The 56016-nt window shown below is 61.2% G+C and carries 52 protein-coding genes, 1 tRNA gene and 3 pseudogenes; 30 read left to right on the forward strand and 26 right to left on the reverse strand.

Going from position 1 to position 56016, the window contains the following annotated elements:
* Window positions 1-131: 131 nt before the first annotated feature.
* The 7 genes from RA20_RS14145 to RA20_RS14175 form a co-directional block, all read right to left on the reverse strand.
* Window positions 132-1313: a phage major capsid protein gene (locus tag RA20_RS14145; protein ID WP_039129942.1), complete on the reverse strand. Its 1182-nt coding sequence runs from the start codon at window positions 1311-1313 to the stop codon at window positions 132-134.
* A gap of 15 nt (window positions 1314-1328) precedes the next feature.
* Window positions 1329-1889 carry an HK97 family phage prohead protease gene (locus RA20_RS14150; RefSeq protein WP_039129944.1) on the reverse strand — a complete coding sequence of 187 codons (561 nt, stop codon included), beginning with the start codon at window positions 1887-1889 and terminating at the stop codon, window positions 1329-1331.
* 26 nt (window positions 1890-1915) lie between these two features.
* Window positions 1916-2140 (reverse strand): GTA head formation protein, RCAP_rcc01685 family, encoded by a 225-nt coding sequence (locus tag RA20_RS14155; protein ID WP_039129946.1) that lies wholly within the window; start codon window positions 2138-2140, stop codon window positions 1916-1918.
* On the reverse strand, window positions 2133-3347 hold the full coding sequence (locus RA20_RS14160) for a phage portal protein (protein ID WP_039129949.1): 1215 nt from the start codon (window positions 3345-3347) through the stop codon (window positions 2133-2135). Before RA20_RS14160 ends, RA20_RS14155 begins: the two co-directional genes overlap by 8 nt.
* 233 nt (window positions 3348-3580) lie before the next feature.
* Window positions 3581-4921 carry a DNA-packaging protein gene (locus tag RA20_RS14165; RefSeq protein ID WP_193748850.1) on the reverse strand — a complete coding sequence of 447 codons (1341 nt, stop codon included), beginning with the start codon at window positions 4919-4921 and terminating at the stop codon, window positions 3581-3583.
* Window positions 4860-5228 (reverse strand): hypothetical protein, encoded by a 369-nt coding sequence (locus RA20_RS14170; protein ID WP_039129952.1) that lies wholly within the window; start codon window positions 5226-5228, stop codon window positions 4860-4862. Before RA20_RS14170 ends, RA20_RS14165 begins: the two co-directional genes overlap by 62 nt.
* A 181-nt stretch (window positions 5229-5409) precedes the next feature.
* Window positions 5410-5889, reverse strand: coding sequence for an ester cyclase (locus RA20_RS14175; protein ID WP_039129954.1), 480 nt, complete (start codon window positions 5887-5889; stop codon window positions 5410-5412).
* A gap of 127 nt (window positions 5890-6016) precedes the next feature.
* Here RA20_RS14175 and RA20_RS14180 point away from each other — a divergent pair, with 127 nt between their 5' ends.
* On the forward strand, window positions 6017-6919 hold the full coding sequence (locus tag RA20_RS14180; protein ID WP_039129956.1) for a LysR family transcriptional regulator: 903 nt from the start codon (window positions 6017-6019) through the stop codon (window positions 6917-6919).
* Between the two features lie 58 nt (window positions 6920-6977).
* Here the strand turns inward: RA20_RS14180 and mltG are convergent, their stop codons facing one another.
* Window positions 6978-8132 carry an endolytic transglycosylase MltG gene (mltG, locus tag RA20_RS14185; RefSeq protein ID WP_039129958.1) on the reverse strand — a complete coding sequence of 385 codons (1155 nt, stop codon included), beginning with the start codon at window positions 8130-8132 and terminating at the stop codon, window positions 6978-6980.
* Window positions 8132-9397: a beta-ketoacyl-ACP synthase II gene (gene fabF, locus RA20_RS14190; protein WP_039129960.1), complete on the reverse strand. Its 1266-nt coding sequence runs from the start codon at window positions 9395-9397 to the stop codon at window positions 8132-8134. The genes mltG and fabF overlap by 1 nt, the downstream gene beginning before the upstream one ends.
* A 794-nt stretch (window positions 9398-10191) precedes the next feature.
* On the opposite strand from fabF, the gene RA20_RS14195 reads away from it, so the two are divergent.
* Window positions 10192-10854 carry a PilZ domain-containing protein gene (locus tag RA20_RS14195; RefSeq protein WP_241482260.1) on the forward strand — a complete coding sequence of 221 codons (663 nt, stop codon included), beginning with the start codon at window positions 10192-10194 and terminating at the stop codon, window positions 10852-10854.
* 105 nt (window positions 10855-10959) lie between these two features.
* On the opposite strand, the gene RA20_RS14200 is transcribed toward RA20_RS14195, so the two are convergent.
* From RA20_RS14200 to fabD, 4 genes are all read right to left on the reverse strand, one after another.
* On the reverse strand, window positions 10960-11703 hold the full coding sequence (locus tag RA20_RS14200; protein ID WP_039129965.1) for a 1-(5-phosphoribosyl)-5-[(5-phosphoribosylamino)methylideneamino]imidazole-4-carboxamide isomerase: 744 nt from the start codon (window positions 11701-11703) through the stop codon (window positions 10960-10962).
* Between the two features lie 241 nt (window positions 11704-11944).
* Window positions 11945-12178 carry an acyl carrier protein gene (locus tag RA20_RS14205; RefSeq protein ID WP_005982462.1) on the reverse strand — a complete coding sequence of 78 codons (234 nt, stop codon included), beginning with the start codon at window positions 12176-12178 and terminating at the stop codon, window positions 11945-11947.
* 417 nt (window positions 12179-12595) lie between these two features.
* Window positions 12596-13333 carry a 3-oxoacyl-ACP reductase FabG gene (gene fabG / locus RA20_RS14215; protein ID WP_039129984.1) on the reverse strand — a complete coding sequence of 246 codons (738 nt, stop codon included), beginning with the start codon at window positions 13331-13333 and terminating at the stop codon, window positions 12596-12598.
* 58 nt (window positions 13334-13391) lie between these two features.
* Window positions 13392-14324 (reverse strand): ACP S-malonyltransferase, encoded by a 933-nt coding sequence (gene fabD, locus RA20_RS14220; RefSeq protein ID WP_039129987.1) that lies wholly within the window; start codon window positions 14322-14324, stop codon window positions 13392-13394.
* Window positions 14325-14503: 179 nt separating this feature from the next.
* On the opposite strand from fabD, the gene RA20_RS14225 reads away from it, so the two are divergent.
* The gene (locus RA20_RS14225) at window positions 14504-15775 is read left to right on the forward strand and encodes a cytochrome b/b6 domain-containing protein (protein WP_039129989.1); all 1272 of its coding nucleotides are present in this window, start codon (window positions 14504-14506) and stop codon (window positions 15773-15775) included.
* A gap of 433 nt (window positions 15776-16208) precedes the next feature.
* Here RA20_RS14225 and RA20_RS25075 read toward each other — a convergent pair whose 3' ends face one another.
* The 3 genes from RA20_RS25075 to RA20_RS14235 all read right to left on the reverse strand — a co-directional run bounded on the left by RA20_RS25075 (window position 16209) and on the right by RA20_RS14235 (window position 17991).
* On the reverse strand, window positions 16209-16529 hold the full coding sequence (locus tag RA20_RS25075) for a hypothetical protein (protein WP_082018018.1): 321 nt from the start codon (window positions 16527-16529) through the stop codon (window positions 16209-16211).
* A gap of 191 nt (window positions 16530-16720) precedes the next feature.
* A complete protein-coding gene (locus RA20_RS14230; protein WP_039129991.1) occupies window positions 16721-17299 on the reverse strand; it encodes a YceI family protein in 579 nt (192 codons plus the stop codon).
* Between the two features lie 158 nt (window positions 17300-17457).
* Window positions 17458-17991, reverse strand: a complete 534-nt coding sequence (locus RA20_RS14235) for a hypothetical protein (protein ID WP_052249003.1) — start codon at window positions 17989-17991, stop codon at window positions 17458-17460.
* Window positions 17992-18297: 306 nt separating this feature from the next.
* On the opposite strand from RA20_RS14235, the gene rpsF reads away from it, so the two are divergent.
* From rpsF to RA20_RS14275, 8 genes are all read left to right on the forward strand, one after another.
* The gene (gene rpsF / locus RA20_RS14240; RefSeq protein WP_039129994.1) at window positions 18298-18651 is read left to right on the forward strand and encodes a 30S ribosomal protein S6; all 354 of its coding nucleotides are present in this window, start codon (window positions 18298-18300) and stop codon (window positions 18649-18651) included.
* Between the two features lie 28 nt (window positions 18652-18679).
* A complete protein-coding gene (rpsR, locus tag RA20_RS14245) occupies window positions 18680-18907 on the forward strand; it encodes a 30S ribosomal protein S18 (protein WP_005982441.1) in 228 nt (75 codons plus the stop codon).
* 12 nt (window positions 18908-18919) lie between these two features.
* Window positions 18920-19531 carry a 50S ribosomal protein L9 gene (gene rplI / locus RA20_RS14250; RefSeq protein ID WP_039130009.1) on the forward strand — a complete coding sequence of 204 codons (612 nt, stop codon included), beginning with the start codon at window positions 18920-18922 and terminating at the stop codon, window positions 19529-19531.
* Between the two features lie 176 nt (window positions 19532-19707).
* On the forward strand, window positions 19708-19899 hold the full coding sequence (locus RA20_RS14255; protein ID WP_039130012.1) for a hypothetical protein: 192 nt from the start codon (window positions 19708-19710) through the stop codon (window positions 19897-19899).
* 119 nt (window positions 19900-20018) lie between these two features.
* The gene (locus RA20_RS14260; protein WP_052249004.1) at window positions 20019-21803 is read left to right on the forward strand and encodes a cobalamin-dependent protein; all 1785 of its coding nucleotides are present in this window, start codon (window positions 20019-20021) and stop codon (window positions 21801-21803) included.
* 519 nt (window positions 21804-22322) lie between these two features.
* Complete coding sequence (locus tag RA20_RS14265) at window positions 22323-22790, forward strand: lytic transglycosylase domain-containing protein (RefSeq protein ID WP_039130014.1); 468 nt, start codon at window positions 22323-22325, stop codon at window positions 22788-22790.
* 159 nt (window positions 22791-22949) lie between these two features.
* A complete protein-coding gene (locus RA20_RS14270; protein ID WP_039130017.1) occupies window positions 22950-23396 on the forward strand; it encodes a hypothetical protein in 447 nt (148 codons plus the stop codon).
* Window positions 23393-24076 carry an HTTM domain-containing protein gene (locus RA20_RS14275; protein WP_039130020.1) on the forward strand — a complete coding sequence of 228 codons (684 nt, stop codon included), beginning with the start codon at window positions 23393-23395 and terminating at the stop codon, window positions 24074-24076. Before RA20_RS14270 ends, RA20_RS14275 begins: the two co-directional genes overlap by 4 nt.
* A gap of 66 nt (window positions 24077-24142) precedes the next feature.
* On the opposite strand, the gene tig is transcribed toward RA20_RS14275, so the two are convergent.
* Both tig and RA20_RS14285 read right to left on the reverse strand, forming a co-directional pair.
* Window positions 24143-25474 (reverse strand): trigger factor, encoded by a 1332-nt coding sequence (tig, locus tag RA20_RS14280; protein WP_039130494.1) that lies wholly within the window; start codon window positions 25472-25474, stop codon window positions 24143-24145.
* A 222-nt stretch (window positions 25475-25696) separates the two neighbouring features.
* On the reverse strand, window positions 25697-26815 hold the full coding sequence (locus RA20_RS14285; protein ID WP_039130022.1) for a porin: 1119 nt from the start codon (window positions 26813-26815) through the stop codon (window positions 25697-25699).
* A 701-nt stretch (window positions 26816-27516) separates the two neighbouring features.
* On the opposite strand from RA20_RS14285, the gene RA20_RS14290 reads away from it, so the two are divergent.
* Window positions 27517-27762 (forward strand): hypothetical protein, encoded by a 246-nt coding sequence (locus tag RA20_RS14290; RefSeq protein WP_052249005.1) that lies wholly within the window; start codon window positions 27517-27519, stop codon window positions 27760-27762.
* A 215-nt stretch (window positions 27763-27977) separates the two neighbouring features.
* On the opposite strand, the pseudogene RA20_RS14295 reads toward RA20_RS14290, so the two are convergent.
* Window positions 27978-28409: pseudogene (locus RA20_RS14295) on the reverse strand (IS5 family transposase); the annotation flags it as partial.
* 406 nt (window positions 28410-28815) lie between these two features.
* Here RA20_RS14295 and RA20_RS25410 point away from each other — a divergent pair.
* The 3 genes from RA20_RS25410 (at window position 28816) to RA20_RS26170 (ending at window position 32628) form a co-directional block, all read left to right on the forward strand.
* Entirely contained in the window at window positions 28816-31539 is a 2724-nt protein-coding gene (locus RA20_RS25410; RefSeq protein WP_152618520.1) for a calcium-binding protein, read from the forward strand.
* A gap of 513 nt (window positions 31540-32052) precedes the next feature.
* A complete protein-coding gene (locus tag RA20_RS14310) occupies window positions 32053-32310 on the forward strand; it encodes a hypothetical protein (protein WP_052249007.1) in 258 nt (85 codons plus the stop codon).
* A 6-nt stretch (window positions 32311-32316) separates the two neighbouring features.
* Window positions 32317-32628, forward strand: a complete 312-nt coding sequence (locus RA20_RS26170) for a hypothetical protein (RefSeq protein ID WP_052249008.1) — start codon at window positions 32317-32319, stop codon at window positions 32626-32628.
* 94 nt (window positions 32629-32722) lie between these two features.
* On the opposite strand, the gene RA20_RS14315 is transcribed toward RA20_RS26170, so the two are convergent.
* A tRNA-Leu gene (locus RA20_RS14315) sits at window positions 32723-32807 on the reverse strand.
* A gap of 219 nt (window positions 32808-33026) precedes the next feature.
* Here RA20_RS14315 and RA20_RS14320 point away from each other — a divergent pair.
* Entirely contained in the window at window positions 33027-33554 is a 528-nt protein-coding gene (locus RA20_RS14320) for a Hint domain-containing protein (RefSeq protein WP_039130027.1), read from the forward strand.
* A gap of 9 nt (window positions 33555-33563) precedes the next feature.
* Here RA20_RS14320 and RA20_RS14325 read toward each other — a convergent pair.
* Window positions 33564-35197, reverse strand: a pseudogene (locus RA20_RS14325) (NAD(P)H-hydrate dehydratase).
* 170 nt (window positions 35198-35367) lie between these two features.
* Here RA20_RS14325 and RA20_RS14330 point away from each other — a divergent pair.
* The 7 genes and pseudogenes from RA20_RS14330 to RA20_RS14355 all read left to right on the forward strand — a co-directional run bounded on the left by RA20_RS14330 (window position 35368) and on the right by RA20_RS14355 (window position 42367).
* Window positions 35368-35706 carry a P-II family nitrogen regulator gene (locus RA20_RS14330; protein WP_008554830.1) on the forward strand — a complete coding sequence of 113 codons (339 nt, stop codon included), beginning with the start codon at window positions 35368-35370 and terminating at the stop codon, window positions 35704-35706.
* A 45-nt stretch (window positions 35707-35751) separates the two neighbouring features.
* Entirely contained in the window at window positions 35752-37158 is a 1407-nt protein-coding gene (glnA, locus tag RA20_RS14335; protein WP_039130030.1) for a type I glutamate--ammonia ligase, read from the forward strand.
* A gap of 120 nt (window positions 37159-37278) precedes the next feature.
* Window positions 37279-37599, forward strand: a pseudogene (locus RA20_RS26400) (tetratricopeptide repeat protein); the annotation flags it as partial.
* 111 nt (window positions 37600-37710) lie between these two features.
* Window positions 37711-39027, forward strand: a complete 1317-nt coding sequence (locus RA20_RS14340) for a tetratricopeptide repeat-containing sulfotransferase family protein (RefSeq protein WP_241482261.1) — start codon at window positions 37711-37713, stop codon at window positions 39025-39027.
* Window positions 39028-39109: 82 nt separating this feature from the next.
* Window positions 39110-40357 (forward strand): Hsp70 family protein, encoded by a 1248-nt coding sequence (locus RA20_RS14345; protein ID WP_039130034.1) that lies wholly within the window; start codon window positions 39110-39112, stop codon window positions 40355-40357.
* A gap of 93 nt (window positions 40358-40450) precedes the next feature.
* A complete protein-coding gene (locus RA20_RS14350; RefSeq protein ID WP_052249010.1) occupies window positions 40451-41245 on the forward strand; it encodes a lytic murein transglycosylase in 795 nt (264 codons plus the stop codon).
* Window positions 41246-41575: 330 nt separating this feature from the next.
* Window positions 41576-42367, forward strand: a complete 792-nt coding sequence (locus RA20_RS14355) for a hypothetical protein (protein ID WP_039130037.1) — start codon at window positions 41576-41578, stop codon at window positions 42365-42367.
* A 7-nt stretch (window positions 42368-42374) separates the two neighbouring features.
* Here RA20_RS14355 and RA20_RS14360 read toward each other — a convergent pair whose 3' ends face one another.
* A complete protein-coding gene (locus RA20_RS14360; RefSeq protein ID WP_039130040.1) occupies window positions 42375-43136 on the reverse strand; it encodes a heme-dependent oxidative N-demethylase family protein in 762 nt (253 codons plus the stop codon).
* A gap of 159 nt (window positions 43137-43295) precedes the next feature.
* Here RA20_RS14360 and dddP point away from each other — a divergent pair, with 159 nt between their 5' ends.
* Window positions 43296-44639: a dimethylsulfonioproprionate lyase DddP gene (gene dddP, locus RA20_RS14365; protein WP_039130042.1), complete on the forward strand. Its 1344-nt coding sequence runs from the start codon at window positions 43296-43298 to the stop codon at window positions 44637-44639.
* Window positions 44640-44707: 68 nt separating this feature from the next.
* On the opposite strand, the gene RA20_RS14370 is transcribed toward dddP, so the two are convergent.
* Window positions 44708-45256 (reverse strand): NUDIX hydrolase, encoded by a 549-nt coding sequence (locus RA20_RS14370; protein ID WP_039130045.1) that lies wholly within the window; start codon window positions 45254-45256, stop codon window positions 44708-44710.
* A 95-nt stretch (window positions 45257-45351) separates the two neighbouring features.
* Between RA20_RS14370 and RA20_RS14375 the strand changes: the two genes are divergently transcribed.
* Window positions 45352-46587 carry a bifunctional alpha/beta hydrolase/OsmC family protein gene (locus RA20_RS14375; RefSeq protein ID WP_039130048.1) on the forward strand — a complete coding sequence of 412 codons (1236 nt, stop codon included), beginning with the start codon at window positions 45352-45354 and terminating at the stop codon, window positions 46585-46587.
* Window positions 46588-46747: 160 nt separating this feature from the next.
* On the opposite strand, the gene RA20_RS14380 is transcribed toward RA20_RS14375, so the two are convergent.
* Window positions 46748-47089 carry a hypothetical protein gene (locus tag RA20_RS14380; protein WP_039130050.1) on the reverse strand — a complete coding sequence of 114 codons (342 nt, stop codon included), beginning with the start codon at window positions 47087-47089 and terminating at the stop codon, window positions 46748-46750.
* An 86-nt stretch (window positions 47090-47175) separates the two neighbouring features.
* On the opposite strand from RA20_RS14380, the gene purB reads away from it, so the two are divergent.
* The 4 genes from purB to RA20_RS14400 all read left to right on the forward strand — a co-directional run bounded on the left by purB (window position 47176) and on the right by RA20_RS14400 (window position 51416).
* The gene (gene purB, locus RA20_RS14385; RefSeq protein WP_039130055.1) at window positions 47176-48480 is read left to right on the forward strand and encodes an adenylosuccinate lyase; all 1305 of its coding nucleotides are present in this window, start codon (window positions 47176-47178) and stop codon (window positions 48478-48480) included.
* Between the two features lie 167 nt (window positions 48481-48647).
* Window positions 48648-49181, forward strand: a complete 534-nt coding sequence (locus RA20_RS14390) for a tetratricopeptide repeat protein (RefSeq protein ID WP_039130058.1) — start codon at window positions 48648-48650, stop codon at window positions 49179-49181.
* A 72-nt stretch (window positions 49182-49253) separates the two neighbouring features.
* Window positions 49254-50363, forward strand: coding sequence for a flagellar motor switch protein FliG (locus tag RA20_RS14395; protein ID WP_039130060.1), 1110 nt, complete (start codon window positions 49254-49256; stop codon window positions 50361-50363).
* A 120-nt stretch (window positions 50364-50483) separates the two neighbouring features.
* The gene (locus RA20_RS14400) at window positions 50484-51416 is read left to right on the forward strand and encodes a lysophospholipid acyltransferase family protein (protein WP_039130062.1); all 933 of its coding nucleotides are present in this window, start codon (window positions 50484-50486) and stop codon (window positions 51414-51416) included.
* A 13-nt stretch (window positions 51417-51429) separates the two neighbouring features.
* Here RA20_RS14400 and RA20_RS14405 read toward each other — a convergent pair whose 3' ends face one another.
* Complete coding sequence (locus tag RA20_RS14405; RefSeq protein ID WP_039130065.1) at window positions 51430-52131, reverse strand: DUF1223 domain-containing protein; 702 nt, start codon at window positions 52129-52131, stop codon at window positions 51430-51432.
* Window positions 52132-52353: 222 nt separating this feature from the next.
* Between RA20_RS14405 and acnA the strand changes: the two genes are divergently transcribed.
* The gene (gene acnA, locus RA20_RS14410) at window positions 52354-55056 is read left to right on the forward strand and encodes an aconitate hydratase AcnA (RefSeq protein ID WP_039130068.1); all 2703 of its coding nucleotides are present in this window, start codon (window positions 52354-52356) and stop codon (window positions 55054-55056) included.
* Between the two features lie 73 nt (window positions 55057-55129).
* On the opposite strand, the gene RA20_RS14415 is transcribed toward acnA, so the two are convergent.
* On the reverse strand, window positions 55130-55915 hold the full coding sequence (locus RA20_RS14415) for a substrate-binding periplasmic protein (protein WP_152618521.1): 786 nt from the start codon (window positions 55913-55915) through the stop codon (window positions 55130-55132).
* Between the last annotated feature and the right edge of the window lie 101 nt (window positions 55916-56016).

Genomic DNA, 56016 nt, shown 5'->3' on the forward strand with positions numbered 1-56016 from the left:
CCATGTCAGTTTCGGCGGGCACGCCCCGTCTCCTGCCGCTCGGACGGAGGGGGAGCAGCTAGACGGCAGAAAACAAGGTGGTGCGTGCCCGCCGGCGGACCGGGCTGCCGGTCCGCCATCAGCCGTGAGCCTTAGCTCAGGCCGAATTTCATCAGCTTGATTGCGGCAAAGTCGCTGACGTCGCCGCCAACACGCTTGGTCGCATAGAACAGCACATGCGGCTTGGCGCTGAACGGGTCGCGCAGCACCCGCAGATCCGGGCGCTCGGCGATGGTGTAGCCGGCGCGGAAGTCGCCGAAAGCGATCGAATAGCTGTCGGTTGCCGGGTCCGGCATGTCTTCGGCAATCAGCACCGGGTAGCCCATCAGGCGCGCGGGTTCCCCCGCGGCCAGCCCGTCGGACCACAGGAACCGGCCGTCGGCGTCTTTCAGTTTCCGCAGCATTCCCGCGGTCTTGGAGTTCATGATGAATGTTGCATTGGCGCGGTATTCCGCCCCCAGCGCATAGACCAGGTCAATGATTGCATCGCCGCTTCCCGCATCCGCGTCAGCGCCCGAGGCGACATAGCCCAGATTGCCCCAGGACCAGCTGTCATTGCCGACAACAGTGTGGTTCAGCATGCCGCGCGGCTTGTCGACGCCATCACCATTGATAAAGGCATCCGCCTCGGACCGGGCAAATTTGTCGGCGATGCGGCCGGCCAGCCAGCTTTCGATATCAAAGGCACTGTCGTCCAGCAGCCGCTGCGAGGCCTTCGGCAGCGCACTCAGCTCATGCAGCGGAATGGCGATGCGGTCGATGGTGCCAGTCGAGGTTTCCACTGACGGGTCGGTCTCGGTCGCCCAGCCCGCACCCATCTCGCTGTGGTCGATCAGAACATCATAGGAGGTCGCCTCCACATGCACCACCGAAGCCACCGCGCGGATCGAGGCCGAGGACTGCAGCACCGATTTCACGGTCTCAGCAGTCTGCGGGTCGACCAGGTAGCCGCCGTCGCTGTTGACAGCTGCGGACATCGCCTTGCCTTCCAGCTCCAGCCCGCGCAGGCCATCGTCTTCACCGCTGCGCAGGTAGGCGTTGAACGCCTTCTGATGCGGTGCGCCCGCGTCCTGGCTTGCGGCCAGGTGGGGGCGGTTCTGAGAGATTGTCTTACGGTCCAGCATGTTCACTCGCTCTTCTGCCTGTTTCAGCCTTGATTGCACATCGTCCTGAAACCCCTTGAATTCATGAAGAAAGCCTGTCATCGCCTGCTTGACTTCATGCGCCAGGGGCGCTGCATCCCCGGTGTTTGCCGGGAGGTCTTGATTGCTCATGATGGGTGTCCTGTTTTAGCTCTGGCCTGCCTTGAGGCCGTTGGTGATCTGCCGCAGGCCGTCAGCCAATGCCCGCAGTGCCTCGGTTTCAGTGGCCGCCGATTTGCCAGCGACCCGTGCGGTTGGCAGCATGGGGAAAGTGACCAGCGACACTTCCCACAGCTCCACCTGGGTCAGATGGCGGGAGCCGTCCTGGCCCCGGGTTGATTTCACCGTGCGGTAGCCGATGGAGAGGCCATCGATGGCGCCTGCCTCGATCAGCGCGGCGGCCTCGGCGCCCTTGGGTGTAGCGGTAAGGATGCGGCCCCTCACAAAGAGCCCGCGCTGGTCCTCGCGCACCTCATCCCAGACGCCAATCGGCTGGGCCGGATCGTGCTGCCACAGCATTTTGACAGTGCGGCCCTGCTCCTTCAGCGCCTTGAGCGACGCAGCATAGGCGCCGCGCTTGACCACATCACCGCCCTGATCAGTCTGGCCGAACAGGCTTGCGTAGCCTTTGATCTCAGTTGCATCCTTCAGCGAAAGATCCTCGCCGAAGCGCGCGAATTTATGTTCAAGCTGGGCCGTTCCCTGCATGATATCTGCCTCGCAAGTTATTGTTGTTACGGCAATTGCACCGTCAGAAAGGATTGGAACGCCTGTGCCAGGATCACCGCGGCCACACCGTAGACAGTGAGCCAAAGCCGCTTCTCCAGCCGCTCCATCATCTGCTCGATCCGGTCGAGCCGCCGGTTCACCGCCTCGTGCTGGATCTGAGCCACCCGCTCATGGGCGGACAGGCGCAGTCCCGGCGTGCAGTCGAACGCGTGCATCGGGTGCTCAGTCATCCTGCCTGCCCTTCGGTTGCGGCGCAGCCGGGGCTTCTGCGGGCAGCCCCAGCAGCTGCCGCTTTTCTGCAGTGGTGAGGAATTCGGCACCGGACACCCGGCGCCATTGCGCTTCGCGCTCGGCGGCCAATGCCGGCAGCTGGTCAAGGTCGGCTTTCAGGGTCAGCTCTTCACCGGTCCAGCCCGCCAGCCAGTCGGCCAGTGCAGCGGTCACTTTTGCCACCAGCGGCAGCACCGTCAGCCGGTAGAAGGCGCGGTTGGCCTCCTGGTAATTGGCGTAAGTCGCATCGCCCGGAATTCCCAAGAGCATCGGCGGCACCCCAAAGGCCAGCGCAATCTCGCGGGCGGCGGTGTCCTTGGTCTTCTGGAATTCCATGTCAGAGGGTGAGAAGCCCATCGGTTTCCAATCCAGCCCGCCTTCCAGGACCATCGGACGGCCTGCATTCTTGGCGCCCTGGAAATTCGATTGAATCTCGTCGCTTAGGATGCGGAATTGTTCCTCGGACATACGCCCGTGACCGTCCGACCCCTTCCAAACCAGCGCGCCGGAGGGGCGTGCTGCATTGTCGAGCAGCGCCTTGGACCAGCGCGAGGCTGCATTGTGAACATCAATCGCCATTGCCGCGGATTGCAGCGGCGACAAGCCGTAGTGGTCATCCTGCGGGTGGAAGCTCTTGATGTGGCAGATCGGAGATTGCACGCTGTCGGCGGTAAAACGATGCTTGCGCCCGCCCACCGCGTATTCAAATCCCTCAGGCCAGCCGTCCGGCCCCGGCACCACACTCATCCGGTCGGAACGCAGCACATGCAGCTCTTTGGGAGCCCCTTCTTCAGAGGCCACGGCCTCGATGTAAGCATTGCCGGAGAGCAGCAGATGGCCATAAAGAGCTTCCAGCAGCTCTGTCTGGCCCTGCGCCGGATTAGGGCGCTGCAGCAGTGTCAGCCAGGGATGGCTGTCAAAACGCTGCCGGCTGTCCTGCAGCACCAGCGGCACCGCGGCGGCGGCCTCGGCAATCAGGCGAACGGCCCGGTGGCCAACCGGATTGCCGGCAAAGCCGCTGCGGGTCAGGGACACGCTGTCGCGCGGGCTCCAGGCGACACGGCCCGCACCATGCCAGGACACCACACGGGCGGTCTGGCTGGCTTTCTGCTCCAGAGAGGTCTCCGGGGTTTCGGGCTTGTTGCGCCGCAGCAGGTCAAAGACCATGGTCCGCTCCTTGTTCCTCGGGTTTTGGCGCTGGCAGGCCCGGTGGCTCCTGCGCCTTTGCTGAGGAAGATTAATGGCAGAAAGGCCTGAACATTTGCCGAGGGGGGCGTACGCAGGGAATGCAACACCTGACCCTAGCGCGTTGTTTAAAAACAAGAACCGCCTGCAAATGACAGGCGGTTCATCTGTTTTCAAAGGGGCATCCGCTGACTGCGGCCCAGACCGGCACTCAGCTAGAGCATCCGCACTTGCGGCATCCTGCGGTGCGCCGCCGGCGCAATGATCAGCTCGTGCAGAGCCCAGACCAGCGCATCCAGCCGGTCGGGAGATCCTTGCCCCTGGAACCCCTGCGGAGTCATCTGGCACATCTGTTCCTCAAGGTCGCCAAGCCCAGGCAAATGCCTGACCCGGCCCTGCTCATACAACGCTGCAACGGGCTCTGCCCGCGCCGCCTTGCCTTTGCGGGCATGCAAAGCTCGGAACGGCACCAGCGGATCAGTCTGGCGCAAAACCGTCTCTACCAGCGCACCGCCCTGGTTGACCTCCGCGACCACCCGCTCGGCATCATAAAGGTCCCGGGCGGCGATCACGGCTTGCGCCCAGGCCAGCGGCCCCACGCCCTGCACCGTGCAGTCAGCCAGCACATAAGCCTGCCAGTTTTGCGGGTTGCCACTGGTTACAGCACCGGCCACGACAATGCCGCAGGCGTCCGAAGACTTGCCCGCGCTGACTGCCGGGTCGACAGAAACCACGACACGGTCCAACGGTGGAGCTTCGGCTGTCTGCAAAGCCTCCAGCCCAGCCGTGGACCAAAGAGCTCCTTGCACATCCGACAGCAGCACCCCGTCCAGTTCCTGCCGTCCAAGCCGCGTGCCAGCATAGCGCGCGCGCATTTCCTGGATGAAGGAAGGTGCGAGATTGGCACTGTTTGCCTCGGTCGGTGCATGGGTGCGGACGGTGCTCGGCGCAGCCAGCAGCCGCTTCAGCACAGGCGCGTTGCGCGGCGTAGTGGTCACGCAGGCGCGCGGGTCGCGGCCCAGGCGCAGGGCAAACTGCAGCATGTCCCAGCACTCCTGCCCCTTCTTCCACTTGGCCAGCTCATCCGCCCAGGCGGCGTCGAACTGGGGGCCGCGCAAAGCCTCCGGATCACTGGCGGAAAACGCCTGCGCCTCGGCACCGTTGGGCCAGGTGAGCTTGCGCTCGGAGGCTTTCCACTTGGGCTGCCGGTCCGGCGGTGAACACGCCAGGATGCCACTGTCGCCATGGATCATCACATCACGCACCTGGTCATAGGTCTCGCCCACCAGCGCAACCCGCCTGGACAGCCCCGCATCGCCAGGCCGCGGCCCTTCGACCTGGGACCGGACCCATTCGGCACCGGCCCGGGTTTTGCCCGCACCGCGCCCCCCCAGGATCACCCAAGCCCGCCACAGGCCTTGCGGCGGATGCTGATGCGCCAGTGCCCAGAAGTCAAACAGGTGCGGCAGGGCGCAAACAGATTTCCGGGACAGCTCATCCAGAAACAGCCGGATCAGAAACGGCTCTTGCGATGCCAGCCATTCGGCTTTCGACATCCTTGCGGGCTGCATCGAAGTCGAGTTCATGTTCGGATTTGAGCATGCGGTCGAAGTCTGCGCTTTGTTCTGCAATGGTCTTTCCTACCTTCTGGCAATCCCGGATCAGCTCGCTGAGCTTTCCAACCTGGCTTTTCACGCCGGTGGTTTCATCGGCACCGGTGGTTTCAAGCTGCTCCCTCAGCTCTTCGGCTTCCTTCCTCAGCCTGTGAATGGAATCCTGCAGGGACCGCAGCAGATCCGAAGTGTAAAGGACTTGCCGTTTGAAGACGGGACCGCTGTCCCGCCCGGTCTGGTAATCTGTCATTGATTTTGCCTGTCTCATGCGTGGTTGACCTGCACGAGAGAAAGAAAAACGGCCGCGGGGCAGAACCCCGGGCCGTCCGTATTTCTTCCAGCTGCAAAAACAACTTATACGCGATTTATTTGCAAAAGTCAAGGCTTACGCAAGGTAATGCAACCCAATGAACTCAGTGCAATGGGTGCACTTACTGTCCTTTGAGCTGTTGCAGAGCGCCTGCCCAGTCTTCGACATGGTAGCTGTGCACGACCTTGTCCCCGTCCAGCGTATGGATGTCGATCGCCAGAATATCGAAGCTCCGGCCTTCGCCATCCACACCGAAGAACGGACCATTCGGCGTGCCGGTGGAACGGCTACGGACGATAATGGAATCTCCGGCCTCGATCATTTCCTGGACTTCAAATTTCAGGTCCGGCACAGATTTCTTCAGGAAAGCTGCCATACCGGCCAGGCCCTCGCGGTTTTTGTTCTTGCCGGAGTAGTCGCCGGCACTTTCCCAGTTTTCCGCAAAAGCGTCCATGAAAGCTGCTTCGTGCTGTTCGGAGCCGCCGTTGCTGAGCAGATCATACAAGGTTTGAACAGAGGCCTTTCCGTCGGCCCATGCGGCTCCGGATGCCGAAGCAATAGCCAGAGCGGACGCAGCAATCAGTGTGTTCAGTCGTTTCATGTCATTTCTCCATATCGCTTAGCGGCAACGTGAAAGCCGGGCCGCGTTTGACATGAGCAACATGGACGCGCGGCCAGAATTCCATAAGATGGGACACATCGACTTCTTTGTTTGGAAATCTTGAATAATGATAGATCAGCTGCGGCAAATTGCGATTTTCGCGTCAGTGGTAGACACCGGATCGTTCCGCGGTGCTGCTGCCGCGCTGAACCTGTCGCCTTCCGTGGTGAGCCACCACATCAGCAAGCTTGAGGAAACGCTGGGAACGGCGCTGTTGTACCGGTCCACCAGGAGCTTGTCGCTGACCCATGAAGGCGAGCGGCTGATGGACAGCGCCCGGACGATGCTGGACGCCGCGGAAAGCGGTCTGCGGAATGTGTCGGGCGGCAGCAGGCAACCGTCAGGCGTCCTCCGGCTGACCGCGCCTGCGATGCTGGCACATTCCTTTCTGGCGCGGGAACTGGCAGCATTCTCAACCGATTACCCGAAGGTGAACCTGACGGTCGACTTTGCGGATTCCCGGCAGGATCTGGTGGGTGAAGGCTATGATATTGCGATCCGGGTCGGCTGGCTGGAAGACAGCGCCTTTCTGAGCCGGAAACTGTTTGAAGTGCAGCGCCGGATCGTGGCTGCACCAGAATACCTGAAAAAGCGCACCGAACCGCAATCACCAGAGGATCTCGCAGGCTGGGACTGGATCCGCCTCGCCCCGGCGCAAAGCATCCGGCAGAAATTCACAGGCCCTGGCGGCACCGTGCAGTCCGTCAGAATGCAGGCGCGCACGACCGTGAACGATGCCTTTGGCATGTACAGCCTGGCCCGTCAGGGGGCGGGTATCGGGATTGTGCCCTGGTTCCTGGCTGAGGAGGATGTCCAAGCTGGGCGTATGGCCCATGTTCTGCCAGACTGGAAAGCAGAGAAACTTGGGGTCTTCGCCGTCTGGCACCCAAACACCGCCAAGCAAGGCCTGACCCGGCTTTTCCTGGACAGGCTCATAAAGGCAGCCTCCAGCCAGGCTGCAGCAACTTGACCAAAACAAAAAGAGGCGCCCTCAGGCGCCCTTTTCTGATTTCCGACATCCGCAAGCCTCAGTTGTTCTGCTGCTGGGCTTCGATTTCGCGCCATTTTGCAACGTTGCGGTTATGCTCCTGCAGTGTCTCGGCAAAGGCATGGCCGCCAGTGCCGTCAGCCACAAAGAAGATGAAATCGGTCGCATCCGGGTTCACCGCCGCCTCCAGGCTTTCCATCCCTGGGTTGGCAATCGGCGTCGGCGGCAGACCCTCGATCACATAGGTGTTCCAGGGGGTTGCCCGGCGCAGCTCGCTTTGACGCAAGCCGCGGCCCAGCACGCCTTCACCCTTGGTGACACCGTAGATCACAGTCGGGTCGGTTTGCAGCCGCATACCGCGGTTCAGACGGTTGGTGAAAACCGAAGAGACCACGCCGCGCTCAGAGGCCACACCTGTTTCCTTCTCGATGATCGACGCCAGGATCAGCATTTCCTCGGGTGTCTTGACGGCAGCATCGGCAGAACGGCCTTCCCAGGCGGCATTCACCCGCAGCAGCTGGCGCTCCTGCATTTCAGCCAGTACTGCAGCCCGCTCAGTGCCTGCAGAAACTTCGTAGCTGTCCGGCGCCAGCAGCCCTTCGGCCGGGCGCTCGCCAGGATCGCCTGCCAGCACGTCCATCGCCTTCAGAGCTTCGACAACCTGCCAGCTGGTGACGCCTTCAGCCAGTGCAATGCGGTAGCGGGTATCGCTGTCCTGGCGGGTTTCGGTATATTCTGCGGGGACTTCACCAGTGCCAAGAATGAACTCAGCCTTCTGGGCAAATTTGTTGGTCGCAGGATCCAGTTCCCGCACCACCGCCTGGGTCCTGGTCACGCCGACACGGTAGACAATCTCGGTGCCGCAGGTCGAGGCGCCGGAGGTTGTGATCTGGGTAATGATCTCTTCCATCGAAGAGCCCGGCTCCACCAGAAAGCTGCCGGCCTTCAGCTGGCCGGTCTTCTCGCTGTACTTGGCACCTAGACGGAACATGGTGCCCGAAGTGACCGCGCCCTGGGTTTCCAGGTCGCGGCTCACCCGGGCCATGTTCGAGCCCCGTTCCACCCGCAGGCAGATCGCCGAATCCAGCGGCCCTTCAGCGGTGTATTGCGATTTGCCCCACAGGATGACGCCGCCCAGAAGGAACAGCGCCGCAATGAGGACTGTCAGCATATTGGAAGCGAGGCTGCGCCACATCAGCCGGCTTTCCCGAAGATGACCGACGCGTTGGTGCCGCCAAAACCAAAGGAGTTGGACAGCGCCACATCGATCTTGCGCTCGCGCTTGGCGTTCGGCGCCAGGTCAACCGCTGTATCAACAGCCGGATTGTCCAGATTGATGGTCGGCGGAGCGACCTGGTCACGGATCGCCAGGATCGAAAAGATCGCCTCAATTGCGCCCGCGGCGCCCAGCAGGTGGCCGGTCGCGGATTTGGTCGAGGACATGGTCACATTGCCTGCGTGATCACCCAGCAGACGCTCGACGGCGCCCAGTTCGATGGTGTCGGCCATGGTCGAGGTGCCATGCGCGTTGATGTAATCAATCGCCGACGGTTCCAGGCCCGCGTTTTTCAGCGCCGCTTTCATCGAGCGCTCGCCGCCCTCGCCGTCCTCGGACGGTGCGGTAATGTGATAGGCATCGCCCGACAGGCCGTAGCCCAGAACCTCGGCATAGATCTTGGCGCCGCGCGCCTTGGCGTGCTCGTAGTCCTCCAGGACCACGACGCCGGCGCCTTCGCCCATGACAAAACCGTCACGGTCGGCATCATAGGGGCGCGACGCTTTGGTGGGATCGTCCGCACGCTTGGTCGACAGCGCCTTGCACGCATTGAAACCGGCAATGCCGATTTCGCAGATTGCCGATTCCGCACCGCCAGCAATCATCACGTCCGCATCGCCGGACTTGATCAGCCGGGCTGCGTCGCCAATGGCGTGGGCGCCGGTGGAACAGGCCGTCACAACCGAGTGGTTCGGGCCTTTGAATCCAAAGCGGATCGAAACCTGGCCCGAGATCAGGTTGATCAGCGCACCGGGAATGAAGAACGGCGACACCCGGCGGGGGCCTTTCTCCTTGATCATCACGGCAGTGTCCGCGATCGAGGACAGGCCGCCGATACCGGAACCGATCATCACGCCGGTGCGCAGACGGCCGTCCTCATCCTCAGGCGTCCAGCCCGCATCACGCACGGCCATGTCCGCAGCTGCAATGCCATAGAGAATGAAGTCATCGATCTTCTTCTGCTCTTTCTTGATCACCCAGTCATCCGGGTTAAAGGAGCCCTCGGTGCCATCACCGCGCGGGACCTCGCAAGCATATGTGGTGGTCACGCCGCTGGCTTCAGCATCAAACAGCGTGATCGGTCCAGCGCCCGACTGGCCGTCCAGCAGCCGCGACCAGGTTTCTTCAACACCGCTGGCCAGCGGGGTGACCAGGCCCAGTCCGGTGACTACTACTCGACGCATTCCTTGCTCTCCTTTGCCTCGGCAATCCGTCCGTCCAAATAGCTTGGAATACACCGCGGGCGCAAGAGCGGGCTAAGCGGGGAGGCGCTGCTCCGGCAATCGGATTTTTGCGGGATAATAATAGAGCGGGAATGTTTGATTAACCATTCCCTTGTAGGTTGACTTTATCAAAGTGAAAATTTTGGCTTCCGTCCTCTAGGAATGCCACAGCGGGCTGGAGATCTGGGCCAATTTTGCTCCAGCCCGCTTTTTTTACTTTGAAGCAACCGGCCAGGTTCAAAGGTCCGGTACTGCCCCTTGGAAAATCTGTCAGAACGCAAACACAATCTGAACCTCATTCCCTAAGTTCTCCCGCTGCTTCGCTCCAGGTCCTGCGCCCGGCGTTTTGCCCCTGGTACGGCCTGCCGGCAACAGGACCCTAAGCCCGCGGACCGTCAGCCAGCCGGTCTCCCTGGCGGCGCTGAACGAATACCTCCGCGGGGCTGTTGGGAAGGCCCCGGCAGGCTCAGTGCGTTAACCGCAAATTCGCATCTCTGCATCATAATCCTGTTCCGAAGGAATGAAGGAACGACCACGCCATGCGTCAATGGCTCCACATAGCTGCCTTTCTGCTGGCCACTGCCCTCGTGCCTGGACAGGCCAGCGCAAGTTGTGCCGTCCATCAGGATCTGTCGAATCTGCACCGGGCATCCAAAGGGTTTCTCTCCTATCTTGCCTCAGGCAAAGGGGCGTATCACCTGCAGGACCTTCAAAGCTGGCTCCGCTCCCATCCCCCGGCTCCTCTGCGTCAGCGCATGCGCGCCGTCGGCATTCAATCCGTTGAATCCGACACCATACAGCTGCTTCAAAAGCAAACAGCGATTCTGAAGATCCTGGCGAGCCAGGGCCGCGAGGTTGCCCAGGAAAGTGCCCGCCATATGGGGGTGCATGAACTCACCGAAGAATTCGGCATCCAGGTGGAGGCCCTGCCCTGCGATCAGGTCAAGGAATCTGGTAACGGCAGCAAACTTGTAGCAGTTGGCGCCGATGACGCGCGCCAGCGGCAGCAAATGATCAATGCCGCTATTGCCTGGCTCTCCTTCTTGGTCCTGGGCGGCAGCCTGCTCTATTTCCTGGACCGGATCGGCATCCGCAGGATCCGCCGCACCAAACGCTACCCTTGCGCCGTGCCTTGCACGATTCAAGCCGGCGCAAAAGCGTTTCCCGCCCATCTTGTGGACCTGAGCCGGGCCGGCGCCAAGGTGCGCCTGGACGCGTCAGGCGAGGTGCCGGGACGGGTGATACTCACATTCGGCGGCTACACCATGCCTGCACAGGTGCGCTGGCAAACACCCGACTATTTTGGCGTCAAGTTTTCCAATGATTTCAACTTCCTGCAGCTTCACCGCTTGCTTGAGGCATTTCCGATGGAAGACGAGGATGCCCCTCGCTCCGCTGTCCGGGCGCGGCAGGCCTAGACATCCAGCAGCCAGACCGGGACTGTCCGGGAAAAAGGACCGCCCTGCTTCAACAGGACGGCCCAAAGCAATTGCGCCAAACCGGATCCCCCGGCAGACCGGCGGTTACTGAAGCTCAGCCACCGGTTCCGGTTCGGGACGCGCGACATCCAGCGCCTCCTCCAGGGTCAGTGTCTTGCGGAACAGCGCCCGGCTCACCATGGCGCCGGAGATGTTGTAGATATACTTGAGCCGCGAGATGTCATCCGAGCTGCGCACCACCCCATGAGCGATCACCGGCGTGCGTGACGTTTCCGCCAAACCGGAAATCAGGCCAAGCTGGGCTTCGAGGTCGGACATGTCGCTGTCGATGTCAGTGACAATGATTCCCGCCAGCGGCGAGGTATCGAAGGCCGCGATGAAGTCTGCAGGGGAAATCGCCCCGGCCTGGCGCCAGCCATCCGTCATCACCTGGCCTTGATACACATCGACCGCCAGCACGATCTGGTCCGGATGGTGTTTGGCCAATTCCTGCACCAGCTGCGGATCACGTGCCGCCAGGGTGCCGATCACAATCCGCCCGGCGCCTTTGTCGATCCATTGCTCAACGTGCTCGCGCGAGCGCATACCGCCGCCCAGCTGCACTGGAATGCCGGCGCCGCGAATGATGTCGCCAATCAGCTCTTCATTGCTGTAGTCGCCCTCAATCGCATTGAAATCGGTCACATGCATCCATTCCGCCCCGGCAGCGGCAAAGCTTTTGGCAGTTTCGACCGGGTCCACATGCCAGATCTGCGGCTCGTCCAGGCGGCCTTTCTCGAGGGTCACACAGCGGCCGTTCTGAATCTCCATTGTGGGGTAAATCATCATAGTGCCTATCTCCTCTGTTTTTGCCTCTTGGGTTCAGACTAGCACGGATTTTGGCTGACGATACGCCGTATCATGGCGATTTATGGAACAATTGCGGCGTCGTTTCCCCGGCCGCCTGATAGCGCAAACATTCAAGTGGTCAGATCGCCGCAAGAACAGATTCGCTGCCGTGGCGGCAAAAGAAAACGGCGCCTTCCCAGCTGGGAAGACGCCGCTTGATCCGGTCATCCGGAAGCGTGGCTTAGGACGCTTCGGAGATGAACTTGACCGCGTCGCCGAAGGTCTGGATGGTTTCGGCCGCATCGTCCGGGATCTCGATGCCGAACTCTTCTTCAAACGCCATCACCAGTTCAACGGTGTCCAGGCTGTCTGCGCCCAGATCGTCGATGAAGGAGGCGTTTTCGGTGACTTTGTCTTCTTCAACACCCAGGTGCTCAACAACGATCTTCTTAACGCGATCTGCGACGTCGCTCATGTCTCTTCCTCGTCTTTCAGGGCACTCTGCCCGGTTCTGCCCTTGCCCGGTCGGGCGGCGTGGTTTTTGCCCGGTGCGGGCGGTGTGATCCCCGCCGGGCGGGGACGGTGCGGCGTTTCCGTTAGGAAATGCCAGCGCGAATATGGGCCGCCTATAACATAGACCGCGGCCAAGGCAAACGTTTTCGCTTGGTCACTTGAGCCGAGGCAGCCCGCCTCTGGCCGCTATGAAGCGTGCAGATGGCCCCGCAATCAAGTCCTTGCAAGGGCGCCGCAGGAATTTTTTCGCAAATTCACCGTTTTTCAACCGCTTGGCGGCGGAAACAGACTGCGGAGGGCGGTCCTTGCTCAGGCGCTGCAACGGAAAAAGCCCTGCATTTGCCTGCAGGGCTTCCAAAACAACAGAGCGGATCTGTTCTCAGATCATCGCCATGCCGCCATTCACATGCAGCGTGGTGCCGGTGACATAGCCCGCTTCCTGGCTTGCCAGATACAGAACGGCAGATGCGATTTCCTTCGAATCTCCCATGCGCCCGGCCGGGATCTGGGTCAGGATCGCGTCCTTCTGAGTGTCGTTCAGCTTGTCGGTCATCGCGGTGGCGATGAAGCCCGGCGCAACCGCGTTCACGGTGATGCCGCGGTTCGCCACTTCATAGGCCAGCGATTTGGACATGCCGACCATGCCCGCTTTGGAGGCGGCATAATTCCCCTGGCCCGGGTTGCCGGTGGCGCCAACCACAGACGAGATGTTGATGATGCGTCCCCAGCGGGCTTTCATCATGCCGCGCAGCACACCGCGGCACAGGCGCATGGTCGAGGTGAGGTTCACGTCCAGAACGCTCTGCCATTCCTCGTCCTTCATACGCATGAACAGGTTATCGCGGGTGATGCCTGCGTTGTTGACCAGGATGTCGACAGAGCCCATCGCCTCAGCCGCCTGTTTCGGCAGCGCCTCAACCGACTCGGGGTCGGACAGGTTGCAGGTCACCACATGGGCGCGCTCGCCCAGTTCTGCGGCCAGCGCGTTCAACGGCTCTTCGCGGGTGCCGGACAGGGCAACGGTGGCACCTGCGGCGTGCAGCGCACGGGCGATTTCGCCGCCAATGCCGCCGGACGCACCGGTCACCAGTGCATTCTTGCCAGTCAAATCAAACATGTTCTTGTCCTTTAGGTCTGAACCCCGGCGCAGCCCGAGCCGCACCGGGAAAATCGGATTAGGCCTCTGCAGCGGCCTTGGCGTCATCGGGGGTGCCGACCTGGCGGCAGGCCAGCGCCCGGTCGATCTTGCGGATCATCCCGGACAGGGCCTTGCCTGCGCCGATCTCCCAGAATTCAGTGACGCCCTTGGCGCCCATCGCCTGCACGCTTTCGCGCCAGCGCACCGAGCCGGTGACCTGCTCGACCAGCAATTGCCGGATCTCATCCGGGCTGGTGACTTCGTCAGCGCGGACATTGGCGATCAGCGGGACAGCGGGGGATTTAATGTCAACGCCGGCCAGCGCTTCAGCCATTGCATCAGCGGCAGGCTGCATCAGGGCGCAGTGGAAGGGTGCGGATACCGGCAGCATCACCGCGCGCTTTGCACCTTTTTCCTTGGCGATCACTGCCGCGCGCTCTACCGCGGCCCTGGCACCTGAAACCACGACCTGGGTCGGATCATTGTCGTTGGCAGCCTGGCAGACTTCGCCCTGCGCGGCTTCTTCGGCCACCGCGCGCACGGCTTCCAAGTCCAGACCCAGGATTGCCGCCATCGCGCCCTCGCCCACCGGCACGGCGCTTTGCATCGCCAAGCCGCGGGTGCGCAGCAGGCGCGCGGTGTCCGCAACCGAAATCGCACCGGCAGCAGCCAGCGCGGAATATTCGCCAAGCGAATGGCCCGCAACGAACGAGGCTTTTTCAACTGTGACGCCTTCGGCCTCCAGCGCGCGCATGGCAGCCATCGAGGTGGCCATCAGCGCGGGCTGTGCGTTCTGGGTCAGGGTCAGGGTTTCGATCTCACCTTCCCAGATCAGCTGGCTCAGCTTCTCACCCAGCGCCTCATCCACCTCGTCAAAGACAGCCTTGGCGGCCGGATAGGCATCGGCCAGCGCCTTGCCCATGCCGATGGTCTGGGCGCCCTGCCCGGGAAACACGAATGCGATCGTCATTGAAGACCTCGTCTGTTTTAGCGTTTTGCCTGATGTAACGGCCCTTTCCCTTGCGTACAAGCAAAGCTGCACTTTGCGCACCAAACCTGTGCAGGAATGAAGGGCGCGCGAATATTGAACGGAACTGAGGTGTTGCTAGGTTGAGAGCAACTTCCGAAGACAAAAGGACCCCCTGTCCCATGCCCCGCCAGAACACCTTTCGCAGCTATGGCAGCATCGCCAAGACCTTCCACTGGCTGACCGCCCTGCTGATTTTCTCGGCTTTTCCGCTGGGCTATTTCGCCAACGAGCTGGCGCATGACATTCAAAGCCCCGGATTTGACGGCAGCCAGCTGGTGATCGAGCGGGCCACATTGCTGTTCTCACTGCATAAAACGATCGGTGTGGCCGTGTTTTTCACGGCGCTGCTCCGCATCCTGTGGGCGCTGAGCCAGCCGAAGCCCGGACTGCTGCATCCGGACCGCAAGGCAGAGGCGCTGGCGGCAGAGATGGTGCATTGGCTGCTTTATGGCTCGCTCGTGGCAGTACCGCTGAGCGGCTGGATCCACCATGCGGCAACCAGCGGCTTTGCCCCCATTTGGTGGCCCTTCGGGCAAAACCTGCCGCTTGTACCGAAGTCTGAAGCAGTGGCCGGTTTCTTTGGCGGCTTGCATTGGGTGCTGGTCTGGACCCTCGCTGTGTCATTGGGTTTGCACATTGCAGGCGCGCTGAAGCATCACGTGGCTGACCGCGATTCCACACTGCGGCGGATGCTGCCTGGCGGCAGCGACATGCCGGAACCGCCTGTGCAGACCCACAGCCTGGCACCGTTTTTTGCAGCTCTGCTGGTTTGGGCCGGCGCCCTGGGCGGCGGCGCTGTGATCGGCGTTTTCGGCGGCCATGACCAAAGCCAGGCAGAAGCGCATGATCACGCGGACGATGGTATAACCAGAACCCAAGCTCCGATTGTTGCAGCGCCTGTGCAGGCGGGCGCCTGGGCCGTACAGTCTGGCAAGCTTGGGATTTCTGTCACACAGATGGGCAGCGTTATCCAAGGCAGCTTCGGTGAATGGACAGCAGTGATCAACTTCGAAGAGCCCGCGGGTCCGGGTCCAGCCGGCGATGTGGATGTCACCATTGGCATCGCCTCTCTGGAGCTGGGCTCGGTCGCCAGCCAGGCCATGGGCGCCGATTATTTCGACAGCGCCAATTTCCCGACAGCCCAGTTCAAGGCGGAGATCGAAAAACTGGCTGAAGGCTACCAGGCCGCAGGCACCCTGACCATCAAGGGGCAGACCGTGCCGGTCACCCTGCCCTTTGATCTGAATCTGGAAGAAGGGAAGGCTGTGATGCAGGGCGGGCTGACATTGAACCGCCTGGATTTCGGCGTCGGCAAGAGCCTGCCCGACGAAAGTTCTCTGGCGTTTGCCGTAGATGTTGCGGTGGAGCTGGAGGCCAGCAGATCCGAATGATCCGAGAGCCTTCGCAGGTGCAGCCCTCCCGCGCCTGCGGATGCCCCGGCTGCGCCGGAACCTCCTGGCAGCCTTGGGCCCGGCGCCGCGCTGACGCGCGGCGCGCCACCGGTTCGCAGAAACGGCGGAACCCGTCTAAAACTCCGCTCCAGGTTTTCCATATCAATCTAAGGCAGGCCGGGACCCCGACCCTGAACCACGCTGCGGCCGGTCTCTGCAAATCTCCATTTCCATAGAATGGAACCGCGTTCAGGGGCGCTTCGGGCCGCGCAGGGCTGCTTCCCTGCAGCCTGTACAAGCTGCATGAGACCATCCTCGCCAGAAGGTTGAGCTTGGAAGTCACAAACAGGTCCTTTGCCTCACCTAACGCTCTGCGGACGAAGTACGCCAGGTTGCCTTCCACTCGGCAATCCGGTTTCCCTCATGAAAGAGATCAGTGCCGGTGCCGGTAATAGCCGCCATGGCGGGTGCGGTGACGGTGAATGCCCCGGTGGTGGTGCCGATGATGCCCGGCGCGGTGCCGCGGCCGGTGCGGATGGTAGGAACTTCGCGGCTGGTATGAATAATTGCGGCTGCTGTGATGGTGCTTGCGGTCGTCCAGGCTCTTGACGATGATACCCAGGGCGATCAGCCCGGCGATTGCGCGGGCGGCATCATCACCGGAACCGTGCGCCGCAGCAGGCGGCGCGAGCGCCAGATTGACGGCAAGCGCCAAAGCCGCGCCGGCCGATGCAAGATTGCCTAAGCGGAACATGGTGCCTCCTTTCCGAGGTGGCCGCAGGGGCCTCCTCAAGGATGCAACGAAGGGCAGCCGGTGGCCAATGAACTCCTGTCACGCTTTGGGGAGGGGGTCGAACCCCGAACCGATACCCAAGAAGGCGCTTCGGGCACAAAAAAGCCGCCAGCCCCGTTGGGGACCAGCGGCCTCTTCACCCGGTCCGGCGCTTAGCTGTCGGCTTTCATCGCCTCGATCGAGATCTTGATGTTCACTTCATCGCTGACGAAGGGTGCGAACTGGCCCAGGTTGAAGTCAGAGCGCAGCACGGTGGCGGTTGCGTCAAACCCGGCCCAGGGCTTTTTCGCCATCGGGTGCTCGCCGGTTTGGTTCAGCTTGGCATCCAGCACCACCGGCTTGGTCACGCCGTTCAAGGTCAGGTCGCCGGTGATCTTGGCAGTATTCTCGCCGGTCACTTCGATCGCGGTGGAAGAGAAGCTGACGGTTTCATCTTCGGTCGCGTCAAAGAAATCCTTGGTCATGAAGTGGTCGAAGCGAGCCTGCCAGCCGGTGAACATCATGCTAAGCGGCATGCTCACGCTGACGCTGGAAGCGGCCGGGTTTTCCTGGTCGAACATCACCTCGCCTTCAAAGCCCGAGAACATGCCCCAGGTGGTCGAAAATCCCAGGTGGTTGTAATCAAACAGGATCTGGCTGTGGCTGGCATCCAGAACATATTTCTCGGGCGCTGCGGCAGCACCGGTTGCAGCAGCGGCGGCCAGGGCGGCGGCAAGCAAAGTCTTCTTCATGGGGAATGGCTCCGTCTGTTCACTTCATGTGGCATCACATGTGGGGGCAGGCTTCCCAAAGGGGAAGCCCGCAAAATCCAACAGTATCTGTGAACGCGCGAACAAAAAAACCGGTGAATAAAGCGACGGAACCTGCCGGCCCGCGCGTGGAACCCTGTTCAGGACAGGATCCGCACCGCACCGCTCAGCTGGTCTCGCAGGTGGCTGCGCATCGCCGCCGAAGCAACCGGCAGTTCGATCAGCAGGCTTCCGTCCGTCTCAAACATCTGCACGGTGGCAGCGGTCAGCCGCACCCCGCCCAGGGTATCATAGCTGCGGCGCAGGACTGTGCGCGGGCGGCCGCGGCTGTCGCGCTGCAGCACCCGCAGCTCCCGGCGCACCGGGTCGAAACAGGCCTCAGGCTGGTTGGCCGGTTCATGGGCCGTCATCAGCACCAGCCCGGTCAGTAGGAAAGCAACAGAGACGCCGAACCGGATCAGGTTCATGTCCGGATCAACCCCGGCCCCCGGCGCCAGCCACAGACCGGTTGAACTGAGGATCATTGCAGCGCCAAGAACCCGCAGCAGAACAATCCGAACTTTCCAGTTTGCCTCCAGTCTCAGGCTGAGCGGCACAGCGCGGGCCGCAGCGCTGATTTTTCCGGCCCCGGGAACCCGGGAGATCTGCGGCGGGGTTTGATCTGTCACTGCCATGGGCCTGCCCTTTCTTAAGCTGCCTCTGCCGGGACATCCCCGGTGCCGCGGTGCTTCGCCGCGTTAAGGCTTCGTTAATAGTTGAAGAGCTGCAATTGGGCATGAATGAGGCGAGCCTGCGGTAAAGCCGCGGCGCGCACGGATGCAGGAGCTGAACATACGGTTTAACCTTGCTCTTTCGGCCCCAGCCTGTATAGGAGGCCTGCTTCCGCAACTCTTTCGATCCGCGCAGCCTCTCGTGACCTGGCAGCGGAAGCAGCAGATGCCCGGTCTATGAAATGCGCCTAGACACAAACAGGAGTTCGCATGCCACTCTATGAGCATGTCATGATTGCGCGTCAGGACCTGTCCAACTCGCAAGCAGAAGGCCTCATCGAACACTTCGGTGCTGTACTGTCCGACAACGGCGGCAAGCTGGTCGACCAGGAGTACTGGGGCGTCAAGACCATGGCCTACAAGATCAACAAGAACCGCAAAGGCCACTATGCCTTCCTGAAGTCCGACGCCCCCGCCGGCGCCGTTCAGGAAATGGAGCGCCTGATGCGTCTGCATGATGACGTGATGCGCGTCCTGACCATCAAGGTCGACGAGCACGCCGAGGGCCCTTCGGTCCAGATGCAGAAGCGCGACGAACGCGACGGCCGTCGCGAGCGCCGCTGATCAACGCTTGAGAAAAGGACGCTAAATCATGGCAGCCAAACCGTTTTTCCGCCGCCGCAAGGTTTGCCCGTTCTCGGGCGACAACGCGCCGAAGATCGACTACAAAGACACCCGTCTGCTGCAGCGCTACATCTCTGAGCGCGGCAAAATCGTTCCTTCGCGCATCACCGCCGTTTCGGCCAAGAAGCAGCGTGAGCTGGCCCGTGCTATCAAGCGCGCCCGCTTCCTCGCCCTGCTGCCCTACGCCGTGAAGTAAGGAGATCAGCAGATGCAAGTTATCCTTCTTGAGCGCGTTGCAAAGCTGGGCCAGATGGGCGACGTCGTAGACGTCAAACCCGGTTATGCCCGCAACTTCCTGCTGCCGCAGGGCAAGGCAAAAACCGCGTCGGAAACCAACATCGCCGCATTCGAGGCCCAGAAAGCGCAGCTGGAAGCGCGCAACCTGGAGACCAAGAAAGAGGCAGAGGCTCTGGCAGAGAAGCTGGACGGCCAGCAGTTCATCGTGATTCGCTCCGCATCGGACGCGGGCGCGCTGTACGGCTCGGTCACCCCGCGCGACGCTGCGGAAGCAGCCACCGCTGACGGTTTCACCGTTGACAAGAAACAGGTCGCCCTGATCGCTCCGATCAAGGAACTGGGCCTGCACTCGGTCTCCGTGAAGCTGCACCCGGAAGTCGAAGTCGAAATCAAGATGAATGTGGCCCGCTCGCAGGAAGAAGCCGAGCTGCAGGCATCCGGCAAATCGATCCAGGAGCTGGCCGCCGAAGAGGAAGCCGCTGCGGAATACGAGATCGCCGAACTGTTCGACGATATCGGCTCTGCTGCGTCTGACGACGACGAAGCACCGGCAGCCGAAGCCGCTGGCGAAGAAACCAACTGATCCGTTCCGGATTGGTTAGACACGGGAAAGGCCGCCTGAACGGGCGGCCTTTTTCTTTAGAAATTAACAACTTGCAAAGCTTTCTTAAGTTTTAGGAACTTCCCCTTAGCGGCGTAAACCATTCGTTTGCCCTTCGCCGCCACGATGGCTGCGGGTGAAAAGAATGGGGGTGCACCATGCAAGATGCATTGGAGCAGGAAGAACTGGCTCTGCGGCGCAGGCTGCTGTTCCGGCTGCTGCGGGGCCACAGGTTTGACCGGCCGGATTTCAAGACTGAAGCCATTTCGGATCTGGTGCCGCAAGGAATGATCAAGACTGGTGCGGAGCTGTTTGAAGCCGCCTGCCCCGCACGGATTCCTCAGAACTGATCCTCTTAGCTGGCAAGGCCCTGATCAAACTTCATGGCGCTCCGCAGAAAAATCTTGTGATGCTTCGTGTAATTGGCAGTAAGTTCCCGCCGTGACAGATCCCTTTAGCGGCAGGATTCATGCAGACACTTGCTCCATTTACCCGGGCCGGGATTTTTCCGGAGGCGGAATTGCCCGAAGGCCGGACGCTGCTGAATGAAGGCAAGCAACTGGCAGAACTCTGGAGAGTAGGCAAAAGCGCGTTTCACGCGGCCACGGGCTGCCGCAGCGAAGCAGAGTACAAGAGACGCCAAATGGCCGCGGGCCAGGTGATGCAGCATGCGCATCTGGGGTTCCGGGATCTTGCGCATTCGGTGGAAGCCACCGGAGCGGTCTATGAGGCCTGTCTGAAACGAGGTGCCCGGATCGACCGTTTCGGCATGTGCCTGGATTGGTCGATGGGCTTTCCGCGCGCGCAGCGCAGTGAACAGACCCGGGGCACCGGCATCCTTCTGAACAGCGATGAGGACTTTGCGCTCCTAACCCAGGCCGCCCCCGCGTCAATGCATTTTGGCGACTTCATGCTTGGGTTCCCGGCCGCTCTGGAAAACACCTGTTCGGCGCTTGCTGCCGGCGCCACAACGATCGGCAACCTTGGCCAGTACTTCACCTTCCGCCTGCCCGGCTACTCGGACGACGTGGAAACCACCGCTGCCACAGTCAAAGCGCTTGGCCTGATCGCGGCGCAGCCGGTTGAAGTGCTGGTGCATTCCAACCTCGATGACGGCTATGCCGCTGTCTACGAGGACCTGACCAGCGCCCTCGGCCAGGCGATGCTGGAGAAGTACATTGTCACCGATCTGATCGGCGCGCCGTTTGCAGTTTGCTACGGCCACCATTTCACCGAGCCCCTGACCCGGATCGCCTTCCAGCGTGCGCTTGCTGTTGTCTGCAATGGAGTGCCCGGTTCGCAGGTCTATGGCGCCACCGTGCTCTATAAGGGCAACCACGCCGAAAACTACGCTGGGCTTTCCTCATATCTTCTGGCTGACATCGCGGCCCAGCAGCTGCTGCCCACCGGCCACGCCGTGAACCCGGTTCCGGTTAGTGAAAATGAGCGGATCCCCGACGCAGATGAAATCATCGCGGCGCAATGCCACCTGAACCGGATGAAGACACTTGCCGGCGGCTACCTGCCGCTTCTGAACATGGTAGCCGCCGATCAGGTGCGTGATACCCTTCTGTCCGGAGCCGAAGGCTTCCGCAACCGGGTCTTGCAGGGGTTGCAGGAGGCCGGAATTGACACCTCTGACCCGTTTGAGATGCTGCTGGCCCTGCGCCGGACCGGCGCACGCGCATTAGAGCAGCGCTTTGGCGCCGGCCGACAGCGTCCCGACGTGCCCGGAAGGCGCCAGCCGGTTGTGGCTGCAACTACTTTTCAGGAGATTGAAGAGGAAGCAGCAGAGTTCCTCTGCAGCCCGGCTGGAGAAACTCTCAGCACCCTGGCCCGTCCCGGCCTTCGTATCCTGACCGCAACCACGGATGTTCACGAGCATGGCAAGATGCTGCTCGACACGGTCTTTGCCCGGGCAGGCTTTACCGTGGCAGATGGCGGCATCTCCAGCGACCCGGCCCATGTGGCCGCTGCTGCAATCGGAAACGGTGTCCAGGCCATTGCACTCAGCACGTACAACGGCGTGGCGCTCCGCTATGCCCGCGCCTTGTTGCAAGCGCTGGCACAAGAGGACGCAGAGATCCCCGTCCTGATTGGCGGACGCCTGAACGAAATTCCTGCCGCCAGCAATACCAGCCTGCCCGTAGACGTGAGCGGGGAGCTGCAGGAACTTGGCGCTTTCCCCTGCCTGGACCTCGATGCCGCCAGCCTTTGCCTGAAGCAGCTTCTTCAGCCTGCTGCGGAGGCCTGATCACAGCATCAGTAAGAAATTCCCTTAGCCTGGCTGAAACCGTCTGCGGATCGCGGCGCATTGGTAAGATGAGCAAGCCCAAGATCGCATCGCCAAAACACCGTGGTCCTGGTCTTTAGGCTTAGAACGTCAGGGACAAGGATTCCCGGCCAGCGCCCGGCCCGCCGCTTCGGAACTTGGTTATAGGGACCGCGGAAAATTGGGAAACAGCCGCGGCCCCCTCTGCCCGATTTGGTCAGCTGCCCCACAGGCGTGAGGGGCAAACTGCCCTGAGGGTTGTTTCTGCCTCAATGCGCACCCCCAACATGTAGTGTTTAAAGCTAATTAACAATTGAATTGATGCTAAAGTTTGACACAAATCCACAGCAACGGCCTAAGCGGCCCCCTCTGCAGCTAACCTGGCTTTCTCCGTCAGCCGGATGAGAGAAAAAGCGCCGCTTCAAATGTGTTCCGGTTGAAGCTCCAGCGCCCGCCTGTAGGCTGGCCGGAGATCCTGTTCCCGAACCCACCGGAGGCTAGATGAAACGCCGCTTTTTGCTGTCCCTGATCCTCGCCGCCGGCGCCCTGGCAGCCTGCGGCAGCCGTGCCGACGCGCCGCCGCCCGCCTTTGATCCGCCGCTCTTTCCAAATGAGACGCCTGAACTAAGACAGAAGATCAACCATTGGGCCGACCACTACGAGGTGCCGCGCAGCCTGGTGCACCGGCTGGCGGTGCGGGAAAGCACCCACCGGCCTTGGGCCGTGAACCGCCCGTATTACGGCCTGCTGCAGATCCTGCCCGCCACGGCCCGCTCGATGGGGTTCCAGGGCCAGCCCAAGGATCTGCTGGATGCGGACACCAACCTGAAATACGCGGTGAAGTACCTGCGCGGCGCCTGGCTGATCTCGGATGGCAGCCAGGACCAGGCGGTAAAGCATTACTCGCGCGGCTACTACCACGAGGCCAAGCGCCGCGGCATGCTCAAGGAAACCGGCCTGCGGCCCTGACCCGGCCTGCGCCGCACAGGCCGCAGCGCCCTGCAGGGGCGCTGCCCGGCCCAACGGGACGCGCTGGCTTGCGCAGCAAGCCGGCAAGGACGGGCGGGAGTTCCCCGCCGCGCCCTGCATTTTAGGGGAATTGTAATCAGCAGCCGCTTAACTGGCGCCATGCTGAGCCTGATCAAACTCCTTCTTCCCGCCCTGATGCCATCGTGGCGGTTCTTCAAAGCGGTGGACCCTTCCCCAAGGGTGGAATGGGCCCTGCTGCAGGACCCTGGCGGCACCGCCTCCGCCTGGCAGGAATTCCGCCCCCGGCCCCGGCATCTGTCTCTGGCCGCCATGGCGCGGCGGATGCTGTGGAACCCGCGCTGGAACGAGGGGCTGTTTCTGGTCAGCTGCGCCGAACGGCTCACCCTCAATCCGACCGACCACAGCCTGCAGGAAATCCGGTGCCGGGTCGCGGCAGAGCTTTCCCGCTCGCTTCCCGCAGACGCAATGCGGCCCTATCTCCAGTTCCGCCTTGTTTTCATCGACCGGGACGAAGATGGAAGCCTGGTGAAAGCCGTTACCTATCAGTCGGAGCCGCATCCGTTCCCAGGAAAGGCCGCAGCATGAGCTTTGAGCTCGCCCTGCGCGCAACAGAAGTTCTATTGGGTTTTGCCTTTGTGCTGCAAAGCCTTGAACACCTTTCGGGGTTCCGCAACGAGCAGATTATTCACAGCCCGCGCCTTGTTCTCAGCGGGCTGCTGCTGGCAGGGATAGCCGCGCCCTGGGTTCTGCTGGGGCTGCTGGGTCTAGGGCTTCTGCATCTGCAGCGCTTCCAAGGGCCCTACAACGGCGGCAGCGACAAGATGAGCCTGCTGATCCTCTGCTGCCTGACTGCCGCCCGCTGGCTGCCCTCCGAGCAGTGGCAGGAATATGCTTTTGCCTATCTCGCCGGGCAACTGGTGATCTGTTACTTCATCTCCGGACAGGTGAAAATCGTGAACCCCGAGTGGCGCTCCGGGCGCGCTCTGCAGGACGTGTTCCGCTTCTCTGCATACCCGGTCAGCGAAGGTTTGCGCGCATACGCAGACCGTCCGCGCCTGCTTTGGGTCATGGGCTGGTCGGTGATGCTGTTCGAATTGCTGTTTCCGCTGGCCCTGTTCAGCCGCGAGGCGCTGATCCTCGCCCTGTTCACCGCAGCCCTGTTTCACCTGGCCAATGCCTGCCTGTTCGGGCTGAACCGGTTTTTCTGGGTTTGGCTGGCCGCCTACCCGTCCCTCTTGTGGCTCCAGGAACGCGTGATCCTTTAAACCCGCCGGCAACGAAAAAGGCCGCCCAGCAGGCGGCCTTCCCGTAACTCCGAGAGCTTTTGAGGATTACTCCTCGTCCAGCGCCTCAACAGCTTTCTGCAGATCGTCCTTGGAGACTTGTTTCTCTTCCACTTTCGCCTGGCCGACGATGTGGTCAACAACTTTGTCTTCAAAGATCGGCGCGCGCAGCTGCTGCTGCATCTGAGCGTTCTGCTGGATGAATTCGAAGAACTGACGCTCCTGGCCCGGGTACTGGCGGGCTTGCGCCATGATCGCCTGGGTCATCTCGGCGTCGGTGACTTCAACTTCGGCCTTCTGGCCCAGCTCGGCCAGCAGCAGGCCCAGGCGCACGCGGCGCTCAGCCAGGGTGTTGTGCTCGTCGGTGGCTTCGATCTCGCCGTGGTCGTGGCCTTCCACTTCCGGGTTTTCCTCGTGCCACAGCTGGTGTGCGATCTGCTTGGCTTCGGCTTCCACCAGCGACGGCGGCAGGTCGAAGGAAACCAGGGTGTCCAGCTTGTCCAGCAGCGCACGCTTCATCACCGCGCGGGCAGCACCGGCGTATTCTGCCTCCAGGCGCTCGGTGATCTGGCCTTTCAGGCCGTCCAGGTCCTCAGCGCCGAATTTCTTCGCCAGCTCGTCGTCGATCTCGGCCGCTTTCGGGGCTTTGACTTCTTTCACCTTGCAGGTGAAGACAGCGTCTTTGCCGGCCAGGTGCTCTGCACCGTATTCTTCCGGGAAGGTGACGTTCACGTCTTTTTCTTCACCGGCTTTGGTGCCGACCAGCTGCTCTTCGAAACCGGGGATGAAGGAGTTGGAGCCCAGGGTCAGCGGGTAGTCGTCGCCTGCGCCGCCGTCAAAGGCTTCGCCGTCAACCTTGCCCAGGAAGTCGATTACAACCTGATCGCCGTCTTCGGCCGCAGCGCCCTCTTCGCGGGCTTCGAATTCCTTGGCGGTTTCCGCCAGGTTGTTCAGCGCCTCGGTGACGGCTTCGTCTTCAGCCTTCACAACCAGCTTTTCCAGCTCGACGCCGGAGAAGTCGACTTCGGGGATTTCCGGCAGCGCCTCATAGGACATCTCGACGTTGACGTCGTCGCCTTCTTTCCAGTCTTCGTTGGTCATCTTGACGTCGGGCTGCATCGCCGGACGGTCGCCGCTGTCCTCGAAGTGCTTGTTCATGGCGCCATCGACGGCTTCCTGCATCGCTTCGCCCATCAGGCGCTGGCCGAACTGCTTTTTCAGCAGTGCCATCGGCACTTTGCCCTTGCGGAAACCTTTCATTTCGATTTCCGGCTGCGCTTCGGCGAGCTTCTCGTTGACCTTCTCGGCCAGCTCGTCAGCGGTGACAGTGATGGCGTAGCCGCGTTTCAGACCTTCGTTCAGCGTCTCGGTGACCTGCATCATATTCCCCATAAGAGATTCGGAGCGCATGCACGCAGGCGCCCCCAGACAATTTGCGGTCTTCTATGTGGACAAAGGCGGCGGCGCAAGAGGCATTGCCTGCTTCGCAGCGGAATCGGCAGGTTTCCAATGTCTTTTCTTCAGGGTTTCCGCCCTTGAAAACGAAGAAACACGCCCCGCGGGGGACGTGTTTCCGTTCTGAAAACCAAGGGAGTTGAAAGCTCAGAACTTCCAGCGCGCGCCGGCCAGGATGACATTGGCGTCCTGGTACGTCGTGGCACTGGTATCCGCATAGGAGTAGTCGCGGTAAGCCAGGTAGGTCTCGACATTCAGGCTGTCGATCTTTTGCACCGCGGCCACCCCCCACGACTCCGCGCTGTCGCCTGCCGTCACCATGTCGGAGCCGTCGTAGTAGTCGACCGAGAACGCGGTGGAGCCGGCAGCAATCAGGTCTGCCTTGTAGCCGAGCTTGGCATAAGCATAGGTGCCGGCAATGTCGCGCTCGCCCGCCGCCACATTAAGCGAGAGACCGGTGGCCTTGTGCAGCACCGCAAAGGAGCCGGAGATGTCGCGGCGGTCAGCCTCGCCGGTCTCTTCGGTCCAGGAGGCGCCGATACCGGTGTCGATCGCAAACCCTGCAGCATCATCGTTGGCCCAGCGGACTGCCACGTCATAGCTTTCACGGTCATTCGCGTCCCGAAGGATGTCGGTGCCGTAAGAGGTCGAAAAGGTGAACCCGGCGAAGTCCGGCGAATCGTAGCGGATCCGGCCCAGGCGGCTGCCGTCCAGATCGGTGAAAGCATCGCCGATATCCACGCTGCTCAGTGCGCCGCCGCTGGTTCGGAAAGCATAACCGCCTGCGGAATCAGCCACCGAGTTGGACGCGCCCAGACCGGTGCCAGAGAAATCCGCACCGGTGATCCCGTCCGTCGCCATCGAGCCCTGACCAGCCGAGAAACGGCCATAGCGCGCGGTGTCGAACTGGAAATCCACATGCCGGATGTTGGTCCGGTCCCAGCTCACATTGTCGCCGGTGGTCAGCTGGCTGACGCCGTCCGAACTGCGGAAGCCAAAAGCGGTCTCAAAATTGAACCGCAGGGTGTTTTCGCCATAGCTCTGCTCCAGCCAGAAGCCGATCCGCGAGTTGGAGGCTTCGTTGTCCACCAGCCGGTTAAAGTCTTCCTGACCGTCATCAAAGGACTGGAAGGACGGGTTAAATTGTCCGTACCAGCGGAAGCTGCCGCCGTTGTCGGTGGTATAGGTGGGGCCTGCCACGGCCGGGGCAGCCAGAACGGCTGCCAGCGAAGCTGCCCCCGCGCGGGCCGCAAATTTGGTGCTCATTTTACTTGAGTCTCCTGTTCCGTCGGCAGCGAGCCTCTCCATCCCTGAGACCGCTGCCTGCCACAGGGCTAACACGGGATTTTTTGAGCCTTCAGGGTTGAAATCGCCGGCAAATTCCACCGCGCCCGGATGAGCGAATTTTCGCTCATCTAGCCTTTCCAGGAGCAAAAAACCGCTCCTGTGCAATCAGTTACGTAACCTGCATCACTTTCAGCAAAGCCTCCTTCGCAGGCGTGCCATGCAATTTCTGCAACCCTTCAGAAACGCTCATGACACCGTGCTATTTTGCACAGTCCCTTGAATATGCAAGCCGTCCAAAGCGACCGGTTCCCGGGCCGTTCGGCTATTGCCGGTGCCGACCTGCAAGCAGTTCAGCATTTGGCCTGAAGCGGCATCTTCGGGCAGGAAACTGCAGTTGTCCGTCTTGCACCGGATCCCCGTCTTCTGATCTCTTTGGGAAGACGGTAGCCCGCAGCTGGTTTCTGCCGGCCAGCCCCTCCGGCCCCGCTCAAATAACACCAGCTTTTGCGTCCGTGCCCTGTTCACTGCCTTCGCGGGCAGTTCTTCCAGCTTGGTGCCTTCATTGCAGCCCGAATGCTCCCCGGCCCCGCAAGTATCTTAAGCATGCAGGCAACTTTCAGTTGCCGCACCACCCGAGCCCCCCATAAGCTTTTCCGGAATTGACTTTGGGAGGTTTGAGCATGAGCGATAAAATCGTGTATTTCGACGGATGCACCACGTTTGGAAAAGCGGGGGGAAACATCCAGGTCGAACTTCAAGCCAACCTGCTAGACCCTAAGCCGAACGGCAGCGTGGAGGTGCGCAGCGAAGTAACTGCGCGCCTCAGATGCAGCAGGGCCGCGGCCCTGCAGCTGATCGAAGCACTGAGACGCGCAGTCGATCTTGCGGGCAGCGACTCCGATGAGGCAAAACCGGTCAAGAACTGACAACATCCGTTCCCTTCCCGCCGGCGCAATGCCGCGTCCCGGCATGCACAGCCTGGCTGGCCGCGGCTTAAAGCGCAGCCCTGGCTTCAACGAACATGCTTTCTTAGCACGCCTACACGGGCGTTTTCTTCGCTTCCTGTCTACCGGAAACTGCCATTTGCAGAAAGCGATACCCTAAAATGCAGATGGGCAAGACTTGGGAGTAGGGTCAGGACTCATAGCCAATAAATGTCGAGTGCTGCGAGGGCTATGGCAGAGAGGAAGACCTTTGGGCCGCGGTCGTAGCGGATTGCGACACGCCGCCAGTCTTTAAGTCTGCCGAACATGATCTCAATGCGATTACGCCGTTTGTATCTACGCTTGTCGCATCGAATAGCGGCCTTGCGTTGTTTTCGACCAGGGATGCACGGGCGTATCCGTTTGTCTCTCAACGCGTCTCTGAACCAATCGGCGTCCTACCCGCGATCACCGAGCAACCAGTCGACGTGTGGAAAGCTGTTCAGCAAAGCCCGGGCACCGATGTAGTCGCTGACCTGTCCGGCGGTGACGAACAAGTTCAGCGGGCTCCCCTTGCTGTCGCAGATGGCATGCAGTTTGGTGTTCATGCCGCCCTTCGTTCGACCAATCGGGCGTCCACGCCCCCCCTTTTACCTCCAGTGGGTCAAACTTCACTTTCTCCGACCGCCCAAACATTTGCGCCTGCGCCTGAATCACTGGATGCATGTCGCAGGCTTCCTGAAACATGCCTGTGAAGCTCACAAATCGCCCCAGGAGCGGCCCGGCCAGCACCACCAACGCTGCACTTGGCCTAAACTGGCACATGGCGTCGCGATCCTGCCTATCGGTGGCCCGCTCCAACGTGCACGTAAGTGGAATAAGGCAGCCACTACTCAGTGCCAAAAGATCACCCAGAACCGCTTTACCCCCCGCACGTAACGGGCAGAGCTCGCCTCACTCTGTGATTGCGTAACCGATGCCCGCTTTCTACTGTGCGGTTAGTTTTTAGTTCATCCAGTTTCTTGTTCAAATTTCAAATGACCTGCGGGGAATGGAATGCCTACCTATAGTATTGTTGATGAAACAGATGCAGCAACGGACATCGTGACAATCGACTCCTCACTCTTTGGAGTTAACCTAGTTACTCACTACGACACTGAGTTCGTTGATCCAAATGACTCCCACAAATCAGATGTAGAAGAGCTCGGCGCTACCACGCTGCGCTTCCCTGGTGGCGCTGTCTTTGAGTCCCACTTTGACATGACAAACCCCAACTCAGCCGTGTCGAAGATTGACCCAAATCTGGTGCTGACTCCTTTGGATGATTTCTTTGTTTCTGCAGGAGAAATTAATGCTGACGTGTCGCTGGGGATACCAACTCAGGTGGGGTTCGCAACAGACGCTCTTTCCGCTTTGCAAAACGGCACCTACGGCTCTCGAAGCCAGCTGGACGCGGACTACATTGACGACGTCATCGCTTATATCGAAACGGCACTTCAATACGCGGATGCAAACGGTGTGACCATCACGACCTTTGAACTTGGAAATGAGTTCTGGGGCAGTGGCCAAATGACGGCTGCAGAGTACGGACGCTTGGTAGGACAGCTTTCCGTGAAGATCCAGGAAAAGCTCGACGCTGAGGGAATAGATGCTGAAATCATTGTTCAGACAACAGCGTCGGCCGCTGTCTTCTCTCCAAATGAAGATGCCGAAATTTTCGTAGACAACAGCGGTTCGGCCCCTCTCTTTTACAAGCAGAGCCATATCGATGACCAATTCGGCGGTGTGGTTCCCCCGGGATTTCTGACTTACTCCATTGACGGGCAGGGACGCGATTGGGAGCAAGCTGAAGATATTGCAGCCGGTATTAACGCGGTATCCGGGGCTGCTGACGCCATCGACGGGGTCGTTCTTCACTACTACGCCGACAAGGGATTGGCTGGAGTCGATACAGAAAAATCGAATATTTTTAGAAGAGTGAACGGTTTCGAGGATCTCTTAGATAGATCCGCAGGGTTGCCGGAGCTGACACAACACCTGACTGAGTGGAACCCGCAGAAGGGTCGGCCGGACACAAAAGGTCTCAAACACGCGTCCATGCTGGTCGAAATGGTCTACGAGATGTCGACACATGGCATCGACACCGCTCAAATCTGGCCTTTGACTTTCAACAACGCGCAGGACAGAGCGCTTCTTGATCACAACGGCGACGGGCTCTCGATCTCAGGCGAAGTCTTCAAAATGATGAGCGAAAGCCTTGTCGGATTGCAGGCCAAGTTCGATTTTGAGCAAGCTGGCGAGATTGATGTACACGGTTATGGAGATGCTTCAAACACTCAAAGGTTCGTAGCATTCGTTTCCGAACGCAGCGGTTCTTTTTCAGACAACGTGGCCCTCGACTTCGGTAGCTATGTACAGAATGGGCAGTATTTTGTCGTCCTTACAGAGGTTTGGGACGGTGGTGCCGGTGGCGAAAACTCAAACGCCGAACCTGTAGTCTCGTACTCCGACGGCGTGGTTTCCTCAGGCGACTTGGTCACCTTTGATTTGAACGCTTGGGCAAACACCAGGATCGAAATCACGTATATTACGGATGGTGCAGATACGATCATTGGCCGCGGAGGAAACGACAGCATTTCCGGTGAAGGCGGCCATGACAGACTCGAAGGCAATGCCGGAAACGACACGCTGAGTGGTGGTGATGGCAAAGACACCCTGATTGGTGGCGACGGCAACGATAACCTGTCGGGAAACCTTGGATATGACAAGCTCTACGCCGGAAGCGGAGATGACACGCTGAGCGGCGGCAGCCACGGCGACAGCCTCTTTGGCGGCTCCGGCAACGACAGTTTGCGCGGCGAAGGCGGCAACGATAGCCTGTCCGGCAGCAACGGCGCTGACACGCTGCGCGGCCATTCCGGTGATGACACCCTGAACGGCGGCACCGGTACGGATAATCTCTACGGCAACTCCGGCAACGACGAACTCGACGGCGGCAGCGGTGCAGACCGGCTGGATGGCGGCACCGGTGATGACATCTACTGGGTCGACAACAGCGGCGACAATGTAGTCGAAGCCGCGGATGGGGGCATCGATACTGTCAATAGTTCGGTCTCCTACGATCTGAGCACGCGGGAGCACGTTGAAAACCTGATGCTGACCGGCACTGGCGATCTGAATGGCACGGGCAATACCGCCAATAACGTCATCACCGGCAACAGCGGCGCCAATGACTTGTCAGGCGACACCGGCAATGACACGCTGAATGCCGGCGAAGGCAATGACACCCTGTCCGGCGGCGGCGGCGATGACCGCCTTGTCGGCAACGAAGGGAACGACCTGATAACTGCCGGCTCCGGCAACGACACAGTGGTTGCAGGGCTTGGCAATGACACGCTCCATGGCCACAACGGCGATGACGCGCTCTATGCCGGACACGGCCAGGACAGCCTGCGCGGCGGCGGCGGCAGCGACACGCTGTTCGGCGGCAACAACAACGACTACCTGCTGGGCGGCAATGCCAACGACGTGCTTACCGGCGGCAGTGGCGACGACACCTTCGAGTTCAGGAAGAATAACGACGTCGACCGGATCACCGATTTCGGCAATGGCAATGACACGCTGATCCTGACCGACTTTGGCTTTTCTTCGGAAGCTGACGCCCTCGGCAATGCCAGCCAGAGCGGCGCCCATGTGGTGTTTGATTTCGGCGGCGGTGATGTTTTGACTTTGGAGAATCTGCAGCTCTCAGATTTGACGGGTAACATCAGCGTTATTTGACGATTGTCATAGCTGAAAGAGGAGCCAGGGCAAAAGGATACTGGCTCCTCAAAATACTCAATCACTTCATCCACGCCGGCCACGTTTCCGGCCACGTTTCATGCGGCCCCCTTCACATCCAGCGGATTGATCTGAACCCGCACAGACTGTCCAAACAATTCGGAACGAGCCTCGATCAGGCGCCGCCGGGGAATTGACCACAAGTAGCACAAGGGGCCGTGGAAACACCCTGCACCGCAGCGGCGTCAGCGGCCCTGGCTGTCCAGCCCTGCAGCTATCCGCCTCGTCTTCTGGTACTGCATGGCTATCTGCGCTCTTTCAGTCGGCGCCCAGCTGACCGGCCGCGCCGAGACGCTGCGCACCACGTGGCGCCAGACCCCCGGAACCTCCCCAATCGGGCGCCTCCCTGTCCTACGTCCTGGCGCCCTACTCGCCCCCGGCGGCTGCATTGCCGCAACTCTGTGCCGCCGGGGGTCTTTTCCAAAGGAGCGAGACATGAACCAGTTTTGACCCGTGAAGCTGCACAACGCAGAGCAAGGTACGGACGAATGGCACCAGCTCCGCTGCGGCGTGCTGACGGCCAGTGTGGTCAAAGAGAACGTGACGCCCGCGCTCAAGCTGGCGGCTAACGACAAAACCCGCGCCCTGGCCAACAAAATCGCCGTGCAGCGGATCACCGGCATTCCCGAGGAAGATCCGTTCACCTCTGAGAAGATGCTGCGGGGCCATATCGACGAAGAGGTCGCCCGGGACCTCTATTCCACGAAGTAAGCCATCGTGATCGAGGTGGGTTTCATCACCAATGACCGCTTTCCCCACTTTGGTTATTCCCCGGACGGCCTGGTCGGCGCTGACGGGCTGATCGAAGTCAAGAGCCGGGATCCGCACCTGCACATTGCCAGCATCAACGCCCCGGGAGCGCGGCGAAGGCATTCCGCCACGGTTGCGCTCGCCGAAGCCGACGCAAGCGATAGTGAGATCCAAGCAGTCACCGGCTATAAAACGCTTGAGATGGTCAAGAAAAACCGAATCCGGGCGAACCAGCGGAACCTGTCAGAAGCGGCTCAGGCCCGCCGGACTAGAACATGAACAGAACGCGAAACTGGGAAACCTTCTGGGAAACTGAAAATTTGGCGCCGTCCAGAGCGCTCCAAAATTTCTATATTTTCTTTTAAAAACAAAGTGGTGCGGGTGAAGGGACTTGAACCCCCACGCCTTGCGGCGCCAGAACCTAAATCTGGTGCGTCTACCAATTCCGCCACACCCGCACGTACCGCAAAGCACTTGGCCCTGCGTGCCGCGGTCAATAGCAAAGCTTTCCCAAGGATGCGAGAGGAAATCTCACGCCCCGCGGCTGTGCAAAACAGCAACAATCCGTCCGTATAATTGCAACAATAGGCGGATTTCTGCCTGAAAGGACTAGGCCCGGAATCCGGTTGTGCCGTAGTTTCAGAAAAAAATCTGAGGCATACAGAGCGAGCAACATCATGAAACCGTTTGGCAATGCGGCCTTGCGCGCGCAGCTGGCTGCGCGCGGCCAGGCCCGTCCGCAACGGCTGTTTCAAGGCAGCCAGAATATCAGCCTTTTGCGCGGCACTATTGTGCTTGGGCGCGAGGGAGAGCGTGCTGCCGAGGAGATCAAGGCAGGAGACAGCCTCATCACCCGAACCCAGGGCATGGCTCAGGTGGAGAGTGTCAGGACCCGCCGGGCCATGCTGCAGGCCGTTTGCATCTCGGCCGGCTCGCTGGGCGACACCCGGAGCGACGGCGATCTGACCGTGCCGTGGGACCAGCGGATTCTGGTGCGCGACTGGCGCGCCAAGGCAATGTTCGGCCAGCCGCAGGCCGTGGTTCCCGCTTATGAGCTGGTGGACGGCGAATTCATCCGCGACCTGGGCCTGCAGATGATGGAGCTGACCATCCTGGAGTTCTCCCGCCCGCATGTGATCTATGCAGGCGGCATGGAACTGGCCGCAGCGGCGCAAGCCCCCGAAGACCTGCGCCCGGCGGCCTGAGCCGGAGCTTTACAGCCCCAGCTTGCGGAACACGGCGGGGATCTGCTCCGGCAGGTCCTCGGCAATCAGGCCGGGGCCGAATTCCAGCGCGCATTCAACATGCAGATAGGCCGCGGTTTCCGCCGCCTGCATTGGTGCAAAGCCGCGCGCCATCAAACCAGCTATGAAGCCCGCAAGGACATCGCCTGACCCAGCGGTCGCGAGCCAGGGTGCCGAGCGCTCGTAATGGGCCGAATTGACCGAGCAGCGCCCGTCCGGCGCGGCAATCACCGTGTCGGGCCCCTTGAACAGAACGGTGCAGCCCGCGCGTTTGGCGGCCTCCCGGGCGGCATCGACCTTGGAATACGCCGGGCCGGTTGCGGCAGGCGCATTCAGCTTCTCTGCCAGATCCGGAAACAGCTTGGCGAATTCGCCGCCATGGGGGGTGATCACGCAGTTCTCGTGCAGCAGCTCAAACAGGGCTCCGGGCTTCAGTTCAAACCGGGTGAGCGCATCTGCATCCAGCACGGTTGCACGCTTTTCCTTCAGCACAGCCAGAACGATGGCCTGAGTATCCGCGCCGCGGCCCATGCCGGGGCCAAGGCAGACCGCGTTGAACCGCTTATCTTCCAGCAGCTCACTGACACCATGCGCGCCATCAATTTGCTGCAGCATGACCGCAGTAAGGTTGGCGGCATTTTCAAACATCGCCGAGCGCGGCGAGCCGACGGTAACCAGCCCTGCCCCGATCCGCAACGCACCGCGGGCGGCAAGCCGGGCCGCCCCGGTTTTTCCCGCTCCGCCGGAAAGGATAAGGGCGTGACCATGAGAATACTTATGTCCTGCAGCCTTCTTCAAGTCAGGAAGGTTTTCTTCTGTAAAAGGATTCATAGCCGCTCCGTCTGTTTGGCTCACTGAGCTTATAGACCGATGTCTTTAACAATAACTTTTCCGCAAAAGTTTGGGCCTTCCCCCGCAACATGCCCATGCTTAGGCTTGTGGAAAGTAACCGTAAGATGGGCGGGCAAGGCCCCGAAGTTCTTTCCAGTGTCACTGCAAATTCCGCTTGGCAGGTCGATAGCCACAAACCTGTCCTCCTTAGGTTCATGCGCATATTGGTATTGAGCCGATGGCATGAACCCGTACCACATCTGCAGAGTATCAGAAGGCATTTCGCGGTTCACTCCCACGCCAAACAAAGCGTCTATAACCAGAAACTGACTGACGTCATCACTTTCGTAAGTGCTGCGGACTTTTTGGTCATCCCAATTCCTGACCGTTCCAACTTTAAGCCATCGCTCATAATTTACTTTCGCGTCCGGCGGCAGCTTGTCGGGATCACCATAAAGAAACACCTCCACCGCCCAGCCGCGCTCCTTCAACAGCCGCGCCACAACAAAGCCGTCGCCGCCGTTGTTGCCCGGCCCGCACAGGATCACCGCCCTGCGCGCCTCTTCTTCTTTGTCAAAATACTCCGGGGAGCGCGAGGGGCCGGCCCCTCGCCCGGCTTCAACAGGCTCCGCCAGCTCCGGCCATTCCTCGAAGATGGCCTCAACCACCCCCTGCCCGGCGCGCTCCATCAGTTCCAGCCCGGTCACCTCGCCGGACTCAATGGCGGCCGCCTCAATGGCCCGCATCTGGGCTGCGGTCAGCAGTTCGGCCATGTTTTGCCCTTCCCCGATTCAATTCTGCGCATTTTCCGGGCGCAGCGCTTAATTTTTAGGCAGACAGCTTCAAATCCCGCCTTCAAATGCCGCAGCTGCACAGCCTTGCATTGCTGCCTTCATTTAGAAGTGAAATGACACCCCCAACAAGCTTGCGAGGAGCCATGCCGATGAAAAAGATCGAAGCCATCATCAAGCCTTTTAAACTGGATGAGGTGAAGGAAGCGTTGCAGGACGTCGGCGTCCAGGGTCTTTCCGTCATCGAGGTCAAAGGCTTCGGCCGCCAGAAGGGCCACACCGAGCTGTACCGCGGCGCCGAATATGTTGTCGACTTCCTGCCCAAGGTGAAGGTCGAGGTTGTGCTGGACGACGATCAGGTCGACCAGGCGATCGAAGCCATCGTCGACGCTGCCAAGACCGACAAGATCGGCGACGGCAAAATCTTTGTTTCGCCCGTCGAGCAAGCCATCCGCATCCGTACCGGCGAGACCGGCCCGGACGCGCTGTAAACACACACGAAATCTCCAGATACCTATATCAGAAGGACCAAGGGAATGAGCGTAGACGCAGTTCTCAAGACTCTCCGTGAAGAAGACGTGGCCTACGTCGACATCCGCTTCACCGACGTGCGCGGCAAGCTGCAGCACGTGACCGTGGACGTGGACCTGGTGGACGAAGACTTCCTGGAAGAAGGCTTCATGTTCGACGGCTCCTCGATCGCCGGCTGGAAGTCGATTGAAAACTCCGACATGAAACTGATGGCGGACACCACCTCGGCCTATATCGACCCGTTCTACGCGGAAAAGACCCTGTGCCTGCACTGCTCCATCGTTGAGCCCGACACCGGCGAAGCCTATGAGCGCGACCCGCGCGGCACCGCCCAGAAAGCCGAGGCCTACCTGAAGTCCTCCGGCATCGGCGATGTGGCCTACATGGGCCCGGAAGCGGAATTCTTCCTGTTCGACGACGTGCGTTACTCCAACACCATCAACAAGGTGTCTTATGAAGTCGACGCAACCGACGGCTCCTGGAACACCGACGCCGAATTCGAAATGGGCAACATGGGCCACCGACCGGGCCTGAAGGGCGGCTACTTCCCGGTGAACCCGACCGACGAAGCGCAGGACCTGCGCTCTGAAATGCTGTCGACCATGAAGCGTCTGGGCATGAAAGTGGACAAGCACCACCACGAGGTGGCCTCCTGCCAGCACGAGCTGGGTCTGATCTTCGACAGCCTGACCAAACAGGCCGACGAGCTGCAGAAGTACAAATACGTGATCCACAATGTGGCCCACGCTTACGGCAAATCGGCAACCTTCATGCCGAAGCCGATCTACGGCGACAACGGCTCCGGCATGCACGTCAACATGTCGATCTGGAAAGACGGCAAGCCGCTGTTTGCCGGCGACAAATATGCTGACCTGTCGGACGAGGCGATCTACTTCATCGGCGGCATCCTGAAACACGCCAAGACCCTGAACGCCTTCACCAACCCGTCCACCAACTCCTACAAGCGCCTGATCCCCGGCTTCGAAGCCCCGGTTCTGCGCGCCTACTCCGCCCGCAACCGCTCCGGCTGCGTGCGTATTCCGTGGACCGAAAGCCCGAAAGCCAAGCGCGTCGAGGCCCGCTTCCCCGATCCGGCGGCAAACCCCTACCTGTGCTTTGCCGCGCTGCTGATGGCCGGCCTGGACGGCATCAAGAACAAGATCGATCCGGGCGAGGCCATGGACAAGAACCTCTACGATCTGCCGGCCGAAGAGCTGGAAGGCATCCCGACCGTCTGCGGCTCGCTGCGCGAAGCCATCGACGCGCTGGCCGCCGACCACGACTTCCTGCTGCAGGGCGACGTGTTCACCAAAGACCAGATCGACGGCTACATCGAGCTGAAGATGGAAGAGGTCCACAAGTACGAGCACACCCCGCACCCGGTGGAGTTCGGCATGTACTACAGCTGCTAAGCTGCAGCGATATTACGGAAAAGGCGCTCCTTCGGGGCGCCTTTTTTTGTGCCGGGCGCTTAGTGCCCTGGAAATTGGAGGCGCTTGATTTCCACCTTGCCATGTCCCATTGCTGGCTGCATGAGTTTACAATCCGACATTCAGACGACCCTTACCCTGACACGCCAAGGCAACCACAAGGCGGCTCTGAAGGCCGCCAAGGCAGCCATGAAAAAGCACAAGGCGCACCCGCTGTTTCCCAACCTTGCAGCGGTAGCGCTTTGCGCGGCGGGCAAGGAGCGCGAAGCCATTCCGCTGTACCGCAAGGCTTTGGAGCTGGACCCGTCATTTCATGACGCACGCCGGAACCTCGGGTTGGCGCTGGCGGCAGCTGGTCAGACTGCAAAGGCTGAATCCACCCTGACCAAGGCTGCTGCACTGCAGCCGCAGGATGTGAACACCTGGCTTGCCCTCGCATCCACCCGCAAGGGGTTGCAGATGTTAGAGGCTGCCCGTGCCGCCGCTGCCAAGGCCGTGGACCTGGCACCGCAGAACGTGCAGGCTGTCAGGCTCTTGGCCGAGGCTGATGAGGGTCTGGGCGAAATCAATGCCGCGCTGAACGGGTTCCGGGCTGCATTGGAACTGATGCCACGTGACATCCCCCTTCACTACAGCATAGCCGACCTGCTGACCTACCAGCTGCAGACAGATGAGGCGCTGAACATCCTCGAACAAGCCCGGTCGATAGAACCCGGCAATACCCACACGCTTCTGCGTATCGCAACGCAGTTGAACGCGGCCGGCCAGCGTGAGCAGGCCGCCTCCGTCTACCGTGAAGTTTTGCGATTGAACCCAGACGATGGCGAAGCTCTGTTGCAATTGGCTCTCGCTCTGCCTTCCGAACAGCTGGGAGAGATACAGGCTGCGGCAATTGCCGCACTGAAGAGGGCCGCGCCCAAGACGCTGGATCGTGCAACTGCGGAATTTTCCGCAGCCCACCTCTCGCGCCGGTCAGGTGACCAGGTGCAAGCAGCTGAGTTTTACCGCGCCGGAAACAAGTCCGTCTCACAGATCCTGCCCTACGACCGTCGGCAGCAGAACCATCTGAGTCAGGAGGTGCTGTCCCGCTGTCCTGCCCCCATTGCCCTTCAGCCCGAGGCCGGGCAAGGGCCGTTTCCGATTTACGTTGTCGGAATGCCGCGCTCTGGCACAACACTGACAGAGGCCATGCTGGGCGCACACCCGGCGGTCTTCGCCGCCGGCGAACGGCGCATCGACGAACGGATGGTGGCCGCGTTGCTGACCAGTTCGCCATTCGGCACAGCGGAGGTGCAGGAACTGGCCCGCGTCACACGGGAAAATTTGCCGCCGAAGGCTGCCGGCAGCCGTGCTTATGTTGACAAAATGCCAGAGAACTTCCGGTTCTTGGGTTTCCTTTTACAGGCCACCCCCCATGCCAAGGTCATCCATTTGCGCCGGGACCCTCGCGACACAGCGCTTTCCCAATGGCAGACTCTGTTTGCCGGCGGCGCACTTCCCTTCACCTATGATTTGCGGGCGATGGCACATCGGTTCAACCTCTACGCCGGGTTGATGGCACATTGGCACCGCGTGCTGCCCGGCCGGATCCTCGACGTGAACTATGAGGACCTTGTCGCGGACGTGCAGGGCGGAAGCCGGATCATTGCTGAACACTGCGGGCTGGAATGGGTGGCGGAAATGGCTGAACCGCACCGTCACGCCGGACAGGTTCTGACCGCAAGCGTCCATCAGGTCCGTGAACCGGTCCACGCCCGGTCTGTCCGCAAGTGGGAACAGCATCAGGAAACCTTGGCGCCGTTTATAAGCGAACTGGACCCGGAGCTTTGGCCCGATCTGCAGCAAACCTGACCTGCCCGGCGAAGAAGCCGATTGCCCTTCGGCACGAAGATGGTATTGCCGCTGGTTCCCCTGATCCAGCCGGAGCCTCCCTATGACAGCACCAAACACCCTTGGCATCGACTTTGGCACCTCCAACTCGGCGGCCGGGATTACGGTTGGCGTCCGACCCTGGCTAGTGGAGATGGAACCCGGAGAACAGACCCTGCCGACGGCTGTGTTCTTTGAAGAAGACGCCCGCAGCATGCGGATCGGCCACAGCGCTGCCCGCGCCCTCATCTGCGGCGAGGAAGGCCGGTTTATGCGCGCGCTCAAAAGCCTTCTGGGCACCCCTCTGCTGCATGAGGAACGCCGCTTTGGAGGCGAGCGGATCAGCTTTGCTACCATTATCTCCCGGTTTCTGGCAGAGATGAAGAAGCGCGCCGAAACGGCCACCCATATGCAGTTCACCCATGCCTTGTCGGGCCGGCCGGTGCGGTTTCACTCCAAGGACGCGGACCGCGATACGCAGGCCGAAAAGGATCTGCGCGCCTGCTATCTCGAGGCCGGGTTTCAGGACGTGATGTTCATGTACGAACCCGAAGCCGCCCTGCGCGCGGCCGCCCCTGCACCGGGCGCGGGTCTGATCGTCGACATCGGCGGCGGCACCTCGGACTTTACCGCCTTTGTGCAGAAGGAGGACGGCAGCACCCGGATCCTGGCGTCAAACGGCGTCCGGCTGGGCGGCACCGACTTCGACCGCCAGCTCAGCATCCATCATGTGATGCCGCTTCTGGGCCGCGGCAGCCAGATCCGCAACACATTCGGCGGCGGCAGCCTGCCCGCGCCCAACCGCCTGTTCAACGATCTGGCCACCTGGCAGATGATCCCTTTCCTCTATACCCCCGAAAGCCGCCGCGCAGCGCAGGATCTGGCCGCCAATGCGGCGGAGCCGGACAAGCTTGCCCGCCTGGTTGCGGTGCTGGAGGACGAGCTGGGCCATGAGCTTGCCTTTGCAGTGGAGCGCGGCAAGATCAGGGCCAATGGTGCAGAAGGCAGCGCTGCCATCGACCTGAAGCTGCTGGAGCGCGGGTTGTCCGTACCTCTGCCCGCGGCAGAGATGAACCGCACGCTTTCGGAGCAGACCGCAGCCATCGGAGCCTGTGCAGCGGAAACCCTGAAAATGGCCGGGCTTGCCCAGGATCAGGTGGAGCGGATTGTTCTAGTCGGCGGCTCTTCGCTGCTGGCGGCTGTACAGGCACAGATGCAAGCGCTCTGCCCAAATGCCCGCACCGAAACGGCAAATGCCATGACGGCCGTTGCCGATGGGCTGGCCCTGGCCGCCGCTGGCGCCTTTGCCTAGGCCAATGGGAACCTAAGCGCGGAATTCCCGTTAGACAAAGGGCGCCAGCACGTTAGGCTGCAGGCGCACGAGTCACATTTCGAGAGTTCTTATATGCGCCGCTTTCTGGCCCCTGTCCTGATTTCCGCCCTGCTTGCTTCGCCCGCCCTTGCCGCCACCTGCGGAAACACCTCTGCCGGGTTTGATGCCTGGAAGCAGGAATTCACCCGCGATGCCAAGCGCGCGGGCGTCCGCAAGGCCGGGCTGCAAGCGCTGGCATCGGCGCAATATGCCCGCCGCACTATTGCTGCCGACCGCAACCAGAAAAGCTTCAAATACTCGCTGGAGAAATTCATGCAGATCCGCGGCTCTGCGACAATCGTGGCCCAGGGACGCAAGCGCAAAGCCCGCAACCCGGAATTCTATGCCGCCCTTGAACGGAAATACGGCGTGCCCGCAGGCATCCTGATTGCCATCCACGGCATGGAGACCGCTTTTGGCAATTACATGGGCGACAGCCAGGTGGTCTCGGCCATTGTCACTTTGACCTACGACTGCCGCCGTTCGGACTTCTTCCGCCCGCATGCTCTGGGAGCACTGAAACTGGTGGACCAGGGTGCAATCACGCCCGCGACCCTTGGTGCCAAACACGGCGAACTTGGCCACACTCAGTTTCTCCCCGGCAATGCCCTGGAATTCGGCGTGGATTGGGACGGCAACGGGCGGGTCGACTTTTACAATATGGGCGATGCTCTGGCGTCCACTGCCCACTACCTGCGCCAGAAGGGCTGGAAGCCCGGCCGGGGCTATCAGGAAGGCGAACCGAACTACCGTGTCCTGAAAGAATGGAATGCCGCCACAGTCTATCAGCAGTCTCTGGCTATCATGGGCCGCCAGATCGACGGCTGACGCCTTCGGATTTACGATGCCTTTGCGCCCGGCTTCATTTCGGGTGCAAAGACAGCTGCCTTGAGGCCCGGAACAGTTCCCGCGATTCCCGCCCGATTGTAGGCCCTGAGGCATCAATGTGACCGCCCGCCGCCACAGTTGAGCCGCAATCCGGCCTGGAAAAGCCTGCATTTTTAGTCATTTTTTTTAAAAAACAACACCTTACCCTTCGCCCCATTTTCCTTTCCCGTGCCTTCCTGGTTTCCGTTCAGGACACCTTCCCTGCCCCACTTTTAACTACTTCAAATTTTATTCTTTCTTTATCGGCACCCTGAATGGAGGATCCGGACGGTGGCAGAGAAGGTAGAATACACAGGCAGGCTTGGGCTGGAATACCGCGACTCCGGAACCCTCTCTGCAGCGGTGACTGCGGTTGTGGACACGCTTGACGACTTCGGGCACCCCGCGGACCGGATTGAAGCCCGCGCCGAAAACACCGCCAAGCTGCAAAGCGACCATTACCTCGTGACGGTCCGTTTGCGCCGGGTGCCGCTGCGCCGTGCCAGCAAGCTGACGAGCAGCATGCTGCAGCCCGCAGCATTCCTGGAACTGTCCCTGACGTCTGTTTACCCCAGCCATTGCGATCAAGAGATCTCTGAACTGCTGCTGGCAGAAACGCTGCGCCGTTTGCTGCCTGAGGTGGAGGCGACCTCGGTCGAGTGGCTGGACTCTGACGTAGCGCTCACCTGCGAGCAGTTTCTGAGTGCGTTTGAACCGCGGCAGCAAGAAGCGGAGCGTGCGGCTGCAGCCCCCCTTCAAGAGGCATTGCCCCGCCCACGGGGCCGGGACTGCTTTACCCCGGTTGAGCAGACCGCGCAGGAGCTTGAGGCCCATTGCGACCGTGCTTTTGCCGCTGCAAGAACCATCCAGGCTGCGGCAGCCACCCGTGCCCGCATGCCAGCCGCAGTGCATAATCTTTCTCAAGGCTGGGGCAGCCGGCTTGGGGCCTCGGTAGTGGCGGCTTTCACTCTTTCCAGCAGCAAACGGCTTCGGTTTGTCAGCCACTTGCTGCTGCTGACCGCCTTGATCCTGTTTCTGGACAGCGCCGGCATGGTGCAGGCTGCCCGGCTGCTGGGTCCGTGATCCGGTCTCAGCCCGCCTGCCCCGGCGTGCCCCACTGCCGCATCACATCCTGCCGTGCCAGCACACGGGTATGAATGGCGAACACCACCGCGCGGCTCTGCGGCAGACGCAGGATCATCTGTTTTTCGCTGCGCAGATAATCTGCCCGCGTCCCATGCGACCGGTCCCGCGGCGCAAATTGGCTGCGCGGCTGAAACAGGGCCGGATCCTGATACCAAAGCGCATTGAACCGCCACAGCGGCCGCCCTGCCTGAACCCCGTCAAACAGACGCTGCACTCTTGCCGCAATACCCGCATCGTAGCTGCCGACAGGCACATGTATTCCGGTCAGCGGCCGCATGAATTTTTCCGCCAGCGTCCAGCTGGCCGGAAAGCACAGCACCGCACCGGTCAGCACATGCTCGTCCGCGCCTTCCGGTTTCTGAAGGATGCAGAAATCCTGCTGCGCAATCTGTCCCAAGGTGCCTAGCGGATCCTTCGGATCAACAGGCACCGCTACGCCATCCGGCCGAACCGCCGTTTGCCGCGCACCAGGAGAAACCGTGTCCAGCACCATCTGCAGCAGTTCCTGCGCCGCAGCCATCGCGCCAACGTCCAATTGCAGAACGTCCTGCCGTCTTTCCGAAAGGAGGCGCCGGCGTTCCGCCATCTGGCCGGAAAAGGCCTCATCCGCCGTTAACCACTCCTCCGGTCCAAGCGGCTGGACACCAGGGAGCTTTTTCTCCTCAAGCGGATTGTAAGGAATGGTTTTCTGCAGAATCTCGGTCATTCATCTCCGATAGCATCCCCCTCCCGGGAAACCACCCGCGACGTTGCATCATAGGTCAGAAACGACCGTGGAATCAGTCGTTTTCTGCAGCGATTCCGGCTGCAGGGGCTGTCACATTGACGACAATTGGACAGACCTGTGCAGCGACGGAGGCCACGCATGAACGAGCATTACCGCGACATCCGCAAGATCGACCCGACCCGCGGCGCAAATCTTGGCGACAACACCCCCAATGACAATGACCGGGTTGAAATCGGGCCGACCCAGCTGGCCTTCTCCGAGTGGGCCGAAGCAGGCCTGCAGCTGCCCGATCTGCAGGCGCTGCGCAAGTTCCGCTGGGAACGGCTGGTCAAGCACATCAATGACCGCGGCTACGGCGGCCTTCTGGTCTTCGATCCGCTGAACATCCGCTACGCCACCGACAGCACCAACATGCAGCTGTGGAACACCCACAACCCGTTCCGGGCGCTGCTTGTCTGCGCCGATGGCTACATGGTGCTGTGGGACTACAAGCAGTCGCCGTTCCTCAGCGAATTCAACCCGCTGGTGCGCGAACAGCGCGCCGGCGCAGATCTGTTCTACTTTGACCGCGGCGACAAGATCGACGTGGCCGCCGACAAGTTCTCCAACGAGGTGCGCATCCTGCTGGAGGAGCACAGCGGCAGCAACAAACGGCTGGCGGTGGACAAGGTGATGCTGCACGGCCTGCGGGCGCTGGAGGCGCAGGGGCTGGAGATTTTCCCGGGCGAAGAGCTGACTGAGAAATGCCGCGCGGTGAAAGGCCCGGATGAGATCCTGGCAATGCGCTGCGCCCACCACGCCTGCGAAACCGCGGTGGCCGCCATGGAAAAATTCGCCCGCGAACAGATCCCCGGCGGCAATATCTCCGAGGATGACGTCTGGGCGGTTCTGCACGCGGAAAACATCCGCCGCGGCGGCGAGTGGATCGAAACCCGCCTCCTGGCTTCCGGTCCGCGCACCAACCCGTGGTTCCAGGAATGCGGCCCCCGCATCATCCAAAACAACGAGATGATCAGCTTTGACACTGATCTGGTCGGCTCCTACGGCATCTGCATCGACATTTCCCGCAGTTGGTGGATCGGCGATGAAAAACCGCGGGCTGACATGATCTATGCCATGCAGCACGGGCTGGAACACATCCGCCACAATATGGAGATGCTGAAGCCTGGCGTGAACATTCAGGAGCTGTCGCGCGGCTGCCACCCGCTGGATGAACAGTTCCAGAAGCAGAAATACGGCTGCATGATGCACGGCGTCGGCCTGTGCGATGAATGGCCGCTGGTCGCCTATCCCGACCAGATGGTCGAAGGCGCCTTCGACTATGAACTGGAGCCGGGCATGGTGCTCTGCGTCGAAGCACTGGTTTCCCCCGAAGGCGGCGATTTCTCGATCAAGCTGGAGGACCAGGTGCTGATCACCGAGGACGGCTACGAGAACCTGACCAAATACCCCTTCGACAAGGAACTTCTGGGCGAAGCGTAGCGCCCGGCGGCCGGCCCCTCCCGCTGGGAGGGGCCGGCTCCACCTGCGGCGCCGTCAGGCGCCACAGTTTAACAGCAGCTGGCCAGGAACGGCTGCAGCTTGTCCCGCAGCACCAGAACACCGGGCGAGTCTGTCACCTCTTCCAGCTGCTCCAAGGGCACCCAGGCAAGTGCGTGCGATTCTGCACTGGCAGCAATCTCTCCGGCTTCCGCCTGAAACAGGTAGCGCACGTCGTAATGCAGATGGGCGCATTCTCTGCCGCTTTCCGGAATCTCATGAATATCCACGTCAAACACGCGGTCTGACAAAAGCCGGATCCGGCTGAGCCCGCTTTCTTCATAGGCCTCCTTCAGCGCTGCAAACGGCACATCGGCAACACCGTCGCAATGGCCGCCCAGCTGGAACCAGCGGTTCAGCTTGCGGTGATGGGTCAGAAGCACGCTTTTCAAATCCGGCGACATGACAAACGCGGATCCGGTTACATGGCCGGCCGCAGGATTGCGGCCAAACGCCTGCGGTTCGCTTTCGCAGAACGCCTGCAAACGCCGCCACATTTCCCGGTCCCGCGCATCCCGCGGGCTGTAACAACCGATGCCTTCTATAGCGCAGCCGCTCATCTGCCTTCACCTTCCCGTGACGTCAGGGTCTGTTGCCTTGTTCAGGACCCAATGAGCGCTCAATCTATGCGGAACACCCAACAAAGGCCACGCCCATGCCCACGGAACGCATTTCCTTCCCCGGCCACGCCGGAAACACCCTTGCTGCCCGCCTCGATCTGCCCGAAGGGCCGGTTCTGGCAACCGCTCTCTTTGCCCATTGCTTCACCTGCTCCAAGGATATCCCGGCAGCGCGGCGCATTGCCGGGCGGCTCGCGGCCATGGGCATAGCCGTACTGCGGTTCGATTTCACCGGCCTTGGGCATTCAGAGGGCGAGTTTGCCAATACCACCTTCAGCTCCAACGTGGCGGACCTGATCATGGCCGCACGGTATCTGGCCTCGCGCAATATGGCGCCGTCGCTGCTGATCGGCCATTCCCTGGGCGGCGCGGCAGTGCTGCGGGCACGGGCTGGCATCCCCACGGTCAAGGGGGTGGTCACCCTGGGCGCGCCGTTTGATCCCGGCCATGTTTCGCATCACTTCGATGCAGCCTTGCCGGAAATCGAAGCCAAGGGCCAAGCCGAAGTCTGCCTGGGCGGGCGGCCCTTCGTGATCGGCAAGGAATTTGTCGACGACATCACGGCCGAAGCTTTGTCTCCGGCGATAACCGACCTCAAGGCTGCCCTTCTGGTCCTGCACGCACCGCGCGACGAAACCGTCAGTATCGACAATGCCGCCTCGATCTTCACTGCCGCCAAACATCCCAAGAGCTTTGTCACACTGGACGATTCCGACCATCTGATCTCGCGGCCTGCGGATGCGGAGTATGCTGCCGAAGTGATTTCGGCCTGGGCCAGCCGCTACATTGACATGTCGCCGCCTGCGCCGCCGCCCGGAGCGCCGGAAGGCATCCTGCGTGTCACTGAAGCCGACCCGGAGGGGTTCCTGCAGGACGTCCAGTCCGGCCCCAGCCACCACACCTATGCAGACGAACCCCTGGCCTACGGCGGCACCAACCGCGGCATGTCGCCTTACGGGTTTGTGGCAGCGGGTCTTGGCGCCTGCACTTCGATGACCCTGCGCATGTATGCCCGCCGCAAGGGCTGGCCGCTGGAAGGGATCAGTGTCGATGTGAGCCACGACAAGGTGCACGCCCAGGACGCCCAGCCCACCGGCCCGGCCAAGATCGACCAGTTCACCCGGGTGATCCATCTCTGCGGGCCGCTAAGCGATGAACAGCGCGCCAAGCTGATGGAAATTGCCGACCGGTGCCCGGTGCACCGGACCCTGGAAAGCGGCGCCAAGGTTGTAACGCATCTGGATGCCAAACAGCACAAGGCCGCCGTGTAACGGAGCCGCCGGGGAGCTCCCGCGCCCGGACGTTGCAGGGAACCTGCAACATCAGCGGCCTTGGGCCCGGCGCCGCGCCTTGGCGCGGCGCCGGGCCCAACTGCGGCAGGCCTTCGCAGGAAGGCCGCAGCGCAGGCGGGAGAACCGCCGCTGCTGTCACTCATTCGTCTGCGTAGCGTCCCGTCGTGACATCACCGCTTTTGCCGGTAAAACGCAGTGCCTCGCCATCGCTTTCCAGCACATAGCAAGCCCAGAGATCCGATGGCGGCCAGGTAGAGCAGTATTTACCGTCTCTGACGCCCCAGTGTCCCCAGCTGTCCTGTCCGGCATTGTAGAGCGTCCGCCCCGAAGCCCGTAACTCCTGCCAGGCGCCGTTGCCGTAAACCAGCTTGCGCCCTTCCAGCGCCGCCTGCACCTCTTCCCCGCTCAGGACCCGCCACTCTGCCGCCCACAGCGGCGAAACCGCACATGATACCGCAATCATCAGGGCAATCTGCCTCATGCCGTCCTCCCAGCCTTGCTGTCTCTCCTCTCCTCCTCTAATAGGCCGGGCATCTGCTGCACAATCACATAAAGGTGCTTCCGCCCATGATCCCGCGCTATGCCCGCCCCGAGATGACCGCCATCTGGTCGCCTGAGACCAAATTCAAGATCTGGTACGAGATCGAGGCCCATGCCTGCGAAGCCATGGCCAACCTCGGCGTGATCCCGCGCGAGAACGCCGATGCGGTGTGGAAAGCCAAAGACGTGGAGTTCGACGTCGCGCGCATCGACGAAATCGAAGCCGTCACCAAACATGACGTGATTGCCTTCCTGACCCATCTGGCTGAACACGTGGGCAGCGAAGAAGCCCGCTTTGTCCACCAGGGCATGACCTCCTCGGACGTGCTGGACACCTGCCTGAACGTACAGCTGGTGCGCGCCGCCGATATCCTGCTGGACGGCATGGACAAGCTGCTGGCCGCGCTGAAAAAGCGCGCGCTGGAGCACAAGAACACCGTACGTGTCGGCCGCTCCCACGGCATCCACGCCGAGCCCACCACCATGGGCCTGACCTTCGCCCGCTTCTACGCTGAAATGGACCGCAACAAGAACCGCCTGGAAAAGGCCCGCTGGGAAGTGGCCACCGGCGCAATCTCCGGCGCGGTTGGCACCTTCGCCAACATCGACCCGGCGGTTGAAGAGCACGTCTGCGAGCAGCTGGGCCTGCGCGCCGAACCGATCTCGACCCAGGTGATCCCGCGCGACCGCCACGCAATGTTCTTTGCGACCCTCGGCGTTATTGCGTCGTCGATCGAAAACGTCGCGGTGGAAATCCGCCACATGCAGCGCACCGAAGTGCTGGAAGGCGCGGAATTCTTCTCGATGGGCCAGAAAGGCTCCTCGGCAATGCCGCACAAGAAGAACCCGGTTCTGACCGAGAACCTGACCGGCCTGGCCCGCCTGGTCCGCATGACCGTGATCCCGGCGATGGAGAACGTGGCGCTGTGGCACGAGCGCGACATTTCACACTCCTCCGTCGAGCGCGGCATCGGCCCGGACGCCACCGTCACCCTGGACTTTGCCCTGCACCGTCTGGCCGGCGTTATCGACAAGATGCTGGTGTTCCCCGAGAACATGCTGGACAACATGAACAAATTCCCGGGCTTGGTGATGTCGCAGCGCGTCCTGCTGGCCCTGACCCAAGCCGGTGTCAGCCGCGAGGACGCCTATGCGATGGTGCAGCGCAACGCCCTGAAGGTCTGGGAAGACCGCGTTGACTTCCGCGAGCTGCTGCTGGCGGACGCCGATGTGGTTGCTGCCCTGGGCGAAGAGGCCATCAACGAAAAATTCGACATGGGCTACCACACCAAGCATGTCGACACGATCTTCAAGCGGGTCTTCGGCGAATAAGCCGGTCCGCCTGTTCTATCAGATGCGCCCCGCCGGACCGGCGGGGCGTTTTCGTTTGCAGAGAGCCGGAAAGATTCAAAAAACGCATTTGTGAAATGAATAAAGTCGCCGCCTGGCGGGTTCTCTGAGTACATTGAACGAGACTTTGCACATCAGGAGTTGATGATATGCGTTATTTTGCTCTGGCCGCTGCTCTGACCCTTCCGCTGGCGGCCTTTGCCGCCAGCGGCAACGACTGGAACCCGCCCAAGCCCACCGAAACCACCAAGACCTGCAAAGGCAAACGGGTGTGGGATGAGGAAAAGAAACGCTGTGTGCGGGCGCGCAAATCCTCGCTGAACCAGCAGGAGCTGATGGGTGCGGTGCGCGAGCTGGCCTATGCCGGCCGCCAGGAAGACGCCCAGGCGGTTCTCAGCGCGATGGCGGACCAGCAGGATTCGCTGGTGCTGACCTATTGGGGCTTCACGCACCGCAAACAGGGCAATCTTGAATTGGCGCAGGCCTATTACGATCAGGCGCTGGCCCAGGATCCGGATAACATCCTTGCCCGCTCATATATGGGCCAAGGTCTTGTGGAACAGGGGAAATACGGGCTCGCCCTGATACAGTGGAAAGAGATCAGGGCCCGCGGCGGCGATGGCACCTGGGCAGAAGCATCGCTGCGCAACGCCTTGGAAACAGGTACTTCCTACAGCTACTAGGCTTCAGCATTTTTTTACGGCTTGCGGCCTATCCTGCCCACGATTGAGAAGAATCTTTGGTAGGGTGCGAGAATGCCTCAAGACAATATGCTGGCACTTCCCATGGCGGGCGGCGGAATGGATGCGGGCGGTTTTGCGGCCCCGGCTCCGCTGGGGGCAGGCGGCGGTGCCGGCGGGCTCAGCGGCAAGGCCAAGGCCGCAATCATTGTCCGGCTGCTGCTGAACGAAGGCGCGGAAATCCCGCTCGAGGAGCTGCCGGATGACCTGCAGCTGGAGCTGACCAAGCAGATGGGCAATATGAGCATTGTCGACCGTGATACGCTGAACACGGTCGCCAATGAATTCGCCGATTTGCTGGACAATGTCGGCCTGCATTTCCCCAACGGGCTGGCGGGCGCTTTGAACGCCATGGAAGGCAAGATCAGCCGCTACACCCACAGCCGCCTGCGCAAGGAAGCCGGCGTGCGCCAGTTTGGCGATCCCTGGGAGCGGCTCAAGCAGCTGCCCCCCGAAGATCTGGCCGGCCTGGCCGAAGCGGAAAGCACCGAAGTGGCCGCTGTCCTGCTGTCCAAGCTGGATACCGCCAAAGCCGCACAGATGCTGGTGCATCTGCCTGGCCCGGTGGCGCGCCGCATCACATATGCTGTCAGCCAGACCGCCAACGTCACACCCGAAACCGTCGACCGCATCGGCCTGTCGCTGGCCGCGCAGGTCGAAGCCCGGCCGGAACTTGCCTTCGACGATACCCCGGGCCAGCGCCTGGGCGGCATCCTGACCGAAGCCGCAGCAGCCAAACGCGACGAGGTTCTGACCGCGCTCGACGAAGAGGACGAGGAATTCGCCACCCGCGTGCGCAAAGCGATCTTCACCTACGCGCTGATCGGCGAACGGATGCAGAAAAACGATGTGCCCAAACTGATGCGGGTCTTGTCGCAGCCGGACCTGGTCACCGCCATGGCCTTTGCCACCGACGAGGAAGACGTCGCCACCAACGACTTCCTGCTTGCCAACATGTCGAGCCGGATGGCTGACAATATCCGCGAGGAAGTGGCGGAGCGCGGCAAGGTCAAACGTTCCGATGGCGAAGCTGCCTTCAGCATGATCATCTCAGCGATGCGCGACATGGTCGCCACCGGCGAAATTGAACTGAAATCGGATGAAGAAGAGGAAGAAGGCGGCTGAATAGGAACGCCCTGAACCAGGCCGCAGCCGCCATTTCCGCGACGCGCTTGTGCCTGCTGCTGCAGCAGCTTATGATGCAGGCTTCCAGCCGCAGTCCTGCGCCGCAGCAATCCAGACGCCATGCCCGCAAATCCTTCCGAGCTCTCCACTTGGAGCCATGTCAAATACTTTGGCAGCAACCTGTTTCTGCGCGGGCTGCTGCTTGGCGCCGGTCTCATCCCCTACCGGCTGCGGGTGCCGCTGCTCGGCCGGCTTGTCACCCTCATGGGCCGCGCCGCCGGCTTTGAAAAACGGGTGCGCGACAATCTGAGACTGGTCAGCCCGGAACTCTCCGAACTGGACGCGGCGGAGCTTTACCGGGACGTCAGCGACAATGCCGGCCGGATGATTGCCGAGCTTTATGCAGGCCAGGCGTTCTTTGAACGCGCCCGCCAAGCCCCCATTACCGGCCCCGGTCTTGAGGCGCTTGAGGCTGCCCGCGCAGAAGGCCGCCCTGTCCTGCTCGCCACCGCTCATTTCGGCAATTACGACGCTGCCCGCGCCGCGCTGGTGGCCCGCGGCCACGAGATGGGATCACTGTACCGGCGCATGGCCAACCCCTATTTCAACGAACATTATGTCGCTGCCATGAAAGCAAATCACGACCTGATGTTCGAACAGGGCAAACGCGGTATGGTCGAACTGGTGCGCCACCTGAAGAAAGGCGGCATCGCGGCCATCGTGACTGACCTGCATGCCCAGGGCGGAGAGCTGATCGACTTTTTTGGAAAGCCCGCGGTGACCTCAACGGTACCCGCCGAACTGGCGCTGAAATTCGGCGCCGCGCTGATCCCGGTCTATGCGGTGCGCCAGGAAAACGGGCTGGATTTCGAGATCGTGATGAATGCGGAGGTGCCGCATTCCGACCCTCTCACAATGACCAAAGCGCTGAGTGCGGATCTAGAAGCCATCGTGCGCAAGCACACAGGCCAGTGGTTCTGGATTCACCGCCGCTGGAAACATCAGGCTGCCTTCCGCAAGCCTGAAGCTGGCGCAGAACCGGCAGGAGACTAATCCGCTGGGTTAGTTAATCTGCCCGGGCCGCGGCAATGATGCGGCCAAACGGGGCTTCCTGCACCAGCACTGCAGCAGGAAGATCACCCGGGGCCGCAACTGAGACCTCAAGATCCCCTGCCCCGTCCCATTCGGCCGCCACTGCCCAGTCCTCAACCACATTGGAATAGGACAGCGTTCGCCCGGCCAGTTCGCCGCGTTTGATGCTGACGGTCCGCTCCGGCGTATAGCGCACCAGCTGCACCACCAGTTTGCCGTCCGGCATCTGAACCCGAGGCTGCAGCCGGATCACCAGTTCTTCCCCCCGCCGCTCGACCTCCAGCGACACCGGGCGCGGCTGGTCCTTATGCTTGGCGATGGCATCCGCCACTTCCATCGCATCGGCGCCAACAACGTCATCCTGACCCATGATGATCATTTGCGGCGTATAGATCATCCGGCGCCCGCCCACATGGGCATAACCCTTTTGCCGCTGCGTGTGCGAAGGCCTCGCGAACTCATCTTTCCAGCCGATATAATCCCAGTAGTCCACGTGCAGCGCCAACGGCAGCACGTCCTCGCGCGCGGCCAGCTTGTGCAGCAGCGCGTCGGCCGGCGGGCAGGAGGAACAGCCCTGCGACGTATAAAGCTCCACCACCACGGGCTCCGCCGCGGTTTGGCCGTACACCGGAAGGGCCAGGCCCAAAGCTGTGACTATCGACGCCAGAAGTTTCATGAATCGCCCACGCTGTTTCTTAGGCTTCTGGTCTAAAGATGTGGCTGCAGTTAGGCCAATCAATCATTTTTGAGGCGGGCGCGAGCGTTCTTCCGGAAGAAAATGTATACTACGGCATACAATTTTTGACTATTACCGCACCTGCGCTATTGAAAGCTTAACCTTCCTCATGCATGTAAAGCTCAGCGAATTCCCAGACACACAATTCTGAGGGAGGCCAGAATGCCTATCATTACCGGACAGGACAATGCCGGCGCGCGCCGGAAGCTGAGCGTCAACGGCAAGTCGATTTCCTATTACTCCATTCCCGCCGCCACCGAGGCCGGCTTTGGCGACTTTTCCAAGCTGCCCGCTGCGCTGAAAGTGGTGCTGGAAAACATGCTGCGGTTCGAGGACGGCGGCTTCTCCGTCTCTACCGACGACATCAAGGCTTTTGCCGAATGGGGCGCTCAGGGCGGCAAGAATCCGCGTGAGATCGCCTACCGCCCGGCCCGCGTGCTGATGCAGGACTTTACCGGCGTTCCCGCCGTTGTGGACCTGGCTGCCATGCGTGACGGCATCGTCGGTCTGAAAGGCTCCGCTGCCAAAATCAACCCGCTGGTTCCGGTTGACCTGGTCATCGACCACTCGGTGATGATCGACGAGTTCGGCAACCCGCGCGCGTTCCAGATGAACGTCGACCGCGAGTATGAACGCAACATGGAGCGCTACCAGTTCCTGAAGTGGGGCCAGAACGCCTTCAACAACTTCCGCGTTGTGCCGCCGGGCACCGGCATCTGCCACCAGGTGAACCTGGAATACCTGGCGCAAACCGTCTGGACCGACACCGACCAGAACGGCGAGGAAGTTGCCTACCCCGACACCCTGGTCGGCACCGACAGTCACACCACCATGGTCAACGGCGCTGCGGTTCTGGGCTGGGGCGTTGGCGGCATCGAGGCCGAAGCCGCCATGCTGGGCCAGCCGATCTCCATGCTGATCCCGGAGGTCATCGGCTTTGAGCTGACCGGCCAGATGGTTGAAGGCACCACCGGCACCGACCTGGTTCTGAAAGTGGTGGAAATGCTGCGCGCCAAGGGCGTGGTTGGCAAATTCGTTGAATTCTACGGCGAAGGCCTGGACCGCCTGCCGCTGGCAGACCGCGCCACCATCGCCAACATGGCCCCTGAATACGGCGCCACCTGCGGCTTCTTCCCGATCGACGGCGAGACCCTGCGCTACATGCGCAACACCGGCCGCGATGAGGACCGCATTGCTCTGGTCGAAGCCTATGCCAAAGAAAACGGCTTCTGGCGCGGCGCCGACTACAACCCAATCTACACCGACACCCTGACGCTGGACATGGGCACTATCGTTCCGGCGATCTCGGGTCCGAAGCGCCCACAGGACTACGTCGCGCTGACCGACGCCAAATCGGCCTTCGCGAAGGAGATGGAAGAGACCTTCAAGCGTCCGATGGGCAAGGAAGTCGCCGTCAAAGGCGAAGACTACACCATGGAATCGGGCAAGGTCGTGATTGCCTCGATCACCTCCTGCACCAACACCTCCAACCCTTATGTGATGATCGGCGCCGGCCTGGTCGCACGCAAGGCGGCTGCCCTGGGCCTCGACCGCAAGCCTTGGGTCAAGACCTCGCTGGCACCGGGTTCACAGGTTGTGTCCGCCTATCTGGAGGCCGCAGGCCTGCAGGAGGATCTGGACAAGGTCGGCTTCAACCTGGTGGGCTACGGCTGCACCACCTGCATCGGCAACTCCGGCCCGATCCAGCAGGAGATTTCCGAGGCAATTGCCGAGGGCGACCTGGTGGCGACCTCGGTGCTGTCGGGCAACCGCAACTTCGAAGGCCGCATCTCGCCTGATGTCCGCGCCAACTACCTGGCCTCGCCGCCGCTGGTTGTGGCCTATGCGCTGGCCGGCACCATGGACATCAACCTGGCTTCCGACCCGATCGCACAGGATAAGGACGGCAATGACGTCTACCTGAAAGATATTTGGCCCTCGGCCCAGGAAGTTGCGGAACTGGTCGAACGGACCGTGACCCGCGAAGCCTTCCAGTCGAAATACGCCGACGTCTTCAAAGGCGACGAGAAGTGGCAGGCGGTGGAAACCACCGACGCGGAAACCTATGACTGGCCCGCAGCCTCGACCTACATCCAGAACCCGCCCTATTTCCAGGGAATGGGGCCGGAGCCGGGCACCATCGAGAACATCGAAGGCGCCAAGGTTCTGGCGGTGCTGGGCGATATGGTCACCACAGACCACATCTCCCCTGCCGGCTCCTTTGCAACCACCACGCCCGCAGGCAAATACCTGCTGGAGCGCCAGGTGCAGCCGCGTGAGTTCAACTCCTACGGCTCGCGCCGCGGCAACCACGAGATCATGATGCGCGGCACCTTTGCCAACATCCGCATCAAGAACGAGATGCTGGCCAAAGCAGACGGCAGCCCGGTCGAAGGCGGCTATACCAAAGGTCCCGATGGCCAGCAGACTTCGATCTATGAGGCCTCGATGGCGCACCAAGCCAATGGCACCCCGCTGGTGGTGTTCGGCGGCGAACAGTACGGCGCGGGCTCCTCGCGCGACTGGGCTGCCAAAGGCACCGCACTGCTGGGCGTTAAGGCGGTGATCGCTGAGTCGTTTGAACGCATCCACCGATCCAACCTGGTGGGCATGGGCGTCATCCCGTTCGAATTCACCGGCGGCGACAGCCGCAAGTCGCTGGGCCTGACCGGTGATGAAACCGTCTCGATCAGCGGTCTGGACACCATCCAGCCGCTGCAGGAAGTGCCCTGCTCGATCACCATGGCAGACGGTTCAGTGAAAGAGATCACCCTGAAGTGCCGCATCGATACCGCGCCGGAGATCGAATACATCGAACACGGCGGCGTGCTGCACTATGTGCTGCGCAACCTGGCCAAATCGTAGGCAAACACGTGTTCCGGAAAACAAAAGGCGCCCGTCCGGGGCGCCTTTTTTACTGACCGCGCCCCTGGCCCGGTTATTGTGTAAAGTCGAAACTCCTCAGTATCTCAGTGATCGAGCCATCCGCCCTGAGTTCGGAAATGGCCCGGTTGAAGGCATCCAAATAAGCGTCCGCTCCAGATGCTTTGGACAGGCCGAAATGCGAATACCGGCTGGAAACAGGCGAGGCGATGCGGCCGATCCTGTCCTGCCAGCCGTGCCGGACCACCTGATGCCACCCGACAGCGTCGTCCAGGGCAATGAGATCCAGTTGCCCGAACAACAGCATCTGCATCAGGCTGGCCGCGTCACCGGTGCGGACAATCGGGTTATGGCGCTCAAAAGCTGCTTCCATCTCTTCGTCAATGATACTGGCGTTCACCATTCCCAGCCGCAGCTGCGACACTTCCGAATAGCCCTCTCCCGGCATCAGCCCGCCAGGATAGCGGCGCATATTGTACCAAAGAGAGTTTGTTTGCAGAAAGGTGCCTTCCGTAAAGGCCAGATAGCTCTCCCGCGCGGCGGATTTGAACAGGGGCAAAATCCCGTCGGTCTCACCGGTTTGAGCCTGAGCCTGGCAGCGTTGCCAGGGCAGCAGTACAACCACAGCGCTCACGCCTTCAATGCGCCCGGTCACCGCTTCCAGCAGCTGCACTTTCAGCCCGCCAGAAGGAATGCCCCCATCCCCCAAGGTGTAAGGCGGATAGGGATCGTAGCAGAACCTCAGAACGGTCTCTTCCAAGGCCTGAGCAGGTGCAGCTAGAACCCAGGCCATCGCCAATCCGGACTGGCACATCTTGAGGAGCCGGGAGCGTACCGTCAAACCACTGACCTCCTGCCGGTGAACTGCCACCTGAAATCACTGCCGTCCCGCGGCATCCAGGGCAGCCCGCGCGAACACGCTTTGGCGCGGCAACAGATGGG

The organism is Leisingera sp. ANG-Vp (assembly GCF_000813725.1).
In the GTDB taxonomy this organism is placed as follows: Bacteria; Pseudomonadota; Alphaproteobacteria; order Rhodobacterales; family Rhodobacteraceae; genus Leisingera.

Excerpts from the sequence above, each read along its gene's own strand:
- RA20_RS14145 (WP_039129942.1), bottom strand. The coding sequence starts at position 1,313 with ATGAGCAATCAAGACCTCCCGGCAAACACCGGGGATGCAGCGCCCCTG.
- RA20_RS14150 (WP_039129944.1), bottom strand. The coding sequence starts at position 1,889 with ATGCAGGGAACGGCCCAGCTTGAACATAAATTCGCGCGCTTCGGCGAG.
- RA20_RS14155 (WP_039129946.1), bottom strand. The coding sequence starts at position 2,140 with ATGACTGAGCACCCGATGCACGCGTTCGACTGCACGCCGGGACTGCGC.
- RA20_RS14160 (WP_039129949.1), bottom strand. The coding sequence starts at position 3,347 with ATGGTCTTTGACCTGCTGCGGCGCAACAAGCCCGAAACCCCGGAGACC.
- RA20_RS14165 (WP_193748850.1), bottom strand. The coding sequence starts at position 4,921 with ATGTCGAAAGCCGAATGGCTGGCATCGCAAGAGCCGTTTCTGATCCGG.
- RA20_RS14170 (WP_039129952.1), bottom strand. The coding sequence starts at position 5,228 with ATGACAGATTACCAGACCGGGCGGGACAGCGGTCCCGTCTTCAAACGG.
- RA20_RS14175 (WP_039129954.1), bottom strand. The coding sequence starts at position 5,889 with ATGAAACGACTGAACACACTGATTGCTGCGTCCGCTCTGGCTATTGCT.
- RA20_RS14180 (WP_039129956.1), top strand. The coding sequence starts at position 6,017 with ATGATAGATCAGCTGCGGCAAATTGCGATTTTCGCGTCAGTGGTAGAC.
- mltG (WP_039129958.1), bottom strand. The coding sequence starts at position 8,132 with ATGTGGCGCAGCCTCGCTTCCAATATGCTGACAGTCCTCATTGCGGCG.
- fabF (WP_039129960.1), bottom strand. The coding sequence starts at position 9,397 with ATGCGTCGAGTAGTAGTCACCGGACTGGGCCTGGTCACCCCGCTGGCC.
- RA20_RS14195 (WP_241482260.1), top strand. The coding sequence starts at position 10,192 with ATGCGCGCCGTCGGCATTCAATCCGTTGAATCCGACACCATACAGCTG.
- RA20_RS14200 (WP_039129965.1), bottom strand. The coding sequence starts at position 11,703 with ATGATGATTTACCCCACAATGGAGATTCAGAACGGCCGCTGTGTGACC.
- RA20_RS14205 (WP_005982462.1), bottom strand. The coding sequence starts at position 12,178 with ATGAGCGACGTCGCAGATCGCGTTAAGAAGATCGTTGTTGAGCACCTG.
- fabG (WP_039129984.1), bottom strand. The coding sequence starts at position 13,333 with ATGTTTGATTTGACTGGCAAGAATGCACTGGTGACCGGTGCGTCCGGC.
- fabD (WP_039129987.1), bottom strand. The coding sequence starts at position 14,324 with ATGACGATCGCATTCGTGTTTCCCGGGCAGGGCGCCCAGACCATCGGC.
- RA20_RS14225 (WP_039129989.1), top strand. The coding sequence starts at position 14,504 with ATGCCCCGCCAGAACACCTTTCGCAGCTATGGCAGCATCGCCAAGACC.
- RA20_RS25075 (WP_082018018.1), bottom strand. The coding sequence starts at position 16,529 with ATGTTCCGCTTAGGCAATCTTGCATCGGCCGGCGCGGCTTTGGCGCTT.
- RA20_RS14230 (WP_039129991.1), bottom strand. The coding sequence starts at position 17,299 with ATGAAGAAGACTTTGCTTGCCGCCGCCCTGGCCGCCGCTGCTGCAACC.
- RA20_RS14235 (WP_052249003.1), bottom strand. The coding sequence starts at position 17,991 with ATGGCAGTGACAGATCAAACCCCGCCGCAGATCTCCCGGGTTCCCGGG.
- rpsF (WP_039129994.1), top strand. The coding sequence starts at position 18,298 with ATGCCACTCTATGAGCATGTCATGATTGCGCGTCAGGACCTGTCCAAC.
- rpsR (WP_005982441.1), top strand. The coding sequence starts at position 18,680 with ATGGCAGCCAAACCGTTTTTCCGCCGCCGCAAGGTTTGCCCGTTCTCG.
- rplI (WP_039130009.1), top strand. The coding sequence starts at position 18,920 with ATGCAAGTTATCCTTCTTGAGCGCGTTGCAAAGCTGGGCCAGATGGGC.
- RA20_RS14255 (WP_039130012.1), top strand. The coding sequence starts at position 19,708 with ATGCAAGATGCATTGGAGCAGGAAGAACTGGCTCTGCGGCGCAGGCTG.
- RA20_RS14260 (WP_052249004.1), top strand. The coding sequence starts at position 20,019 with ATGCAGACACTTGCTCCATTTACCCGGGCCGGGATTTTTCCGGAGGCG.
- RA20_RS14265 (WP_039130014.1), top strand. The coding sequence starts at position 22,323 with ATGAAACGCCGCTTTTTGCTGTCCCTGATCCTCGCCGCCGGCGCCCTG.
- RA20_RS14270 (WP_039130017.1), top strand. The coding sequence starts at position 22,950 with ATGCTGAGCCTGATCAAACTCCTTCTTCCCGCCCTGATGCCATCGTGG.
- RA20_RS14275 (WP_039130020.1), top strand. The coding sequence starts at position 23,393 with ATGAGCTTTGAGCTCGCCCTGCGCGCAACAGAAGTTCTATTGGGTTTT.
- tig (WP_039130494.1), bottom strand. The coding sequence starts at position 25,474 with ATGCAGGTCACCGAGACGCTGAACGAAGGTCTGAAACGCGGCTACGCC.
- RA20_RS14285 (WP_039130022.1), bottom strand. The coding sequence starts at position 26,815 with ATGAGCACCAAATTTGCGGCCCGCGCGGGGGCAGCTTCGCTGGCAGCC.
- RA20_RS14290 (WP_052249005.1), top strand. The coding sequence starts at position 27,517 with ATGAGCGATAAAATCGTGTATTTCGACGGATGCACCACGTTTGGAAAA.
- RA20_RS25410 (WP_152618520.1), top strand. The coding sequence starts at position 28,816 with ATGCCTACCTATAGTATTGTTGATGAAACAGATGCAGCAACGGACATC.
- RA20_RS14320 (WP_039130027.1), top strand. The coding sequence starts at position 33,027 with ATGAAACCGTTTGGCAATGCGGCCTTGCGCGCGCAGCTGGCTGCGCGC.
- RA20_RS14330 (WP_008554830.1), top strand. The coding sequence starts at position 35,368 with ATGAAAAAGATCGAAGCCATCATCAAGCCTTTTAAACTGGATGAGGTG.
- glnA (WP_039130030.1), top strand. The coding sequence starts at position 35,752 with ATGAGCGTAGACGCAGTTCTCAAGACTCTCCGTGAAGAAGACGTGGCC.
- RA20_RS14345 (WP_039130034.1), top strand. The coding sequence starts at position 39,110 with ATGACAGCACCAAACACCCTTGGCATCGACTTTGGCACCTCCAACTCG.
- RA20_RS14350 (WP_052249010.1), top strand. The coding sequence starts at position 40,451 with ATGCGCCGCTTTCTGGCCCCTGTCCTGATTTCCGCCCTGCTTGCTTCG.
- RA20_RS14360 (WP_039130040.1), bottom strand. The coding sequence starts at position 43,136 with ATGACCGAGATTCTGCAGAAAACCATTCCTTACAATCCGCTTGAGGAG.
- dddP (WP_039130042.1), top strand. The coding sequence starts at position 43,296 with ATGAACGAGCATTACCGCGACATCCGCAAGATCGACCCGACCCGCGGC.
- RA20_RS14370 (WP_039130045.1), bottom strand. The coding sequence starts at position 45,256 with ATGAGCGGCTGCGCTATAGAAGGCATCGGTTGTTACAGCCCGCGGGAT.
- RA20_RS14375 (WP_039130048.1), top strand. The coding sequence starts at position 45,352 with ATGCCCACGGAACGCATTTCCTTCCCCGGCCACGCCGGAAACACCCTT.
- RA20_RS14380 (WP_039130050.1), bottom strand. The coding sequence starts at position 47,089 with ATGAGGCAGATTGCCCTGATGATTGCGGTATCATGTGCGGTTTCGCCG.
- purB (WP_039130055.1), top strand. The coding sequence starts at position 47,176 with ATGATCCCGCGCTATGCCCGCCCCGAGATGACCGCCATCTGGTCGCCT.
- RA20_RS14390 (WP_039130058.1), top strand. The coding sequence starts at position 48,648 with ATGCGTTATTTTGCTCTGGCCGCTGCTCTGACCCTTCCGCTGGCGGCC.
- RA20_RS14395 (WP_039130060.1), top strand. The coding sequence starts at position 49,254 with ATGCCTCAAGACAATATGCTGGCACTTCCCATGGCGGGCGGCGGAATG.
- RA20_RS14400 (WP_039130062.1), top strand. The coding sequence starts at position 50,484 with ATGCCCGCAAATCCTTCCGAGCTCTCCACTTGGAGCCATGTCAAATAC.
- RA20_RS14405 (WP_039130065.1), bottom strand. The coding sequence starts at position 52,131 with ATGAAACTTCTGGCGTCGATAGTCACAGCTTTGGGCCTGGCCCTTCCG.
- acnA (WP_039130068.1), top strand. The coding sequence starts at position 52,354 with ATGCCTATCATTACCGGACAGGACAATGCCGGCGCGCGCCGGAAGCTG.